The sequence below is a fragment of the Burkholderia sola genome (genome assembly GCF_905400185.1).
Taxonomy (GTDB): Bacteria; Pseudomonadota; Gammaproteobacteria; order Burkholderiales; family Burkholderiaceae; genus Burkholderia; species Burkholderia sola.
Genome location: NZ_FR989676.1, coordinates 112,884 through 170,554, shown reverse-complemented (window position 1 = coordinate 170,554; position 57,671 = coordinate 112,884). Strand labels below are relative to the sequence as shown.

The 57,671-nt window shown below is 66.2% G+C and carries 50 protein-coding genes, 1 pseudogene and 1 riboswitch (2 of these 52 cut by a window edge); of the genes and pseudogenes, 37 read left to right on the top strand and 14 right to left on the bottom strand.

All coding sequences use genetic code 11. From position 1 onward, the window contains the following. The 12 genes from KR541_RS17275 to tssJ form a co-directional block, all read left to right on the top strand. Nucleotides 1–224: the final stretch of a DUF3304 domain-containing protein gene (locus KR541_RS17275; protein WP_425542618.1), read on the top strand. The gene continues 541 nt to the left of window position 1, outside the view; the window shows 224 of its 765 coding nt (coding positions 542–765); the start codon falls outside the window, past its left edge; its stop codon occupies nt 222–224. A 124-nt stretch (nt 225–348) separates the two neighbouring features. Then, entirely contained in the window at nt 349–1,113 is a 765-nt protein-coding gene (locus KR541_RS17270; RefSeq protein ID WP_089489100.1) for a DUF3304 domain-containing protein, read from the top strand. 122 nt (nt 1,114–1,235) lie between these two features. Beyond that, entirely contained in the window at nt 1,236–2,027 is a 792-nt protein-coding gene (locus tag KR541_RS17265) for a DUF3304 domain-containing protein (RefSeq protein ID WP_089489101.1), read from the top strand. Beyond that, complete coding sequence (locus KR541_RS17260) at nt 2,020–4,260, top strand: DUF2235 domain-containing protein (protein WP_216089667.1); 2,241 nt, start codon at nt 2,020–2,022, stop codon at nt 4,258–4,260. The genes KR541_RS17265 and KR541_RS17260 overlap by 8 nt, the downstream gene beginning before the upstream one ends. Nucleotides 4,261–4,321: 61 nt before the next feature. Next, nucleotides 4,322–4,579, top strand: a complete 258-nt coding sequence (locus KR541_RS17255) for a PAAR domain-containing protein (protein WP_080334375.1) — start codon at nt 4,322–4,324, stop codon at nt 4,577–4,579. A gap of 3 nt (nt 4,580–4,582) precedes the next feature. Continuing rightward, nucleotides 4,583–5,884, top strand: coding sequence for a hypothetical protein (locus tag KR541_RS17250; protein ID WP_235356299.1), 1,302 nt, complete (start codon nt 4,583–4,585; stop codon nt 5,882–5,884). Then, complete coding sequence (locus tag KR541_RS17245; RefSeq protein WP_216089666.1) at nt 5,862–6,161, top strand: hypothetical protein; 300 nt, start codon at nt 5,862–5,864, stop codon at nt 6,159–6,161. The genes KR541_RS17250 and KR541_RS17245 overlap by 23 nt, the downstream gene beginning before the upstream one ends. Then, nucleotides 6,158–9,649 carry an ImcF-related family protein gene (locus KR541_RS17240; protein ID WP_252996662.1) on the top strand — a complete coding sequence of 1,164 codons (3,492 nt, stop codon included), beginning with the start codon at nt 6,158–6,160 and terminating at the stop codon, nt 9,647–9,649. The genes KR541_RS17245 and KR541_RS17240 overlap by 4 nt, the downstream gene beginning before the upstream one ends. Before the next feature lie 8 nt (nt 9,650–9,657). Then, nucleotides 9,658–11,241 carry a type VI secretion system protein TssA gene (tssA, locus tag KR541_RS17235; protein ID WP_050017401.1) on the top strand — a complete coding sequence of 528 codons (1,584 nt, stop codon included), beginning with the start codon at nt 9,658–9,660 and terminating at the stop codon, nt 11,239–11,241. Between the two features lie 9 nt (nt 11,242–11,250). Further along, the gene (gene tssF, locus KR541_RS17230; protein WP_089489104.1) at nt 11,251–13,065 is read left to right on the top strand and encodes a type VI secretion system baseplate subunit TssF; all 1,815 of its coding nucleotides are present in this window, start codon (nt 11,251–11,253) and stop codon (nt 13,063–13,065) included. A gap of 17 nt (nt 13,066–13,082) precedes the next feature. Next, nucleotides 13,083–14,186 carry a type VI secretion system baseplate subunit TssG gene (gene tssG / locus KR541_RS17225; protein WP_252996697.1) on the top strand — a complete coding sequence of 368 codons (1,104 nt, stop codon included), beginning with the start codon at nt 13,083–13,085 and terminating at the stop codon, nt 14,184–14,186. A gap of 13 nt (nt 14,187–14,199) precedes the next feature. Then, nucleotides 14,200–14,718, top strand: a complete 519-nt coding sequence (gene tssJ, locus KR541_RS17220; protein ID WP_050017399.1) for a type VI secretion system lipoprotein TssJ — start codon at nt 14,200–14,202, stop codon at nt 14,716–14,718. Between the two features lie 99 nt (nt 14,719–14,817). Here the strand turns inward: tssJ and catC are convergent, their stop codons facing one another. The 3 genes from catC to KR541_RS17205 are packed head-to-tail and all read right to left on the bottom strand — an operon-like array spanning nt 14,818 to nt 17,220. Further along, nucleotides 14,818–15,108 carry a muconolactone Delta-isomerase gene (gene catC / locus KR541_RS17215; RefSeq protein ID WP_050017398.1) on the bottom strand — a complete coding sequence of 97 codons (291 nt, stop codon included), beginning with the start codon at nt 15,106–15,108 and terminating at the stop codon, nt 14,818–14,820. A 43-nt stretch (nt 15,109–15,151) separates the two neighbouring features. Then, complete coding sequence (gene catA, locus KR541_RS17210; protein ID WP_089489105.1) at nt 15,152–16,054, bottom strand: catechol 1,2-dioxygenase; 903 nt, start codon at nt 16,052–16,054, stop codon at nt 15,152–15,154. A 32-nt stretch (nt 16,055–16,086) separates the two neighbouring features. Further along, entirely contained in the window at nt 16,087–17,220 is a 1,134-nt protein-coding gene (locus KR541_RS17205) for a muconate/chloromuconate family cycloisomerase (protein ID WP_050017396.1), read from the bottom strand. Between the two features lie 91 nt (nt 17,221–17,311). On the opposite strand from KR541_RS17205, the gene KR541_RS17200 reads away from it, so the two are divergent. Further along, nucleotides 17,312–18,202 carry a LysR family transcriptional regulator gene (locus tag KR541_RS17200; RefSeq protein ID WP_050017395.1) on the top strand — a complete coding sequence of 297 codons (891 nt, stop codon included), beginning with the start codon at nt 17,312–17,314 and terminating at the stop codon, nt 18,200–18,202. 146 nt (nt 18,203–18,348) lie between these two features. Here the strand turns inward: KR541_RS17200 and andR are convergent, their stop codons facing one another. Then, nucleotides 18,349–19,314, bottom strand: a complete 966-nt coding sequence (gene andR, locus KR541_RS17195) for an anthranilate 1,2-dioxygenase regulatory protein AndR (RefSeq protein ID WP_050017394.1) — start codon at nt 19,312–19,314, stop codon at nt 18,349–18,351. 213 nt (nt 19,315–19,527) lie between these two features. On the opposite strand from andR, the gene andAc reads away from it, so the two are divergent. From andAc to KR541_RS17170, 5 genes are all read left to right on the top strand, one after another. Further along, nucleotides 19,528–20,799, top strand: a complete 1,272-nt coding sequence (gene andAc / locus KR541_RS17190; RefSeq protein ID WP_050017393.1) for an anthranilate 1,2-dioxygenase large subunit AndAc — start codon at nt 19,528–19,530, stop codon at nt 20,797–20,799. A gap of 14 nt (nt 20,800–20,813) precedes the next feature. Beyond that, nucleotides 20,814–21,290: an anthranilate 1,2-dioxygenase small subunit AndAd gene (gene andAd / locus KR541_RS17185; protein ID WP_006479528.1), complete on the top strand. Its 477-nt coding sequence runs from the start codon at nt 20,814–20,816 to the stop codon at nt 21,288–21,290. Between the two features lie 26 nt (nt 21,291–21,316). Continuing rightward, nucleotides 21,317–21,643, top strand: coding sequence for an anthranilate 1,2-dioxygenase ferredoxin subunit AndAb (gene andAb, locus KR541_RS17180; protein WP_039344765.1), 327 nt, complete (start codon nt 21,317–21,319; stop codon nt 21,641–21,643). Then, nucleotides 21,633–22,853 (top strand): anthranilate 1,2-dioxygenase system ferredoxin--NAD(+) reductase, encoded by a 1,221-nt coding sequence (gene andAa, locus KR541_RS17175; RefSeq protein WP_216089664.1) that lies wholly within the window; start codon nt 21,633–21,635, stop codon nt 22,851–22,853. Before andAb ends, andAa begins: the two co-directional genes overlap by 11 nt. A gap of 111 nt (nt 22,854–22,964) precedes the next feature. After that, entirely contained in the window at nt 22,965–24,251 is a 1,287-nt protein-coding gene (locus KR541_RS17170; RefSeq protein WP_069618588.1) for a DUF445 domain-containing protein, read from the top strand. A 53-nt stretch (nt 24,252–24,304) separates the two neighbouring features. Here KR541_RS17170 and KR541_RS17165 read toward each other — a convergent pair whose 3' ends face one another. Next, nucleotides 24,305–24,604, bottom strand: a complete 300-nt coding sequence (locus KR541_RS17165; protein WP_050017389.1) for an addiction module antidote protein — start codon at nt 24,602–24,604, stop codon at nt 24,305–24,307. A gap of 3 nt (nt 24,605–24,607) precedes the next feature. Next, complete coding sequence (locus tag KR541_RS17160) at nt 24,608–24,946, bottom strand: type II toxin-antitoxin system RelE/ParE family toxin (protein ID WP_050017388.1); 339 nt, start codon at nt 24,944–24,946, stop codon at nt 24,608–24,610. 383 nt (nt 24,947–25,329) lie between these two features. Between KR541_RS17160 and KR541_RS17155 the strand changes: the two genes are divergently transcribed. The 7 genes from KR541_RS17155 (at nt 25,330) to KR541_RS17125 (ending at nt 35,578) form a co-directional block, all read left to right on the top strand. After that, nucleotides 25,330–26,970, top strand: a complete 1,641-nt coding sequence (locus KR541_RS17155; protein WP_124631273.1) for an acetolactate synthase large subunit — start codon at nt 25,330–25,332, stop codon at nt 26,968–26,970. A 28-nt stretch (nt 26,971–26,998) separates the two neighbouring features. Next, nucleotides 26,999–28,432 (top strand): aldehyde dehydrogenase family protein, encoded by a 1,434-nt coding sequence (locus tag KR541_RS17150; protein ID WP_204384123.1) that lies wholly within the window; start codon nt 26,999–27,001, stop codon nt 28,430–28,432. 232 nt (nt 28,433–28,664) lie between these two features. Further along, nucleotides 28,665–30,248: a Na+/H+ antiporter gene (locus KR541_RS17145; RefSeq protein ID WP_216089663.1), complete on the top strand. Its 1,584-nt coding sequence runs from the start codon at nt 28,665–28,667 to the stop codon at nt 30,246–30,248. A gap of 474 nt (nt 30,249–30,722) precedes the next feature. Next, a complete protein-coding gene (locus KR541_RS17140) occupies nt 30,723–31,856 on the top strand; it encodes a hybrid sensor histidine kinase/response regulator (protein WP_089489111.1) in 1,134 nt (377 codons plus the stop codon). A gap of 124 nt (nt 31,857–31,980) precedes the next feature. Continuing rightward, nucleotides 31,981–33,657 carry a methyl-accepting chemotaxis protein gene (locus tag KR541_RS17135; RefSeq protein ID WP_050017383.1) on the top strand — a complete coding sequence of 559 codons (1,677 nt, stop codon included), beginning with the start codon at nt 31,981–31,983 and terminating at the stop codon, nt 33,655–33,657. Next, nucleotides 33,654–34,166, top strand: coding sequence for a chemotaxis protein CheW (locus KR541_RS17130; RefSeq protein ID WP_089489112.1), 513 nt, complete (start codon nt 33,654–33,656; stop codon nt 34,164–34,166). Before KR541_RS17135 ends, KR541_RS17130 begins: the two co-directional genes overlap by 4 nt. After that, nucleotides 34,163–35,578: a CheR family methyltransferase gene (locus tag KR541_RS17125; RefSeq protein WP_089489113.1), complete on the top strand. Its 1,416-nt coding sequence runs from the start codon at nt 34,163–34,165 to the stop codon at nt 35,576–35,578. The genes KR541_RS17130 and KR541_RS17125 overlap by 4 nt, the downstream gene beginning before the upstream one ends. Nucleotides 35,579–35,642: 64 nt before the next feature. Here the strand turns inward: KR541_RS17125 and KR541_RS17120 are convergent, their stop codons facing one another. Beyond that, nucleotides 35,643–36,695 carry an RNA-guided endonuclease InsQ/TnpB family protein gene (locus tag KR541_RS17120; RefSeq protein ID WP_089489114.1) on the bottom strand — a complete coding sequence of 351 codons (1,053 nt, stop codon included), beginning with the start codon at nt 36,693–36,695 and terminating at the stop codon, nt 35,643–35,645. A gap of 92 nt (nt 36,696–36,787) precedes the next feature. On the opposite strand from KR541_RS17120, the gene KR541_RS17115 reads away from it, so the two are divergent. From KR541_RS17115 to KR541_RS17095, 5 genes are all read left to right on the top strand, one after another. Beyond that, nucleotides 36,788–37,498, top strand: coding sequence for a chemotaxis protein CheW (locus KR541_RS17115; RefSeq protein ID WP_050017380.1), 711 nt, complete (start codon nt 36,788–36,790; stop codon nt 37,496–37,498). Continuing rightward, nucleotides 37,495–39,810 (top strand): hybrid sensor histidine kinase/response regulator, encoded by a 2,316-nt coding sequence (locus KR541_RS17110; RefSeq protein ID WP_089489115.1) that lies wholly within the window; start codon nt 37,495–37,497, stop codon nt 39,808–39,810. Before KR541_RS17115 ends, KR541_RS17110 begins: the two co-directional genes overlap by 4 nt. Continuing rightward, complete coding sequence (gene cheB / locus KR541_RS17105) at nt 39,807–40,826, top strand: chemotaxis response regulator protein-glutamate methylesterase (RefSeq protein WP_050017378.1); 1,020 nt, start codon at nt 39,807–39,809, stop codon at nt 40,824–40,826. Before KR541_RS17110 ends, cheB begins: the two co-directional genes overlap by 4 nt. 78 nt (nt 40,827–40,904) lie before the next feature. Further along, nucleotides 40,905–41,008, top strand: a riboswitch (Fluoride riboswitch). A gap of 79 nt (nt 41,009–41,087) precedes the next feature. Then, nucleotides 41,088–42,329, top strand: coding sequence for a voltage-gated chloride channel family protein (locus KR541_RS17100; RefSeq protein ID WP_050017377.1), 1,242 nt, complete (start codon nt 41,088–41,090; stop codon nt 42,327–42,329). Nucleotides 42,330–42,406: 77 nt separating this feature from the next. Beyond that, nucleotides 42,407–42,991 (top strand): hypothetical protein, encoded by a 585-nt coding sequence (locus KR541_RS17095; protein ID WP_204384124.1) that lies wholly within the window; start codon nt 42,407–42,409, stop codon nt 42,989–42,991. A gap of 18 nt (nt 42,992–43,009) precedes the next feature. Here KR541_RS17095 and KR541_RS17090 read toward each other — a convergent pair whose 3' ends face one another. Together KR541_RS17090 and KR541_RS17085 are read right to left on the bottom strand one after the other, a co-directional pair. Next, nucleotides 43,010–43,723, bottom strand: coding sequence for a riboflavin synthase subunit alpha (locus KR541_RS17090; RefSeq protein WP_216089662.1), 714 nt, complete (start codon nt 43,721–43,723; stop codon nt 43,010–43,012). A 211-nt stretch (nt 43,724–43,934) separates the two neighbouring features. Further along, nucleotides 43,935–45,797, bottom strand: coding sequence for an ABC transporter ATP-binding protein (locus KR541_RS17085; RefSeq protein ID WP_050017375.1), 1,863 nt, complete (start codon nt 45,795–45,797; stop codon nt 43,935–43,937). Between the two features lie 489 nt (nt 45,798–46,286). Between KR541_RS17085 and KR541_RS17080 the strand changes: the two genes are divergently transcribed. Then, nucleotides 46,287–47,168 carry a Dyp-type peroxidase gene (locus tag KR541_RS17080; protein ID WP_050017374.1) on the top strand — a complete coding sequence of 294 codons (882 nt, stop codon included), beginning with the start codon at nt 46,287–46,289 and terminating at the stop codon, nt 47,166–47,168. A 105-nt stretch (nt 47,169–47,273) separates the two neighbouring features. Here the strand turns inward: KR541_RS17080 and KR541_RS17075 are convergent, their stop codons facing one another. After that, nucleotides 47,274–47,675 (bottom strand): OsmC family protein, encoded by a 402-nt coding sequence (locus tag KR541_RS17075; protein ID WP_069618571.1) that lies wholly within the window; start codon nt 47,673–47,675, stop codon nt 47,274–47,276. 547 nt (nt 47,676–48,222) lie between these two features. On the opposite strand from KR541_RS17075, the gene KR541_RS17070 reads away from it, so the two are divergent. From KR541_RS17070 to KR541_RS36705, 6 genes and pseudogenes are all read left to right on the top strand, one after another. Then, a complete protein-coding gene (locus tag KR541_RS17070) occupies nt 48,223–49,287 on the top strand; it encodes a helix-turn-helix domain-containing protein (RefSeq protein WP_089489117.1) in 1,065 nt (354 codons plus the stop codon). Next, entirely contained in the window at nt 49,236–50,552 is a 1,317-nt protein-coding gene (locus tag KR541_RS17065; RefSeq protein ID WP_050017371.1) for an Nramp family divalent metal transporter, read from the top strand. Before KR541_RS17070 ends, KR541_RS17065 begins: the two co-directional genes overlap by 52 nt. Before the next feature lie 80 nt (nt 50,553–50,632). Next, nucleotides 50,633–51,223, top strand: coding sequence for a phosphatase PAP2 family protein (locus KR541_RS17060; RefSeq protein ID WP_050017370.1), 591 nt, complete (start codon nt 50,633–50,635; stop codon nt 51,221–51,223). A gap of 530 nt (nt 51,224–51,753) precedes the next feature. Next, nucleotides 51,754–52,542, top strand: coding sequence for an SDR family oxidoreductase (locus KR541_RS17055; protein WP_050017369.1), 789 nt, complete (start codon nt 51,754–51,756; stop codon nt 52,540–52,542). A gap of 37 nt (nt 52,543–52,579) precedes the next feature. Next, entirely contained in the window at nt 52,580–53,596 is a 1,017-nt protein-coding gene (locus KR541_RS17050) for an NADP-dependent oxidoreductase (protein ID WP_050017368.1), read from the top strand. A gap of 84 nt (nt 53,597–53,680) precedes the next feature. Further along, a pseudogene (locus KR541_RS36705) lies at nt 53,681–53,794 on the top strand (thioesterase); the annotation flags it as partial. Nucleotides 53,795–53,837: 43 nt separating this feature from the next. On the opposite strand, the gene KR541_RS17045 reads toward KR541_RS36705, so the two are convergent. The 4 genes from KR541_RS17045 to KR541_RS17030 form a co-directional block, all read right to left on the bottom strand. Further along, a complete protein-coding gene (locus tag KR541_RS17045) occupies nt 53,838–54,890 on the bottom strand; it encodes an AI-2E family transporter (protein WP_050017367.1) in 1,053 nt (350 codons plus the stop codon). Between the two features lie 232 nt (nt 54,891–55,122). Next, a complete protein-coding gene (locus KR541_RS17040; protein WP_050017366.1) occupies nt 55,123–55,707 on the bottom strand; it encodes a BPSL1445 family SYLF domain-containing lipoprotein in 585 nt (194 codons plus the stop codon). Between the two features lie 64 nt (nt 55,708–55,771). Further along, nucleotides 55,772–56,158: an ElaB/YgaM/YqjD family protein gene (locus KR541_RS17035; RefSeq protein WP_050017365.1), complete on the bottom strand. Its 387-nt coding sequence runs from the start codon at nt 56,156–56,158 to the stop codon at nt 55,772–55,774. Between the two features lie 285 nt (nt 56,159–56,443). After that, nucleotides 56,444–57,671, bottom strand: partial view of an ExeM/NucH family extracellular endonuclease gene (locus KR541_RS17030; RefSeq protein WP_204384125.1) — the 3' portion only. The gene runs 656 nt beyond the window's last position; 1,228 of the gene's 1,884 nt are visible here — the last part of the coding sequence; its start codon lies off the right edge, out of view — the gene reads right to left on this strand; it ends in the stop codon at nt 56,444–56,446.

Genomic DNA, 57,671 nt, shown 5'->3' with positions numbered 1-57,671 from the left:
CTCGAATCGCGGCACAGGGCTGGCTGAAGTATCGCCTGACCGACACGGTGGATCTGGAGCAGTACGTGTACTACAGGCAGCTTGTTAATTCCAAATTCGATGAGCATCCAGTGGTGCAACGGATCCTGAAAGAGACGAAAGGCAAGCCGGGCGCCTTTGGTGCAGCTATGCGGGGATTGCCAGACACCGTCGTGCAAGAGATCAAGCGAGGTCGCTTTGATTAGACATCGACACGAGCACGAGATTCTCTATTCGAAAAGGCGCCCTTCTTGATTGTCAGGTCGTGTTCGCGAGTCGGAGTCCGCGTGTTACGTCGGATTGTGTCTTTAAATTTGAGGTGTTTAAGCAATGATTAAACGGGTTGTCGTCTTCCTTGCTGCCGCATTGACGTTGGCCGGCTGCGACGCATTTTCCTCCGAGCCGACATACCGTGGTGTCAGCATCATGGGGCTCAACTACACGCCGTTCAATCTGAGCGAGTTCACAATTCGCGACAAATATGGCAACAGGGCGGGTGGAGGGGGAGATTTGCCGCCGGGCGCTGGAGCCGGACGGTTGAGTTGCTGCTACAAGCTGAAGGGGACGGAATTCACTGTCGAGTGGGAGATATATGACCAGGATGAGTTCATGAAGGATCCGTACGCGCCGATCAAGAAGATCCACAAGACGACCGAGGTGAAGTTTCCACCGACAGAAGTCAAAGGTGGGGCGGGGGAAGACGTGCTGGCCGTGCACTTTTATCCGGACGATCACATCGAGTTCGAGATTCGGAACGACATGAGCGGGGCGAGGATATCTTATGCAGAAGTCTATCACTGGTTTAGAAAAAAACATGGGAAAGCGGCTGACGGCGATGACGTAGATATGGCTATCGCGTTCAGGCAGATAGCGCGTATTGCAGCACAAGGAGTGGTTAAGTATCACCTGACTGATACCGCAGATCTGGAACAGTATGTCTACTACGTGAAACTCGTTAATCCGAAATTCGATGAGCATCCAGCGGTGCAGCGGATTCTGAAGGAGACGAAAGACCGGCCGGGTGCCTTCGGTGCCGCGATGCAGCGATTGCCGGATCCGGTCGTGCAAGAGATCGAGCGAGGTCGCTTTGATTAGACATCGACACGACTCGAAAATCGCTATTCGACCACACCCCTGTTCTTGATAGTGACCGTGTTTGCGCGTCGAAGTCCGCGTGTTACGTCGTATTGTGTCTTTGAATTTGAGGTGTTTAAGCAATGATTAAACGGGTTGTCGTCTTCCTCGCTGCCGCATTGACGTTGGCTGGCTGTGATGCATTTTCCGCCGAGCCGATCTACCGTGGTGTCAGCATCATGGGGCTCAACTACACGCCGTTCAATCTGAGCGAGTTCACAATTCGCGACAAATATGGCAACAGAGCCAGCGGAGGAGGTGACCTGCCGCCGGGTACGGGCGCGGGAAGCCTCAGTTGTTGCTACAAGCTGAAGGGGACGGAATTCACTGTCGAGTGGGAGATATATGACCAGGATGAGTTCATGAAGGATCCGTACGCGCCGATCAAGACGATCCACAAGACGACCGAGGTGAAGTTTCCGCCGACAAAAGTCAAAGGTGGGGCGGGGGAGGACGTGCTGGCCGTACACTTTTATCCGGACGATCACATCGAGTTCGAGATTCGGAACGACATGAGCGGGACGAGGATCGCCTATACAAAAGTGGACCACTTGTTTCAGACCAAATACGGGAAGGCGGCGAACCCTGACGATGCCGACATGGCTGTCGCCTATCGGCGCACGGCACGAATTGCGGCCCAGGGCTGGCTGAAGTATCGCCTGACCGACACGACAGATCTCGTGCAGTACGTGTACTACAGGCAGATCGTTAATCCGAAATTCGATGAGCATCCAGCGGTGCAGCGGATCCTGAAGGAGACGAAAGACCGGCCGGGCGCCTTTGGTGCTGCGATGCAGCGATTGCCGGATCCGGTTGTGCAAGAAATCAAGAAGGGTCGCTTTGAACGAGATACCTCGAGAGGGGAACATGGCTGACAAACACATGCTCGATCCGGCGGACCGGACTCCGCCTGAGGTACGTGCAGCAATTGGGGAGAAGCGGAAGGCGTATCCGCAAGATGACTGCATTCCGTGCGGTGCCGTCATGCACGTCGGTTTTTTCTTCGACGGATTCGGTCGTCATCGGGACTACGACGATAAGAAAACATCTCGATACTCAAATATCTGCCGACTTTGGGAGGCTCATCGCCATAACGAAGATCGACGTAGAGAGCTGGAGCCTAACCATTTTTGGTATCGACTCTACTATTCTGGACTCGGAACGGAGCTGAACAAGGAGGCTCGAGAGGGGCAAATCGTGTCCGCAGCATTCAAGCTCGGAAGGCAGGGCGCCGATGCAGCCGCTTCAATCGCAGTTGGTGTCGGCGAGAGCGTGACCGGCGTGAAACGGCTTCCTATCAACCCGCAAGACACTATCACCGAAGGATTCAAGAAGGGTCTCAAGGAGTTTTCGTTTCGGCCGGTCGTGCAGTCTTTCAAAGACCTGGTCAACTCCGTCGAATCCGTGCCCCGCAATATCGGCCGAGTGTTGCAACTGCAGCGTGACAACCGCTGGGTTCGACGCGGTCGTGCTGCCACGCGCGCGGTTCTTTACGATGCGAAGAAGAATTTTCCGTCCATCGCGCAAAGCGCCGCCAAGTCGGTGTTCTTCGGCGTGGTGATCGATTCGATTCCGTGGTTTCGTGACAACCGCGCTGTCGCGCGAGTTTTCGGAACGGGCGTCGATGATCGGCTGGCGGCCGCGATGAAGCAGTTCGAGATCGCAATCGACGACGTCAGGCAGAAAATGCCTAAGGTCCAGCGGATCCAGGTTTCCATCTTCGGCGCCGATCGCGGTTGTGTTCTCGCCCGCGCGCTGGCGAATGAACTGACCCAGCGCTACAAGCGTCCGAGCGAGACGACGCTTGCCTTTGTCGATCCGAAGGATTCGAACCAGACGGCGATTCCGATCGAAATCAAGTTCATGGGGCTGCTCGACGCTGTATCGTCGTTGATGGAGGAGAACAAGCTTCTCGGGATCGTGCCGGTTCTCGGCCTGCTCAAACAGAACTACGGAGATCGCGCTCTCGCGGTACCGGCGTCCGTTCAGCGATGCGTGCATTTTGCGGCGGCCCATGAGCTGCGCTTCTATCAGCGGCTCGATAGCCTCGAGAACACGCGCGGCCTTCAATATCTCTATCCGGGAACGAGCGAAGACATCACCGGCGGAGCGCCGCCAGGATTGCTTGGAGCACGCGCGGAACTTCAGCGCGTCGCGTTGCGCGACATGCTCAATGAAGCAATCGCGCACGGCGTAGTGCTCGACACGATGGAAGATCTATTCAAGTTCAAGGGTAAGACGTTTGCGAAATTCACCCTCGCAAACCCCATCCCCGACGGAAAATCCACCTACAAAATCGGAGAATTGATCGACGCCTACCGTCAGATGGTCCCCTACGTCGCACGTTTGAATTTCGTCGAACATATGCAGATATTCCTGCGCTGGATGGCGGTTCGCTACCAGTCCCCCGAGTTTCGCGCAACCGTAACGAGCCGCTTCGACGATCTCGCGTCCCGGCACCGGGAGCGGCTGAAGGAGCGCAACGAAGCCGAGGCGGCCTACGTTGCATTACGCAACCAGCGACCGCCGGCCGACAGCGTGACGCTCAACATAGCTTTGGCTCGCTGGCAGGATTCGGTCCTGCCGGAGATGCTTTCCAATCGCGATGCAGGTATCGAGAAGAATCGCCCTTCGGTAGGCGTCTGGGATCGCATCCAAAGCGAATCCGAAGAGTTGATGCGACGCGAATCCCGACAAGCCGGCCTGCAAAAATCGGCGGATCTTATCCGTGAAAAGGCTCAAGACGGTTCATTACCGTGGGACGCGGATCCGGAGTTCAGCGCATCGATGATCGAGGCCTGGATGATGACGCCGGAAGAGGAGACGCTGATCCAGGCATGGAAGATGGGCCTGAGCGGCAAGAACCCGCTGCCGCCCAAGGTCATGGCGCTGTTCGACCTGCTGGTTCACGACACGATGCTGACGAGCTGGCACGACCACGTGCTGTCGTCGAACCTGTACTTCCAGACACGAGCGATCGACACGTTCGGAACCAGCGATTACGTCGAAGAGGACAAGAAACGCAAGCGCGACGAAAAGCACGGCGAGCGCGTCAGGCAGGCCAGCGAGGCGATGAAGCCTGCCGGCCGGGTGCCAGGGCGCCTATAACCAACATCAATCGCTTGCTGTCGAACTGCAGTGGCGATACCAGTTCAATTCGGGGATACACATGGCGGGCATCATTCGCGTCGGAGACACTCATACCGGCGAAGGCCACGTAACGGCTGGCTCGGCGACGTGCTTTTTCATGGGGCGTCCGCTTGCTCGACTCCACGATCCGGTGACCTGTCCGCGCCACGGCGACAACCGTATCGCAACCGCGACCTCGGGCGCATTCGATGACGGTCGCGAAGTCGCTCAGCACGATGACTTGTGTGCGTGCGGTTGCCGGTTGATTTCTTCTCTTCCGAATAGCGGGCGCCGTTAAGCAATGGCACTGGATTTCTCGTCCCTCCCGCCGGAGAAGCCGGTTCCTGATGAATCGCCGTCGCGGGTTCTCTGGGCTGCGGTGTTCATCGTGCTCACGGCGGTCGGGGTATTGGCTGTGCTGATGCTCTGGCCGAAGGATGAGCCGACTCACACGCCATGGTTCTGGATATGCGTGTCCGTATATCCGACGGGTTTTTCCGCCTTCGTCGTCTCCCGGCGATATCGGGCATACGAACTCGAACGCGCGAAAGTCCAGGCCTGGAACGATGCAAGCAGGAAGTACAACGCGCAGGCTTTTGCGCGAGAGAGCGTGCCGATGCTTGTCCTGGCAGCGGCTGCACGTGTAACCGCAGACGATACGGACAATGGTATCGACCCGATCGTCGATGGCGCGATGAAGTTGCGTGCCAAGGCTTCGGAGCGGCAAGCAAACGAATCGGTTTCGGCAAGATGGTTCGAGCCGATTGAAGCCCGCCTGGCCGCTGACGATGCGGAACGTCAGGATCAGGTTCTTGAATGGTTGTACGAGCGACTCATCGACGACTTGCATGAAACCTTGAACGCGCTTCCTGCGGATCTGCCACTGCGCGTTTTGCTCGACATTTCCGGCTATGTCGGAGAGTCCGACGTGGTCGAGCAATGGCGGGAAGAATGGAGGCGTCACACGTTGCGCTTCGCCAGAACGGACCGAGCGCCCGAATCGCTCGATTTGATGACGGTCGATTCCTGGCTTGACGATCGGAACGGGCCGTTGCATCAGCATGCGGTGTTACTCGTATCCATAGCGCTCGGCACAGTGATTGCCGAGTCGCCGGCGCCCGGTTCAGCCGAGGCCGGGGTGGGATTGCTGCTGGTTTCCGAGACCCTGGCATCGCGCTTCGAGTTGCGACCGATCGCTGCATTCCACCGTCCCCGGCGAGCCGGTAATGACGATCCTGGCCATGCACTGACCTATGGGATTCGTTGGGGCGGTACCGCGCCGGATGACATCGGAGCGCTGTGGACGAGCGGATTCGACAGCCGAACGGCCGGTTCCTTGCGCACGGCGTTACGCACGGGCAATCCGGAAGGGGAAAACGACGAAGCGGTGCCAGAGTTCGAACTCGATCGAATCGTCGGCAAGGCGGGGGCCTCAGCCGGATGGCTTGCCGCAGCTTGTGCAACGTACGTCGCCGGTCAAGCGCCAAAGCCGCAACTGGTCGCACAGCGCGACGAAAACCATGTGTTCATCGCTGTCGTGACGACCTTGGATAACGCATCAACAACACACGCATTTCCGCATGAACCGGATATTCAAAATTGACCTGTTCGGGGCCATTGTTTTTGTCGTCCTTCCTGGGCTGATCGTATGGATGCGACCGCACTGGGTTGGGATAACCGAGGCGGATCGAGGGTTGGCGCTCGTCATTTTGTGCGCCATATTCGTGGCACTCTTGTTGATTTTCAGCTTCAGCGATTCGTCTCGGCCGGCGAATGGCTGGCGCGCCGTGAAGAAATGGGTCAAGGATCACACGCGTCGCACGGCGGCTCCGTCGGGAAGCGATTCGGCGGTTAATGCGCGACGCGAGCCGAATCGTTGAAGCAGGTCCAGAGCGAGAGGCATGGCTGGCGATGGCGCTATCGCGATCGGTGGGTGCTTGTCGCCGGCGACTATCCGCTTGTCCGGCGGCTCGCGCCGGGGTTGGCCGATACCGGCTACGCGATTCTCGGCAATACGGTCGTGTTGTATGCGCGGCAAATCGACGACAAACTCGACACGGAATGGCTTGATCAGATTCGTCGCTTGCGCCGTCGTCGTCCGATCGACGCGATTGTGGCCATTACCCGTCACCGGAGTTCCGGCGATGCGTCGTTTGACGTGGACGAACTCGCTGCACGGCTTGCTCGCCACGCGCGCATGTTATGTTGGGCCGCACCGGCGTATCTGCTGGATGTGACGGATTTCGGCGGCGACCGGGCCGGCCCGGATGAAGCGATGGGCTTCACATGGGCGAACTCACGCGTGAGCGGTGAGATGATTGACGAATCGCTGGGCAATCTCGTCGACAATCTGTCGGACATTGGTGTCGTGCGCCTCGCAGTGAACGCCGATGATCGTTACCCTGCCGAGCTGGCGCAACATGTCTCGAGGTTGCGCGGAGCGCTATCTGACCTGCTGCACCGAACCGCTGAATCCTCTGTTTCGAGGCATACGCTTCACGGGGTGATGTTTGCGCCGTTATTCAAAGAGCGGGCGCCGCAGTCTCCGGATTTCGATCTGCCGAGTGGCGATTCGAATGATGGCGACCCGGCGATCGACCCTCAACACCGAACCCTCTGGCAAACCATCGCCGACCACAGCCGCAAGGTCCACGGCCGCCGCGTTGGCTTTTCACTGTCGACCACCGCAGCCTGGATGACGACGGCCCTGATCAGTTGCTGGTTTGCCGGCACGATGCTGTCCGGTTTCTCCAACCGCGCAACGATCGGAAGCGCAACGGATACGGCTACCAAGCTCACCGGGCCCCTGAACCCGACGCAGTCGCTGCAAACGCTTACCGACCTCGGCCGGCAAATGGATACGCTCGAAATCCACCAGCGTAGCGGTGCGCCTTTGATCGCCCGTTTCGGCTTGAACCGCGACCACGCGCTGCTCGACGCCCTTTGGCCTTACTACGCCGGTGCCGCGAACCGCATCCTCGTCGGCCCGATTCGCCAGAAGCTCGACGCGAGGCTGCATCAGCTTGCGTCGCTGTCCGACGCGGAAATCGCCAGCGGCGGCGATGCTCAGGTACAGGCCGCTTACGATACGCTCAAGACCTACATGATGCTCGCCAAACCCGAGCGGGCAGTGGCTGCATTCCTGCTGCCGCAACTTGTCGCGACGTCTGCACCCGAACGCCCGACTCATTCGCAGCTGTCGAAGGGTAGCTGGGAAGACCTGCGTCAGCAAGCGATCGCGTTCTTCGCCAACCACGTTGGACGTGGCGCTGCATCCAGCCAAGCCGCGTTGGCGATTGTTCCGGATGGCAACCTGGTCGCGTCTACCCGACAGACGATCATAAGTGTCCGGGGTATTCAGAACTCCGGGGACGCGATCTACCAACAGATCATCGACGAAGCGACACCGAAATACCCGCCGCTATCACTCGCGACGCTGCTCGGCGACGCGGCGTCGCAATCCTCCGCGGGCGGTGCAACGAGTCGTGGCCTGTTCGGCACGACCGCGACCGTGCCCGGCGTATTCACACGTGCTGCGTGGGAGGAGCGAATCTCGAAGGCAATCGACGAAGCCGGCGAGCAACGCGATGTGGCAAGCGACTGGGTGCTCTCCGACACCAAGGTCGCCAATGCATCCCCGTCGACATTGAAGGGCGAACTGCGCCAGCGCTATTTCGACGACTACGCGCGGGCATGGGCGCTCTTCCTCAACAGCCTGCGCTGGCAACCTGCGCCGACGCTGTCGGCCACTGCCGACCAGTTGACGCTGCTCGGCGATCCGCAACGCTCGCCGCTCGTCGCGTTGATGAGTGCGATCGCGTATCAGGCGGGAACGGGAGCCAACGCCCAATCGCTGTCCGACACGCTGGTCAGCAAGGCACAGCAACTGATCGGCGCGGACGAAAAGGATCCGTCGAAGCAGGCCAAGCCTCAACTGGCGCCACTTGCCGCCGCATTCGGTCCGATCCTGCGTCTGACCGGTAGTGATCTCGCTTCAGGGGCGCCATCCGGCGGCAAGGGGAACGCCCCGCCGGCAGTAACCGGCGACCTGAGCCTGGCCCGCTATCTGGAGCGGATCACGGCCATGCGCCTGAAGACATCGCAGATCGTCTCCAGTCCGGATCCGGATGCGATTGCACGCCTGGCCGCGCAATCCGTGCTGCAGGGCAAGACGTCCGATATCGCCGACAGTCGCGATTACGCGAGTCGTGTCGCTGCGAGCCTCGGCGAACAATGGTCGGGCTTCGGCGCATTGTTCCGCGCGCCGTTCGATCAGTCGTGGCAGGTCATCGTGCAGCCTGCCGCGTCGAGCCTGAACGAAATCTGGCGCACCGTGATCCTCGCTGACTGGAACAAGGCGTTCGGTGGCCGCTACCCATTCGCGGATTCCGACAACGACGCATCGCTGCCCGAGATGGCGCGTTTCATGCGTCCGGATAGTGGCGTGATCGCGCAGTTCGTGACGTCGCAACTGGCCGGTGTCGTCGAACGGCAGGGCGACCGATGGGTCGCCTCGCAAGGGGCCGATTCCGGCGCATTGACGATCGATCCGGCGTTTCTCAACGGCCTGAACAAGCTCGCGCGCACGTCGATGGTTCTATTCCCGTCCGGCGACGCACGCGTGCGCTATGAGCTGCGGGCCGAGCCGACGCCGGGCGTCACCGACATGAGATTCGTGCTGTCCGGCCGCGAACTGCATTACTTCAACCAGAAGCAGGAATGGACGCCGTTCGAATGGCCGGGGCAGTCGCTCGAGAACCTGTCGCATATCGAATGGCAGACGGAGCAGGGTGGTTTGCGTACCGCGCTCGATTCGCAGGGACGTTTTGGCCTCATTCGGCTGCTGGAACGTGCGAAGGTTACCCAACAGGACAACGCCCGCTATCTGCTGACCTGGACGCCTGACACGAGCCAGGCCATTCCGCTCAAGGTGCAATTGCGCAGCGAAGCCGGCGGCGGTCCGCTCGACGTTCTCCAGCTGCGGAATTTCACGTTGCCAACCCGGGTTTTCGTGACGGGCTCGCAGAACGCGGGGGCGCGGGTTTCGACGATCGGCCCGCCGCCGTTGCCGGCATCGGCGATCGCGGCCGCGAAGCATTCGGCTGTTCCGTTGCCGCCGGGGTTCCCGGGCGGCAACCCCTTGCCGGACGATGCCATGCGGGCAACGACGAAGCAGGCATCCGGTCAACGCGCCGTGCTCGACCTGGCTCAGGCGAAAACGCGAACCGCCGAGCCTGAATCGGCGCGACAGACGACCCCACCGAAGGCTGCGATTTCGCCATTGGCCACCACGTCGGGACTTTCCGATTCTCCCACCCGTCCGTTCGGGCACGCCCTCAGGCTGCTGGGCGACGCATTCGTTTTTTGAGGCTTGCCATGACGCTTGCCAATTTTGTGAAGACGCTCGTCGGCGGTCCGCGCATCGATTCGCTCCATCAGGCACGGACGGATACCTGGGCCGCGTGGGTTGCGCCGATACCGGGCGAGCACGCATGCGGACGCGATCCCGGCTATGAAGACGCGTTCTTCCAACTGAAGGACGAGGCCGGCAAGCTGTCGGGAATCGATGACGGGCTGATCGTCCGCGCGTGCGAACACCTGCTCAAGGAGATCGGCAAGGATTTACGACTGGCCGGCTACTACGCATTTGCGCGCTTGCGGCAGGACGGCCCCGCCGGGTTCGCCGACGGGCTTGAGCTGGCCGCCGCGCTCGTCGACCGGTTTGGCGAGGCCGCTTTGCCTGCCCGTTACGAAGCGAAGAAGGCTGCGCTTGAAATGTTGGCGACTGCGCGTGCGATCGAGACGCTGGAGAGTCGCGGGGACTTTGCGCCAGCCGATCTGGAACGCACGTTGGCCGCGCTCGACGTGCTCGTGACGCATACGGCGCCGTGGCCCGATGCAGCCCGTCCAAACCTGCAACCACTCGTTTCCCGCTTCGAGAGAAAGGACGCGCCGGCACGCAGCGCCGATTCCGGGATGGCCATGCCGGAATCAACTGCTCCGCGCAAAACTTCGGCCGGCCCGATTGCATCGGCGCGCGATTTGCTCGATCAGGCCCGCGCGATGTCGGTGTGGCTCCGCGATCAGGAAAACGGCTACTTGCCTTCGGTACGTCTCGTGAGAAGCATTCGGTGGGACACGTTGCACGACGTGCCGCCCGCGGATGCCGCTTCGCATACGCGCCTGGCGCCGCCACGCGCCGAGTTGCGTCAGCAGATGAAGCGCCTCGTGCTGCAGAAGCACTGGCACGAGTTGCTGGAGCGCGTCGAAGGCGCGTTCATGGAAGGCGTGAATCACCTGTGGTTCGATCTCCAGTACTTCCAGCACGTGGCGCTCGATCACGTCGGTACGCCCTACAACGCGTGGCGAGCATTGCTGCGCGCCGACTTTGCACTCTTTCTCGAGCGATTGCCGAGCATCGAACGGCTGGCATTCAGCGACGGCACGCCGTTCGCGGACGACACGACACTCGAATGGATTGCCCGCCATGCGGTGGTACGCGATCTGGAGGCGGGCGAGACGGTTGCGCCGCTGCCTGTCTCCGCGGATAGCGAGAGCGATGCGGCGGGCGACTGGCCGGAGATCGAAACACAGGCTCGCGAACTGGCTGCCGGTGAAGGTATCGAGGCGGCTTTTGCGTGGCTCGAAGCGCTGCCCGGCATGAAAACCGATCGACATCGCTATTTGCAGCGGCTCGTGATGGCCCGCTTGGCCGACCATGTCGGCCGTCACGATGCGGCGCTCGCGCTGCTTGCCGAACTCGACGGAACGTCCCGCTCGCTGCCGATGATGCGCTGGGAGCCGGCGCTGACGTTCGAGGTCAAGCAGCAACTGGTCAAAGCACTGAAAGCGATGAGCAGCCGCAAGGACGCCGACAAGCCCGCGCTCGCCCGTCGCATCAGCGAACTGCATGCGGAACTCACGGTACTCGATCCCGCACGCGCGTTGACCCTTTCGTAACGGATTTCCATGGACAACAACGATTCCATCCTGCGCTACTACGAAGCCGAAATGCGATACCTGCGCGAGTCCGGCAAGGCGTTCGCGAAGGCGCATCCCGACCGTGCGCGCCTGCTCAATCTCGATCGCGTCGGCGATCGCGATCCGTATGTCGAACGTCTGTTCGAAGGCTTTGCGTTTCTGACAGGTCGGCTGCGGCAAAAGCTCGACGACGAACTGCCCGAACTGACCGAAGGGCTCGTCAGTTTGCTGTGGCCGCACTATCTGCGGATGATTCCTTCGCTGTCGATCGTCGAGTTGACGCCGTTCGCGGAGAAACTGCAGAAAACCGAAGTCGTGCCGGCCGGGGTGCCGGTGCGGTCCGCGCCGATCAACGTGCCGTCGCCGGGCGGAGTAGACGGCGTGACGCCGCGGACGGTGCAGTGTGTGTACCGGACGACGCAGGCCGTTGCACTGCAGCCGGTGTCGATCACGCATGCCGGGCCGACCGTGCGCCATGACGGTCGCTCGGTGATTCGTCTTGGCTTCTCACTGCAGGGATCGGCGCTGCGCAGCGAAACGGACTTGTCGCGGTTGCGGTTGCATCTGAACGCGGATCTGCCGACCGCATTCGCGATGCATCTTGCGCTGACGCGTCAGATCGATGCGATTTGCTTGCGTGTTCCGGAAGTCCGCGACGGCGAACCGGTAGCGCTCGCAGGCGTAACGATCGAGCCGGCAGGGTTCTCGACGGAAGAACGGCTGTGGCCCAAGGCCGACGCGGCGTTCTCGGGATATCAACTGCTGCTCGAATACTTCACGTTCCGCGAGAAATTCCTGTTCATCGATCTATGCGGGCTGGACCTCTCGACACTTCCCGAAAAATCGACTCGCTTCGAGCTGGAGATTCTCCTGAAGGAAGCCTATCCGTCGGATCAGCGTTTCAATGCGGAGAACGTGCGGTTGTTCTGTACGCCGGTCATCAACCTGTTCGAACTGGATGCCGAGCCGATCGAGATCGACCATCACGAAACCGAATATCGCGTCGTGCCGGCCGGTCATCAGGGCGAGCATGTCGAAACGTATTCGGTCGATGCGATCGCGACGTTCGATCACGATACGGCCGAGCGATACGAATATGTGCCGTTCGCGACGTTCCGGCACCGCGGCGGCATGTTGCGGCACGAGGCGCCGGAACGTTATTTCCACACGCGCGTGCGTTCGGGGGTATCGGGCTTGCATGAGATGTGGGTGATTCTCGGCGGTCACGCGTGGGAAACGATGGACACGCTGCCCGAGGAAAGCCTGTCGCTGCGCGTGACCGGCACGAACGGGCTGCTGCCGCGCAAGGGGCTGCGCGAAGCGAGCCTCGACGAGCTGGCGGCCAGCACGCCGAACGTCGCGGGCGTGCGCAATCTCGTATCGCCGACATTGCCGCTGTATCCGCCGACGGAGGATCGCTTCCAGTGGCGCGTGCTGTCACATCTCGCACCGAACTTCCTGTCGATGATGAACGCGGAGGTGTTGCGCGGCGCTTTGGCGCTGTACGACTGGACGAACGAAGAGCTGAACCGGCGGCGGCTCGCCGGCATCCTGCACGTGTCGCAGGAAATGATCGAGGAGGTGTCGGGCGGGGCGGTCGAACGCGGCGTGCTGATCGAGGTCACGCTCGATGCGCACGCTTTCTCCGGTGAAGGCGACGTGATGCTGTTCGGCGAGTTGCTGCACCGGTTCTTCGGCGCGTATGCGGAGCTCAATCTGTTCACGAAGCTGGCGATCGTCAGTCTGCCGTCCCGGTCGCGGACGGAGTGGCCGCGCAGCAAGGCACAGCGGGCGCCGTTATGAGTTCATCGATCGATCGGATGCGTGCTGAAGCCGCTGAGGCGAACGGTCTGCCGGCAGTGGCCGAGAGGTTGTTCGAGCGGGCGCCGAAGATGACTTTCATGCAGTTCTGTCGTCTGCTGGAAGCCTGTGCGCCCGAACGTCCCGGGTTTGGTACGCGCGATACGCCGGAGCATGAGCCGGTGCGATTCCGGCCGCGTCCGCGGTTGGGGTTTCCGGCGGGTGAGGTGGCCGCTGTCGAATTCGACGACGAGCACCTCGATGCGCCGCCGACCGTGCGCACGACCTTCATGGGCCTTTATGGCGTCGATGCGGCCATGCCGTCGCACATGATCGACGAGATCGTGCTGCGGGAGGAGGGGCACGAAGCCGTCGAGGCGTTTCTCGATCCGTTCAACCACCGGGCGGCGACGTTGCTGTATCGCGCATGGAAGAAATACCGCTATCCGGAGCGTTTTCGGGCAGGCGGAGTCGACGATTATTCACGGAGCCTGTTATGTCTCGCCGGATTCGGATGGGGTGACAAGCCTTTGCGGGCAGGCTTGCCCCATTCGCGGATGCTCTCGTTGCTGGGGCTGCTGATCCAGCGGACACGCACGTCGGAAGGGCTCGCCGGCGTGGTGGCGCTCGCCGCGCCGGGCGCCGATGTTCGGGTGGACGAATTCTGGGCGGTGACGACGAGTAGCGGTCGGCCAAAGCCGTTGACGTCGGCGAAGCCGGATGCGGATGTGCTTTCGGATGGGAAGCGTAGCGGGCTCGGCGGCGGTTACGTGCTCGGCAGGCGTCTCGCGTATCGCAGTCGAGCCGTGCGTTTGACGTTGTGGCCCGTTGATGCGCAGCAGGCTCAGGACCTGCTGCCGGGTGCGTGGCTGCATCGGGAGGTGATGGCATTCATCCAGCTGTATGTCGGCATCAAGGCCGACGTGCATTTGCGGATGAAAGTATCGACACGGTTCGTTCCACCCCCGACCGTCGGCGTCGAACGTGCCGCCCCCGCGCCGCGTCTCGGCTGGACGACCGTGCTGCCGTCAGTCGATGAACGCTTGATCGATATTGCGCTCGGGGTGTACGAGGCGTTTTCCGTGCCGCCGCCCAATCCGTATCTCACGCCACACGTCACCTGATTCCGGAGTTTTCATGTTCTATCGAATGAGTGCGGCCGTCGCTGCCGCTGTATTGCTGCTGTCGGGGTGCGGTGCATGGCAGTCGGTGTCGGATGCGTCGACGAATGCCTATCGCGCGGTGTTCTTCAAGCAGGTGAAAGTGCTGGACATCGACTTGATCGCACGTGCTGCGCTGAACCCCGACGATGCGGGGCGACCGACATCGGTTGCCGTCCGCGTCTATCAGCTGAAGGACCGCAAGATGGTCGATGCGGCATCGTATGACGATCTGTTGAAGAACGACCGCACGATACTCGCGCAAGACCTGCAGGGCGGCATGTCGGCTGTCGTGAATCCGGGGGCTTCGTCGAGCCTGTCTCAACCGATGCAACGCGAGACCGAGTACGTGGCGATCGTTGCGCTGTACCGCGCCCCGGGCGCGGCTGAAAACTGGAAGCGCGTCATCGAGAAAAAGAAGCTCGATCCGGACAAACCGCTACGCGTTCGTTTGACGGCGACCGGATTGCAGATGGCGGGGGATGCACCGAAGTGATTGCGAGGCTCTCGCGTTCGCTGGAGCGCTCAGCACGTGTGTTGAACGCAAAATTCGGCCCATGCGCCGGTTTCCCGGCAATCATGGGCCGCACGGGCCTCACCGATCGTCTTCCCGCACCGAAGACGGATGCCGGCACAGCGCCCGCACTTCCATCTCCATATACGGAAACAGCGGCAGCTGACTCAGCACGTCATGCAGCTGCTGCACGCTCTCGACGTCGAAAATACTGACGTTCGCATACTGCCCGGCGATTCGCCACAGATGACGCCACGTCCCTTCGTTCATCAGCCGCTGGCACATCGCCTTCTCTTCCGCCTTCAGCGTGGCCGCCTTGACCGGATCCATGTCCGCCGGCAGGCGAACGGTCATTTCCACATGAAACAGCATCCTGCACTCCTTGCGTTGTCGATTCGTCGAACGGGAAGGGCGCTCACGCCTGCGCGCGGGCCCGCTCGACTTCGCTGCCCGGCACGTCCTGCTTGTCCTTGAGCAGCGAGAAGTCGAAGTCGATCAGCGCGAACTGCCCGTCGACGCCGTACGGCTTGCCTTCCGCGCCCTCCGCCTGCTTGACCGGCGGGATCAGCCCGTCGCGCGTCGCGAACGCGAAGTCGTCCCACAGATGCGGATCGCCATCGATGTTGATCTGCGTCGTCAGCTTACGATAACCGTCCGCGGAAACGAAGAAGTGGATGTGCGCCGGACGATGGCCGTGGCGGCCGAGCTGGTCGAGCAACTGCTCGGTCTTGCTGCCCGGCGGCACACTGTAGCCGACCGGCAGCACGCTGCGGAAGCTGTAGCGGCCTTCGGCATCGGTGCGGATCGAGCGGCGCAGGTTGAACGCGGGCTGCGACGCGTCGAAGTACGAGTAATTGCCCAGATGGTTTGCATGCCACACCTCGACCAGCGCGTTCGCGAGCGGCGCGCCGTCCTGGCCGAGCACCCGGCCGCGCATGATCAGCGTCTGGCCCGGATCGGTGCCGTCGTCGAGACGCGCGTGGCCGACCGATTCCGGCGCACCGGCGACATACAGCGGCCCTTCGATCGTACGCGGCGTGCCGCCCTGGATGCCGGCCTTCGCCTCGGCTTCGTCCATCCGCACGTCGAGGAAGCGCTCGAGGCCGAGGCCCGCGGCGATCAGCCCGAATTCGCGGCCGGCTTCGTTCAGGAAGTTGAGCGCGGTCCAGAACTCGCTCGGCTGCACGTCGAAGTCCTCGATCGTGTAGCAGAGGTCCTTCACGATCCGGTTGACGATCGCGCGCACGCGCGGGTTGCCGGGCTTCTCGGCGGCGTCGTCGAAGGTCTTCAGCAGGGCGTCGATGGCTTGCTTGTTCATCTGTGTCTCCGGTTTCGGTTGTCGTGTGGGGATCAGCGGGCGTCGCGTCGCATCCGTTCGATGCGGGCCCAGTCGAAGGTGATGCCGAGGCCGGGCGTCGCCGGCAGATGCAGCTTGAAATCCTGGTAGCGCAGCGGCTCGACGAGGATCTCCTCGGTGAGCAGCAGCGGGCCGAACAGTTCGGTGCCCCATTTCAGCGAGTCGAACGTGCTGAACAGTTGCGCGGACGCCATCGTGCCGGCCGCGCCTTCGAGCATCGTGCCGCCGTACAGGTCGATGCCGGCCGCCGCCGCGATCGACGCGACGCTCGCCGCGCCCTGCAGGCCGCCCGATTGCGCGATCTTCACCGCGAACACGTCGGCCGCGCGATCCTGCGCGAGCGCGAATGCATCGACGGGGCCGTGCAGCGCCTCGTCGGCCATGATCGGCACCTGTGCGAGTCGCGTGAGGCGTTTGAGCCCCGCGCGGTTGGTCGCGGCGATCGGCTGCTCGACCAGGCTCACGCCGGCTTCCGCCAACCGCGCGCAGGCCCAGATCGCATCGGTCTCGCTCCAGGCCTGGTTCACGTCGACGCGCACGTCGCCGCGTTCGCCGAGCGCGCGCTTGATCGCGACCACGTGCGCCACGTCGTCGGCGACGGCGTTCGAGCCGATCTTCAGCTTGAACGCGCGATGGCGGCGGGCATCGAGCATCGCTTCGGCTTCCGCGATGTCGCGCTGCGTGTCGCCGCTCGCAAGCGTCCATGCGACATCGACCGCGTCGGTCCGGCGTCCGCCGAACAGTTCGGACAGCGGCACGCCGAGACGCTGCGCCTGCGCGTCGAACAGCGCGGTCTCGATCGCGCACTTCGCGAAGCGGTTGCCCTGGAACAGCTTGCGTGCCCGCGCCATCGCGGCGCCCGGACGCGTCGCGTCCATGCCTTGCAGCAGCGGCGCGAAGTAGGTATCGATATTGACCTTGATGCTTTCGGGGCTCTCCTCGCCGTACGCGAGGCCGCCGATGGTCGTCGCCTCGCCGACGCCTTCGATACCGTCCGTGCATCGAATTCGGATCAGTACGAGCGTCTGGCAATTCATCGTCGCGACCGACAATTTGTGGGGCCGGATCGTCGGCACGTCGACGAGCAACGTCTCGATGCGTTCGATGGTGGCGGCAGTTGCTATCATGCGATTCCTCCTGTTGGTGCACATGGTAGGAATTCCCGCCCCGCGTCGTCCAACACTCTTTCCGACTACTTCCATACCTTCGAGGCATGAAATGGAATTGCGCCAGCTCCGTTACTTCATCGCCGTCGCCGAGGAAATGAACATCACGCGGGCCGCGGAGCGCCTGCACATGACGCAGCCGCCGCTGAGCCGCCAGCTCCAGGCGATCGAGGAAGAGATCGGATTGCCGCTGTTCGAGCGCGGCGCGCGGCCGCTGAAACTGACCGATGCCGGGCGCGTGTTCTATGCGCAGGCGAAACGTCTGGTCGACCAGGCCGACGAACTGGGGCCGCTGACGCGGCGGCTCGCGCAGTCGTCGGAGCGGATCGTGATCGGCTTCGTGCCGTCGGCGCTGTACGGCGCGCTGCCGGACGTGATCCGTGCGTTTCGCGAGGCGCAGCCGGACGTCGAGCTGTCGCTGATCGAAATGTTCACGCTCGAACAGCTCGGCGCGCTGAAGGGCGGGCGGATCGACGTGGGGTTCGGCCGCCTGCGCTTCGACGACGACCAACTGGTGCGCGAGGCGCTGATCGAGGAAAAGCTGATCGCGGCGCTGCCGGTCGGGCATCGGCTCGCCGATCCGGCCCGGCCGCTGACGCTCGCGGATCTCGCGAACGAGACGATGATCGTCTACCCGAGCACGCCGCGGCCGAGCTTCGCCGATCAGCAGTTGTCGGCGTTGCGCGACGGCGCGGTCGTGCCGGCGGCCGTGCACGAGGTGCGCGAGCTGCAGACGGCGCTCGGGCTCGTCGCCGCGCAGGTGGGCGTGTCGTTGGTACCGGAGAGCGTGGAGGGCGTGCGCGTGAAGGGCGTCGTCTATCGGCGCTTGCCGGAGCCGGGCGCGACGTCGCCGATCATCATGAGCCGCCGGCTGCATGGCGAAAGCGCGGCGACGGCCGCGTTCTGTGCGATCGCGCGGGAGATGATCGTGCCGGCGGCGTGACGTCATGAACTGCAACTAACGGTCGATCCCGGACGCGCAGCCGAATTCCGACAGGGCGGTGCGACGAGAGCCGTTCCGGCACGGTCAAAGCCGGCGAGTAAGCCGCCGCGTGGTGAGGGTGGTGCGCAAGCGCAGCGGGACGACCGTCACGCCTGACGCTGCGCGTCGAGCGTCTCCGACGGCGATTCGCCGAACCTTTCCCGATATGCGATCGCGAACCGCCCGAGATGGGTAAACCCGCAATCGAGCGCGATATCGGCGATCCGCCGGTCGGCTGCCGCGCCGCGCAGCAGTTCGCGCGCGTGCGCGAGCCGCGTCGCACGCAGGTATTGCATCGGGCTCATCCCGCGGAATTGCAGGAACGCGTCGCGCAGCGTCCGTTCGGGCACGTTGGCGGCCTGGACGATATCGGCAAGCTGCAGCGGCTGCGCATAGTGCGCATCGACGAATTCCTGCGCGCGCCGCACGAAGCCCGGCGCCGGGTCGCGGTGCGACGCCTGCAGCATGGACGGCGGATGGCCTTCGATCAGCAGGTCGATCAGCAGATGCTCGAGCTGCGACGCGACACGCGGGTTCGCGTTCGCGCGTTCGAGCAGCTCGGGCGACCGCGCGACGAGCATCAGCTGCTGGCGCCACGCGGCGAGCGCGGCGTCGCTGACGTGCAGCACCGGGTCGAGCGTCGTGCGCGGGTCGCCGGTCAGCGCGCCGACGGTCGCCGCGTCGATGCGCAGCACGAACTGCTCGCAATCGGCCGACAGCACCGCGTCGAAGCGTTCGCCGGGCGCGCACAGCACGCCGGTCTGCCCGTCGACGCCGAGCTGCCGCCCCATCGCGCGCACTTCGGCCTGGCCGGACAGGCAGAACATCAGCAGGTAATAGCCGTCGACGGCGTCGACCTGCACGCGCATCGCGTCGCCGAACGCGATCGTGCCGATCCCGAGCCCGCCCAGCCGGACGAAATCCATGTGCGACGCGCCCCGTACGCGGCCGCTCGGCAGCAGCGCGTGCGGCTGCATCACGCGCGAGATCCGCTCGCGCGTCTCGTCGAGATCGCGGGATTCGAACAGCCGGTGCGCGCGTAGCGCGAGCGGCTCGAACGACGTTGGGGACATGGGCCTCAGCCTTGGTATGGACGACGCGCGCTTCGATCAGACGAATGGGTCGCGATCGTGCGCCGGGTCGCGTGTGCCGTCATGCTAGCGCAGAAATCCGCCGAAAGTGGATATTGCGCCGCCGCAATCGCACTTTCCGGATAGACGCCGAATATTAGCTTTTCAAAAATCGGCTCCATGCATTCAACGCAACGGATCGACAAGGAGTCCGACATGGAGCAGACAGAATCGCCCGTCGTTTTCGCCTCACGCGGCGACGCATCCGACGTGAGCTTCCCGCACGACGACGGCTCGCGCGTGCCGTACAAGGTGTTCAGCTCGCGGGCCGTCTACGATCGCGAGCAGGAACGCATCTTCCGCGGGCCGACGTGGAATTTCGTCGCGCTCGAAGCCGAAATCCCGAACGCCGGCGACTTCAAGAGCACGTTCGTCGGCGACACGCCGGTGGTCGTCACGCGCACCGAGGACGGCGCGCTGTCCGCGTGGGTGAACCGCTGCGCGCACCGCGGCGCGCAGGTGTGCCGCAAGTCGCGCGGCAACGCGAGCTCGCACACGTGCGTGTATCACCAGTGGAGCTTCGACAACCAGGGCAACCTGCTCGGCGTGCCGTTCCGGCGCGGCCAGAAGGGAATGACCGGGATGCCGGCCGATTTCGATCCGAAGCAGCACGGGCTGCGCAAGCTGCGCGTCGACAGCTATCGCGGGCTCGTGTTCGCGACTTTCAGCGATGAAGTCGCGCCGCTGCCCGAGTATCTCGGCGAGCAGATGCGTCCGTGGATCGACCGGATCTTCCACAAGCCGATCGAGTATCTCGGCTGCACGCGCCAGTATTCGAAGTCGAACTGGAAGCTGTACATGGAGAACGTGAAGGACCCGTATCACGCGAGCATGCTGCATCTGTTCCATACGACCTTCAACATCTTCCGCGTCGGGATGAAGGCGCGCTCGATTCCGGATGCGAATCACGGGCTGCACAGCATCATCACGGTGACGAAGACGGGCGACGATACGTCGGCCGCGTACAAGCAGCAGAACATTCGGTCGTTCGACGAGGGCTTCCATCTGGAGGACGAATCGATCCTCGATCTCGTGTCGGAATACGACGAGGACTGCACGAACCATATCCAGCCGATCTTCCCGCAGCTCGTGATCCAGCAGATCCACAACACGCTGGTCGCGCGGCAGATTTTGCCGAAGGGCCCCGACAACTTCGAGCTGATCTTCCACTTCTTCGGTTATGCGGACGACACGCCCGAGCTGCGCGCGCTGCGCATCAAGCAGGCGAATCTCGTCGGGCCGGCCGGCTACATCTCGATGGAGGACACCGAAGCGACCGAGCTCGTGCAGCGCGGCACGGTGCGCGACGCCGATGCGACGTCGGTGATCGAGATGTCGCGCGGCAATCCGGATCAACAGGACACGGTGATCACCGAGAGCCTGATCCGCAAGTTCTGGGTCGGCTACCAGAAGCTGATGGGCTATTGACGCGGGAGCAAAAAATGACGGAAGACATGAAGACGTGGTTCGAGATTTACATGCTCCAGAACCGCTATATCGGGCACCTCGACAACGATCGGCTCGAACACTGGCCGGAGATGTTCACCGAGGACTGTACGTACGAAATCGTGCCGAAGGAGAACGCCGATCTCGGGCTGCCGGTCGGGATCGTCCATTGCACGAACCAACGGATGCTGCGCGACCGCGTGGTGTCGCTGCGGCACGCGAACATCTATGAAGAGCACACGTACCGGCACATGACGTCGGGCCTGACGATCGTCGCCGAACGCGACGGCGAGTTCGATACCGAGAGCAACTACGTGGTCGTGCAGACGCGCAGCAACGGCGAATCGAACGTGTACCAGGCCGGCAAGTACTACGACACGGTCGTGCGTACGCCGGACGGGCTGCGCTACAAGACCAAGCGCGTGATCTACGACACGTCGCGCGTGCAGACGCTGCTCGCGACGCCGATCTGACCGCTCTGACGAAGCAAGGAATCGACATGACTGAAGCAACGCTGGCCGAGTGGCATCCGCTCGGCGCTTTCGACGAATTCTCCGAAGACGAACCGGCGGCGCGCGTCGCCGGCCAGAAGCCGATCGCCGTGTTCCGGATCGGCGACGAACTGTTCGCGATGCACGACCTGTGTTCGCATGGTCACGCGCGCTTGTCGGAAGGCTACGTAGAGGACGGCTGCGTCGAATGCCCGCTGCACCAGGGGCTCATCGACATTCGCACGGGCGCGCCGAAATGCGCGCCGATCACCGAACCGGTGCGGACCTATCCGATCCGGATCGTCGACGGGCAGGTGGAAGTCAATGTCGGCTGACCCGTTCGTGATCGTCGGCGCCGGCCACGCGGCGCGGCGTACGGCCGAAGCGCTGCGCGAACGCGATGCGGCGGCGCGTATCGTGATGATCGGCGCGGAGCGCGAGCTGCCGTACGACCGGCCGGCGTTGTCGAAGGATGCGCTGCTGACGGACGGCGGCGAACAGCGCGCGTTCATCCGCGATGCCGCGTGGTACGACGCGCAGCGCATCGAGTTGCGGCTCGGCACGCGCGTCGATGCGATCGAGCGCGATGCACGGCGCGTGCGGCTCGACGACGGTGCGTCGTTACCGTACGGCAAGCTCGTGCTCGCGACGGGTTCGCGCGTGCGCACGTTCGGCGGGGCGATCGACGAAGGTGTCGCCGTGCACTACGTCCGCACGGTCGACGATGCGCGTGCGTTGCGTGCGCAACTGGCGCCCGGGCGTCGCATGGCGGTGCTCGGCGGCGGCTTCATCGGCCTCGAAGTCGCGGCGGCGGCGCGTCAGCTCGGCTGCGACGTGACGGTGATCGACCCGGCCGCGCGCTTGCTGCAGCGCGCGTTGCCGGAAGTGGTCGGTGCTTATGCGCGTCGGTTGCATGACGCGCGTGGCGTGAACTTTCAGATGGCGACGCTGCCGCGTGCAATTCGTCGCGCGCCGGGCGGTGGCGCGATCGTCGAGACCGATCGCGGCGACGTGCCGGCCGACATCGTCGTGGTCGGCATCGGCGTGGTGCCCAACGTCGAGCTCGCGCAGGCGGCCGGGCTCGACGTCGATAACGGGATTCGCGTCGACGCGGGCTGCCGCACGGCCGATCCCGCGATCTTCGCGGCGGGCGAGGTGACGATGCACTTCAATCTGCTGCTCGGGCGGCATGTGCGGATCGAATCGTGGCAGGTGGCCGAAAACCAGCCGGTCGTCGCGGCCGCGAACCTGCTCGGCGCCGACGAGCGCTATGCCGAGCTGCCGTGGCTGTGGTCCGATCAGTACGACTGCAACCTGCAGATGCTCGGGCTGTTCGGCAGCGAACGCACGATCGTCGTGCGCGGCGATCCGGCGAGCGGGCCGTTCACGGTGTTCGGGCTCGGCGACGACGGGAAGATCGTCGCGGTGGCCGCGGCGAACCTCGGGCGCGACATCGGCGCGTCGCGGCGGCTGATCGCCGCAGGCGCGGTGCCCGATCCGGTGAAGCTGGCCGACCCGGCGGTCAATCTGAAGACGTTCATGTAGCGGCGCGGCGCGGGCGGCACGCATGCATCGTGCACGCCCGCGCCGGCTACGGGTTTGTCGGTGGCGTCGAAATCGGGGATATTAACGGCATCGCCGATCCGCCCGTCCTCCATGACGCCAGACAAAGCCCTCGAACTGAAACGCAGCAAGCGCCGCGCGCTATGGCTGCTGCTGGCCGCCGTCGCGGTGTTCGTCACGACCATCCTGCTGCCGCGCGGCCCGTGGGTCGACGGCTTCAAGGCGGTCGCCGAAGCCGCGATGGTCGGCGCGCTCGCCGACTGGTTCGCGGTCGTCGCGCTGTTCCGCCGCGTGCCGATCCCGTTCGTGTCGCGCCATACCGAGATCATCCCGAAGAACAAGGACAAGATCGCCGACAACCTCGCGGTGTTCGTGCGCGAGAAATTCCTCGGCCCCGACGCGCTCGCCGCGCAGATCCGCCAGCACGATCCCGCGCAGAAGCTCGGTGCATGGCTCGGCGAGCCGGCGAACACCGACGCGCTCGGCGGCTACGTGACGAAGCTGATGAGCTTCGCGCTCGACATGACCGACGACGCGCGGATCCAGTCGTTCGTCCACGATGCGTTCCGCGCGGTGATCGACCGGGTCGACCTGTCGCAATCGGCCGGCGCGATCCTCGACACGCTGACGAAGGACGGCCGCCACCAGGCGCTGCTCGACGACGCGATCGAACAGGTGGTCGACGTGCTCGACAAGGAAGAAAACCGCGAGGTGATCGCGGGTTTCATCGTCGAATGGCTGAAGACGCAATATCCGAAGGTCGAGAAGATCATGCCGACGCAGTGGTTCGGCGAAAACGGCGCGCGGATGCTCGCGAGCGCGGTGAGCCGCGTGCTCGAGGGCGTCGCGGCCGACCCCGAGCACGAGCTGCGGCAACGCTTCGACCGGACGGTCGTGCGGCTGACCGAGCGGCTGAAGCACGACCCCGCGTTCATCGAGAAGGGCGAGGAGATCAAGCGCTATATTCGCGACGGCGATGCGTTCAACGACTACGTGCGCGATTTGTGGGACCAGTTGCGCGCGTGGCTGAAGGCCGATCTCGCGCGCCCCGATTCGGCGCTGCACCGGCAGGCCGCGACGCTCGGCGGCTGGCTCGGCGCACGGCTCGCCGAGAGCCCGGCGCTGCGCGCGTCGCTGAACGAGCACGTCGAGAAGGCCGTGCACGAGATGGCGCCCGATTTCGCCGATTTCCTGATGCGTCACATTCGCGACACGGTGCGCAACTGGGATGCGCGCGAGATGTCGCGACAGATCGAGCTGAACATCGGCAAGGACTTGCAATACATCCGCATCAACGGCACGCTGGTCGGCGGGCTGATCGGGCTCGGGTTGTATCTGGTGTCGCTCGCGCCGCGCTGGGCGGCCGGGTGGCTGCACTGACGCGGGCACGCGCGTTGCGCCCGCGCCGCGATGCGCTGCGGTGCGTCGCCGGGTTACGCGGCCGCCTTTGCGCCGTGCAATTGCAGGCCGAGCGCCTTGATGACTTTCAGGATCGTGCCGAAGCTCGGATTGCCGTCGTGCGACAGCGCCTTGTACAGCCCTTCGCGCGACAGGCCCGCATCGCGCGCGACTTGCGACATGCCGCGTGCGCGGGCGATCACGCCGAGCGCATGCGCGATGAAGGCCGGATCGTCGCCGCCCTCCTGCAGGCACGCGTCGAAGTACTCGGCCATGTCGTCTTCGGTTTTCAGGTGTTCGGCCGAATCCCACGGCCGCGTGTTGATCTTGTCCATCGTTCACTCCATGTCGAGGTGCGCGAGCATTGCGTGCGCGGCGCGTATGTCGGCCCGTTGCGTCGATTTATCGCCGCCGCAGAGCAGGATCACCCATATCGTTCCGCGCCTCGCGTAATAGATGCGATAGCCGGGGCCGTGGTCGATACGCATTTCGACGACGGGGGAGCCCGCGGATTTCCAGTCGCCCGGATTGCCCATCGACAGGCGGTCGATGCGCGCCTGGATGCGGCGCCGGGCAAGGCGATCGGGCAGGCCGGCAAACCAGGCGTCGAAGACGTCGGTGGTCCGGATGCTGTACGTAGGCGCACTGTAGGGCACGGATTGCAGGATGTCAACCATGGTTCACATGTTCGATGAATGGAATCGGTTGCGCCTACCGTAGCGCCGCGCGCGTCGTTTGAGGTCGAATTGGCCGTCAGGCCGATCCCGTCGCGAGGCCGCAGCCGGCCATCCGGCCGAAGCCGGAATTCCGCGAATCCGTCTACAATCAAAAGCGTCTTTGCCGCCCGTGCGCGCCCGCCGCGTGCGGGCGAGTCCGTTCGTCCTCCGGCATCCGGAGGCGCCGCCGCGCGTCACGCATCGAGCATCGAGCATCGTGTGTTGCGCGGCGAGCAGTGCCGTGGTTTGTGTCCAGTAGGTAAGGCGTCCGCGTGCCGTAGGCCGGCGCGCGTCCTGAACGCCGCGTGTCCGTAGGCCGGGCAGGCGGCATAACCGAGAGTCCCATGAAAGCATCGGATCTGTTCGTGAAGGCGCTGGAAGCCGAAGGCGTCGAGTACGTGTTCGGCATTCCCGGCGAGGAAAACCTCGATCTGCTCGAATCGCTGCGGCGATCGAAGATCAAGCTCGTGCTGACCCGGCACGAGCAGGCGGCCGGGTTCATGGCCGCCACCTACGGCCGCCTCACGGGCCGCACCGGCGTGTGTCTTGCCACACTCGGCCCGGGCGCGACGAACTTCGTGACGGCCGCCGCGTATGCGCAGCTCGGCGGGATGCCGATGCTGATGATCACCGGGCAGAAGCCGATCAAGTCCAGCAAGCAGGGCCACTTCCAGATCGTCGACGTGGTCGACATGATGCAGCCGCTCACGAAGTTCACGCGGCAGATCGTGTCGATCGGCAACATCCCGTCGGCCGTGCGCGAGGCGTTCCGCCGCGCAGAGGAAGAGCGCCCGGGCGCCGCGCACCTCGAACTGCCGGAAGACATCGCGCACGAGGAGGGCGACGGCAAGCCGATCCCGCGCAGCTACAGCCGGCGGCCGGTGGCTGAGGAGAAGGCGGTCGCGCATGCGGTCGACGCGATCCAGGCCGCGCGTCATCCGCTGTTGATGATCGGCGCGGGCGGCAACCGCAAGACCACCTGCAAGATGCTGCTCGAATTCGTCGACAGGACGGGCATCCCGTTCTTCACGACGCAGATGGGCAAGGGCGTGATCGACGAGACGCACCCGCTGTGGCTCGGCAACGCGACGCTGTCCGACGGCGACTTCGTGCACCGCGCGATCGAGCACGCGGATTGCATCATCAACGTCGGCCACGACGTGATCGAGAAGCCGCCGTTCTTCATGCGCACCGACGACAAGACCGTGATCCACGTGAACTTCCTCGGCGCGCAGGTCGATCCCGTCTATTTTCCGCAGATCGAGGTGGTCGGCGACATCGCGAACGCGGTGTGGCAGATGAAGGAAGCGGTGACGCCGCAATCGCACTGGGATTTCGAGCGCTTCAGGATGATCAAGGCGCATTTCGACGCGCATCTGCAGAAAGGGCAGCACGACCCGCGCTTTCCGATGTATCCGGTGCGGATCGTCAACGACCTGTACAACGCGTTGCCGGTGGACGGCATCGTCTGCCTCGACAACGGGATGTACAAGATCTGGTTCGCGCGCTACTGGCGTGCGCACGAGCCTAACTCGCTGCTGCTCGACAACGCGCTCGCGTCGATGGGCGCGGGCCTGCCGTCGGCGATCGCGACGAAGATCGTGCATCCGCAGCGCAAGGTGATCGCCGTGTGCGGCGACGGCGGCTTCATGATGAATTCGCAGGAGCTCGAAACGGCCGTGCGGCTGAAGCTCGACATCGTCGTGATGATCGTGCGCGACGACGCGTTCGGGATGATCCGCTGGAAGCAGGAGAACATGAATTTCCCCGATTTCGCGATGACGCTGCAAAACCCCGATTTCGTGTCGTACGCGCAAAGCTACGGCGCGCACGGGCACCGCGTCGAGTCGGCCGACGATCTCGAGCCGCTGCTGCGCGAGTGCTTCTCGTCGCCGGGCGTGCACGTGATCGACGTGCCGATCGACTATTCGGACAACGAGCGCGTGTTGAACCGCGAGATCAAGCGCCTGTCGGCGCAACTTTGAATTCCCGTTCACAGGAAGGAGTCGTTCCATGTTGAAGGAAACCTATCCGTACTACCTCGCCAACGAAGCCGTCTACGCGAACACCGATCTGGAGGTGACCGACAAGTTCAGCGGCAAGGTCGCCACGCGCGTCGCGCTGGCCGACGCGAAGGCGATCGATGCTGCGATCGCAGCGGCCGTCGACGCGACGAAGCCGATGCGCGAGATGCCGGCCTACAAGCGGCAGGCCGTGCTCGATCATTGCATCGCGCGCTTTCGCGAACGTTTCGACGAGCTGGCCGAGGCGCTGTGCATCGAGGCCGGCAAGCCGATCAACGATTCGAAGGGCGAAGTCACGCGGCTGATCGATACGTTTCGCGTCGCGTCCGAGGAATCGGTGCGCATCGACGGCGAGATCGTCAACCTCGAGATCTCCGCGCGTGCGCAGGGCTATACGGGCTACATGAAGCGCGTGCCGGTCGGCCCGTGCTCGTTCATCTCGCCGTTCAACTTCCCGCTGAACCTCGCCGCGCACAAGGTCGCGCCCGCGCTCGCGGCCGGCTGCCCGTTCGTGCTGAAGCCCGCGAGCCGCACGCCGATCGGCGCGCTGATCATCGGCGAGGTGCTCGCGGAAACCGACCTGCCGAAGGGCGCGTTCTCGGTGCTGCCCGCGCATCGCGACGGCGCCGACCTGTTTACGACCGACGAGCGCTTCAAGCTGCTGTCGTTCACCGGTTCGCCGGCCGTCGGCTGGGCGCTGAAGGAGAAGGCCGGCAAGAAGAAAGTCGTGCTGGAACTGGGCGGCAACGCGGCGGCGATCGTCGATGCGGACCAGCGCGACCGGCTCGACTACGTGGTCGAGCGGCTCGCGTTCGGCGCATACTACCAGTCGGGCCAGAGCTGCATCGGCGTGCAGCGGATTCTCGTGCATGCCGACCTGTACGACGCGCTGCGCGAGAAGCTGATCGCGAAGACGCGTTCGCTGAAGATGGGCGATCCGAAGGATCCGTCGACGTTCGTCGGCCCGATGATCTCCGAATCCGAATCGCACCGGCTGTCGGGCTGGATGGACGCGGCCGTCGCGGCGGGCGCGAAGATTGTCGCGGGCGGCAAGGTCGACGGCGCGATGTTCGAGGCGACGCTGCTGGAAAACGTCGGGCGCGAGCAGGACCTGTACCGGAAGGAGGCGTTCGGCCCGGTCGCGATCCTCGAGAAGTTCGACCGCTTCGACGACGCGCTCGCGCGCGTGAACGACAGCGACTTCGGGCTGCAGGCCGGCGTGTTCACCGATTCGCTCACGCATGCGCACCGCGCATGGGACGAGCTGGAGGTCGGCGGTGTCGTGATCAACGACGTGCCGTCGTTCCGCGTCGACAACATGCCGTACGGCGGCGTGAAGGATTCCGGTCTCGGCCGCGAAGGCATTCGCTATGCGATCGAGGACATGACCGAGCCGCGGCTGATGGTCGTGCGGCGCCGGTAACGCGCGGCAGGCAGCGCGGCGCCGCGGCGGCACGCGGGCGGGCGGGCGATCGGGCCGCCCGCGTGCCGTTTTCATGGCGGCGCGCGCAGCGGCACGGCGCCGCGCGTGTCCCGCGCGGCGGCCGCTCGCAACAGGCTCGACTACGGGCCTTCCCTCGTGATGTAATCGCGCGAAACTGCCGACCGGGGTACGACGCCGGAACGCGCAAATTCATTCTTCACGAGGTCGATTCATGTCCCCCGTCTCGGCATTCAAGCTGGTTCTATTGTCATTCCTCGCGATCGTCGCGCTCGAATGCATCGCCAAGCGGTTGAGGCTGCCGCCCGCCGCCGCGCTGCTGATCGGCGGCATCGGCATCGCGTTCATCCCCGGCCTGCCGCCGATCAACCTCGATCCCGAGCTGGTGTTGCTGGTGTTCCTGCCGCCGCTGCTGATGGACGGCGCGTACTTCTCCGTGTGGGAAGAGTTCAAGCGCAACGTCGGCGGCATCCTGATGCTGGCGATCGGCGCGGTCGTGTTCACGACGTTCGCGGTCGGCTTCGCCGTGCACTGGGTGGTGCCGGCGCTGCCGTGGGCCGCGTGCTTCGCGCTCGGCGCGATCGTGTCGCCGCCCGATGCGGTCGCCGCGAAGGCCGTGCTCGAACGGGTCGCGCTGCCGCGCCGGCTGATGGTCCTGCTCGAAGGCGAGAGCCTGCTGAACGACGCGGCCGGCCTCGTGCTGTTCCGCTTCGCGGTCGCGGCCGCGCTCACCGGCGCGTTCAGCCTCGAGCATGCGGTCGTGCGTTTCGCGGAACTCGGGCTCGGCGGCGTGGTGGTCGGCTTCGTGGTCGGCAAGCTTGTGGTTTGGTTCCTGAAGCTGCTCGACGACGACTATCTCGTGATCACTGTCGCGGTGATCGCCGGCTGGATCGCGTACATCGCGGGCGAAATGGTCGAGGTGTCGGGCGTGATCGCGACCGTCACGGCTGGCATGATCGTCGGCTGGCATCAGCACGAGGTGTTCTCGGCGGCCGTGCGTACGCGCGGCACCGCGTTCTGGCAGGTCATCGTGTTCCTGCTCGAGGCGATGGTGTTCGTGCTGATCGGGCTGTCGCTGCGCGGCGCGATCCACCGGCTCGGCGGCTTCGAGCAGGTGCTCGCGACGATGGTGCCGCCGGTGCTCGCGGTGCTGGCGGCGGTGATCGTGTCGCGCTTCGTGTGGATCTACGCGGTCGAGGCGCTGAAGTGGCCGGTGCGTGGCCTCGTGCGGCGCGGCGACGCGCCCGACTGGAAGGCCGCGACGATCATGAGCTGGGCCGGGATGCGCGGCGTGGTGACGCTGGCGATCGCGCTGTCGCTGCCCGAGGCGCTGCCCGGCCGCGACGTGATCCTGGTCGCATCGTTCGCGGTGATCCTCGTGACCGTGCTGCTGCAGGGCACGACGATCGGGCCGCTGATCCGGCTGCTGCGCCTGCCGCCGCGCGAGGAGCGCGCCGCGCACCACCTGACCGAGCCGCAGACGTGGGCGTACGTCGAGGCCGCGCAGCTCGCGGCGATCCAGCCGCTCGTGCGCGACGCGCACGGCGTCGTGATCCATCCGCGTCTGCTCGAGCAGTACACGTATCGCGCCGAGCTGACCGAACGGTCGAAGAACGAGCCCGCGTATCCGGCGGAAGTGCGCACCGCGCACTACGACGTGGTGCTGGCCGCGATCCGGGCCGGGCGCGCCGAACTGTTGCGCCTGCATCGGTCGGGGCGCATCCACGACGAGATGCTGCACACGCTCGAACGCGACCTCGACCTGCAGGAAGTGTCCGCGCAGCACGCGCGCGGGTAGGCGGGCGCACGGGCCGGCGTCCTGTCGGCCCTCAAACGGCGGGGTCGAGCGCGCTCGTCGCGCGATTTTTTCTTCTTCCGCCTGCCGTTTGCGACTCTTTTAATCCGGCCCCAATACACACCCTGATACGGCCCGCCACCAGCCTTGCAGCGCATGCAAACCTCATGGCGCCGGTCTCGCAAACGTTATCGTCTTTCGAATCCGGAAATGATCTGATTTATCTGATTCCGTCTCTTTCTGCATATTTGGCAAAACTAAACCGGAAGGAGATAGATGCTGTGTTCTAATTTCATTTAGAATCAGCCGGTTATGTTTATTGAGAGAAAGAATGCGGAGGTAATGCGGGCCGTCGACGGGGAAACAGGCGGCGTCCAAAGCCCCGCAAGGAAGTGCCGACAGGCCAAATCGGCGGAATCAGGCGGGTTTTTCCAACTGCCAATATAAGATAGCGTCCAAGTCGGATAAACAACTCCTATGAAAGAATCGATTGGAGATTCGGCGTTTGAAACTGTATTTATGAAAGAATCGAGCAGTGATAATGCCTCGGATTGCCTCGAATCGGGCTTATCGGTCCTCCTGGTCGACGACCAGCCGTTCGTCGGCGAGGTGATCCGCCGCGCGCTGCGCAGCGAGCACGACATCGACCTGCACGTGTGCACCGACGCGCACCGGGCGATGGCGGTCGCGCGCGACGTGAAGCCGACGGTCATCCTGCAGGATCTCGTGATGCCGGAGATCGACGGCCTCGATCTCGTGCGCGCGTGGCGCGCGGACCCCCGCACCGCGCGCGTGCCGATCATCGTGCTGTCCGCGAAGGAGGAGCCGATCGTCAAGCGCGAGGCGTTCATCGCCGGCGCGAACGACTATCTGGTGAAGCTCCCCGACGCGATGGAGCTGACCGCGCGCATCCGCTATCACTCGAATTCGTACCTGATGTCGCGGCAGCGCGACGAGGCGCTCGATTTCCTGTCGCACGACATGCGTTCGCCGCAGACGTCGATCCTTGCGCTGCTCGACGTCTACCGGGCCGAGCACGGCGACATGCCGGCGATCATGGAGCGCATCGCCGGCCATGCACGGCGCGCGCTCGCGCTCGCCGACGGCTTCATCCACCTGACCCGCGCGCAGTCCGAGCGCCGCGCGCACGAGGTCGTGAGTCTCAACGAGATCGTGCTCGACGCCGTCGACCAGCTGTGGGAGAAGGCGGCCGGGCTCGGCTGCCGGGTGAGCGCGTGCGTGCCCGATACCGAATGCGTGACGATGGGCGACCGCATGATGCTGACGCGCGCGGTCGCGAACCTGATCGACAACGGGCTGAAGTATGGGCCGGCCGGGATGGACGTACATTGCACGCTGAGCGGCGAGGACGGCGTCTGGCTGATCGGCGTCGAGGATGCCGGCGCCGGCATCGCGCCGGAGCAGCGCACGGCCGCGACCGAGTCGTTCGTGCAGCTCGAATCCGCGCACGGCGCGGCGCGCAGCGGTTTCGGCCTCGGTCTCGCATTCGTCCGCGCGACGGCGGCGCGGCATCGTGGCCAGATCCTGATGCGCAATACGGCGCGCGGCTTCATGGTCGCGCTTCGGCTGCCGGCGCAAGCGGAGCGATGATGTCGCGGCGCGGCCTGCCGGCGCCGCGCCGCCCGCGGGACCCCGATGCGCTCGTGGCGCGCCGACCGGCGCGCCAGGCGGGCGCGGATTTTTCAACGCTGAATTTAGAAAGCCCATAACGAACATGGCCACCTTGACGCCCCGCGCGACCAATGAAAGCCTGCATCCGACGATCGGCGCCGCCCGGCTGACGCTCGGCAATCGCATCCTGCTCAGCTTCGGCGTGCTGTTCGTGCTGATGCTGGTGACCGCCGGCGTGTCGTACGAGCGACTGCGCGCGATCAACGCCGAAGCCGTCAGCATCGAGCGCGACTCGCTGCCCGGCGTCTACCTTGCATCGTCGCTGCGCGGCGCGGTCAACGAGTCGTTCACGCTGCTGCAGCGCGGCATCTTCGTCGACACCGAGCCCGACGCCGCGCAGCGCGATCTCGCGAAGATCGCCGACGCGCTGAAGGAAATCGAGTCGATGTCGGTGGACTACCAGAACACGACGTTCCGCGACGACGACCGGCAGCGCTTCATGGCGTTCCGCGGCGCCTACGATCACTACGTGCCGTTGCTGAACGAAGCAGTGCAGAACAGCCGCGCATCGCACGCCGAGGCGGTCGCCGCGTACGCGAAAGCGTTGCCTGCATGGACCGAGGTCGTGCGCAACGCGAACGTGCTGGTGCAGGAGAACCGCAAGTTCGCGGAGCAGTCCGCGAAGCTGATCCGCGAATCCGTGCAGGACACCGAGATCGTGCTCGCGACCGCGCTGGCGTTCATGCTGCTGTCCGCGCTCGGGCTCGGCTACATGCTGTACCGCTCGGTGACGGTGCCGATGGCGCGGCTCGTCGAGGTGCACGACGTGATGCGCACCGGCAACCTGACCCATCGCCTCGATTTGCGCCGCCGCGACGAATTCGGCACGCTCGAGACCGGCTTCAACCGGATGGCCGACGAGCTGACCGAGCTGGTGTCGCGCGCGCAGCAGTCGTCGCTGCAGGTGACGACGTCGGTGGCCGAGATCGCCGCGACGTCGCGCGAGCAGCAGGCGACCGCGAACGAGACCGCGGCGACGACGACCGAGATCGGCGCGACCTCGCGCGAGATCTTCGCGACGTCGCGCGACCTGCTGCGCACGATGAACGAGGTGGCCGGCGTGGCCGAGCAGTCGGCGACGCTCGCGGGCGTGAGCCAGAGCGGGCTCACGCGGATGGGCGAGACGATGCGCAGCGTGATGGACGCGGCCGGCTCGGTGAACGCGAAGCTCGCGATCCTCAACGAAAAGGCGCTGAACATCAACCAGGTGGTCGCGACCATCACCAAGGTGGCCGACCAGACCAACCTGCTGTCGCTGAACGCGGCGATCGAGGCCGAGAAGGCCGGCGAGTACGGTCGCGGCTTCGCGGTCGTCGCGACCGAGATCCGCCGCCTGGCCGACCAGACGGCGGTGGCGACCTACGACATCGAGCAGACGGTGAAGGAAATCCAGTCGGCCGTGTCGGCGGGTGTGATGGGGATGGACAAGTTCTCCGAGGAAGTGCGCCGCGGGATGCTCGACGTGCAGCAGGTGGGCGGCCAGCTGTCGCAGATCATCGCCGAGGTGCAGACGCTCGCGCCGCGCTTCCAGATGGTCAACGAAGGGATGCAGACGCAGGCGAACGGCGCCGAGCAGATCACGCAGGCGCTGTCGCAACTGTCGGAAGCCGCGCAGCAGACGGCCGAGTCGCTGCGCCAGTCGTCGCAGGCGATCGACGACCTGACGCTCGTCGCGAACCAGTTGCGCACCAGCGTGTCGCGCTTCAAGGTCGACGCGTGACGCGCGCCGATCCGCAGAACGGCGCGCACGCGCTGTTCCTGATGTTCGAGCTCGACGGCGAGCGTTATGCGCTCGACGCGGCCGGCATCGACGAGGTGCTGCCGCTCGCCATCATGAAGGCGGTGCCCGGTGCGCCCGACTGGATCGCCGGGCTGCTGATGCGCGGCGGCCAGCCGGTGCCGGTGATCGACGTGCCGATGCTGGCGCTTGGGCGGCGCGCGCAGGCGCTGCGCTCGACGCGGCTCGTGATGGTCCGTCATCGCTCCGGTCACGCCGATGGCGAGCGCACGATCGGCCTGATCGTCGAGCGTGCGACGCAGACGATGCGGATCGACCGCGCGGCATTCCGCGCCAGCGGCGTCTCGACCGCGCGCACGCGCTGGCTCGGGCGGGTCGCGAACACGCCCGACGGCGTCGTGCAGCAGCTGTCGGTGTCCGACCTGATCGACGACGTGGCGCGCCTGTATCTGTTCGACGGCCCGTCGGGCCACGGAGAGGAATTCGCATGAACGCGTCCGAATCGCGCTTTCGCGGCTGGTTGCTGCGCGAGACCGGCATCGACGCCGATTCGCTCGGCAACGATTTCCTGATGCGGGCGCTGACGGATCGCGTGCATGCGTTGCAGGCGGACGGCGAGCGCGTGCCGTCGGCCGCGCGCCCGCCCGTCACGCCGGAAGCGCTCGACGCGTACTGGCAGCAGCTCAACGCGTCGGCCGACGAACGGCGCGCGCTGATCGAGCTGTTCGTCGTCCCGGAAACGTGGTTCTTCCGCGACCGCGAAGCGTTCGCGACGCTCGCGCGGCAGGCCGCCGAACGGGTCGCCGCGATGCCCGGCCGCGTGATCCGCGTGCTGAGCGCGCCGTGCTCGACGGGCGAGGAGCCGTATTCGGCGGCGATGGCGTTGCTGGATGCGGGGCTCGAGCCGGCGAACTTCGCGATCGACGCGATCGACCTCAGCGCACGCGCGATCGAACAGGCGCGGCTCGGCTGTTACGGGCGCAATGCGTTCCGCGGGACGGCGACGGAGTTCCGTACGCGGTATTTCACGCCGACCCGCGACGGCTGGCTGCTCGACGAGCGCGTGCGCGCGTGCGTGCAGTTCAGTCACGCGAACCTCGTCGAACCGGTGGCCGACAACGGCATTCGCTACGACTTCGTGTTCTGCCGCAACGTGCTGATCTATTTCGACCGCGATGCGCAGGATCGCGCGATCCGCTCGCTCGACGCGCGTCTTGCCGACGACGGCATGCTGTTCGTCGGGCCGGCGGAGACGGGCGTCGCGATGCGGCACGGGATGCGCTCGGCGCGCGTGCCGCTCGCGTTCGCGTTTCATCGCGAGCCGGCCGGTGCGGCGGCCGATGCAGGCGCGGCCCGGTCGGTTGCGCCGCTGTCCGCGGCGGCGCCGGACCGGCGCGCGGAGCGCTTCACGGTCGCACCGCTCGCCGCGCCGCGCCCGGTGGTGGCCGTCGCGCCGCCGGGCTGGCTCGGCGACGTGCGCCAGCCGTTCGCGGCGGCGCCGGCCTTACAGGCTGCCGCAGTCGACGCGCGGGCCTCTCTGGCGGCGGCGACCGCCGTGGCGGCCGCCCCGGCCTACGACGGGATCGCGCCGACGATCGACGATGCGCCGACGCTGGAGGATGCGCAGGCCCTGGCGAACGCGGGCGCGTTCGACGAGGCCGAGCGCGTGCTCGCGCAGTTCTCGGCGCGCGTCGGCCCGCATGCCGATGCGTTCTACCTGAACGGACTGATCGCGGATGCGCGCGGCCGCGCCGCGGAAGCGAGCGACTTCTACCGGAAGGCGCTGTACCTGCGCCCCACGCATCACGAGGCGCTGACGCATCTCGCGACGCTGCTCGACGTCGGCGGCGATCGCGCGGGCGCGCAATGGCTGCTCGAACGCGCCCGGCGTTCGGCCGGCTGACACGACGACGGGAAATGGGACCGACACCGCGATGACCAGAGGAACCCTTGACGTCCTCCTCCGCCTAAAGGCGGAAGATTCCCACACCTGGCGATGCACGTCCGCATCGGAGAATGTTCAGCGCAGCGTTGGTATCTCGATCATGCTCGACACCACAGTCACTGCAGGTCCACTCTCTTATTCTCAGTCCCGCGATACCTTTCGGCCGCGTCGTGCTGGCTTGCGACCCGCACGCCGAACAGGACTGGGTCGAACCGCTTTCGTCGACTTCCTCGAACGTGACTCCGTGCGCGATCGCTTTGTAGCGGAGCTTGTTTCGGAAGGACGACCAGGACGCGTCGTAGACGCTCTTCGCCATCCTGGTTCTGGCAAGTTTGACGGCAGATACGTTGCCGACCGCGATGTAATCGAAGCGCCACACCAGCTCGAGCGCGAGCTTGTGCTGGAAATCGGCTCGGGCGTTCGCGACCTTGGCGTGCAGCTTCGCGATATGTCGCTTGTGCTTTCGTGCTCGCTGCGCTTTCGCCAGCTTTTCCGCCGCTCGTCGACCGAACTGGTCATTGGGCAGCTTCTCGCCCGTCGAAAGTGTGGCGAAGTCTTTCAAGCCGAGATCGATGCCGACGCCGGAACGGATCGGGCGGGCCTGAACATCGGGTATCTCGATCACGATGTTGAGAAACCAGTTGCCACGCGCATCCTGCGCAAAGTTGGTTCCATCCCTGATCTTGCCTTCGGGAAGCGTTCGGCTGTTGAACACGCGAAACGTGTTGCCAGCGAAACGGAACGCGTCACCCTCGCGCTTCAGGTCACGGCCCTTCAGCGGCACCCAGCCCAGCGATTTCCTGCCGCGATAGCGCAGGTAGGGCCGACGGTGCTGGCTGCGCGACTTCGCGTATTGCTCGCACGTCGCGTTGACCGTGCCGGAATGGATGCCAAGCGCCTTGCTGCTCCCCGTCGTCAGCACGTTCAGATCGAATCCCGTCGGCCACTTCTTGCCCCACTTGAGCGCGTGCTTCTGCGTGTCGTTGCAGAAGTTCCAGACGTAGTTCACCGCACGGCTCTGCTTGTTGAGCAGTCCGTTGAGCGACTTCACCCGGTAGCGGTAGACAAGGATCATGCCGGTGATCCTAACTCGTGGAAGAAGCTGCCTGTCAACAGCACGCCTTTCCTTCCCGCCATCAATGGCGGGGTCTCTCGGAGAAAATTCTGATGAACCGCGCCGCTGCCACTGACGACGCGACGCTCGACGTCGACGATTGCTGGAACCGGATCGGCACGCGCGGCGACCGCTCGTGCGAGCGGCTGAACGACTGCCTGCGCTGCCTGAACTGCCCGGTCTACGCGTCGCACGCGGCGAAGCTGCTCGAGCGTCCGCTCGACGTGGCCGAGATGGCGGACGTCACGCGCCGTATGAGTGCGCTCGGCACGGCGCGCGCGGGCGACGACGACGGCGATACGCGCCATGCGGCGCTCGCGTTCCGGGTGGCCGACGAATGGCTCGCGCTGCCGATCGGCGTGCTGCGCGAGATCGCCGGCACGCGCCCGATCCACTCGCTGCCGTATCGCCGCCATTCGGCCGTGCGCGGCGTGGTCAACATCCGCGGCACGCTGCGCATCGCGATCTCGATCGGCGCGCTGCTCGGCCTCGATGCCGGCAAGGCCGGCAACGGCGGGGGCGGAGGCGACGGCCGTTTCACGCGGCTGCTGGTGGCCGCGCATCAGGGCGAACCGGTCGTGTTTCCGGTCGACGAAGTCGAGGGCGTGCTGCGCTTCGGCGCGTCCGACTGGGTGCCGGTGCCTGCGACGGTCGGGCGCGCGAGCGCCGGCCTGTCGCGCGGCGTGCTGTCGTGGCGCGGCAAGTCGGTGGGGCTGCTCGACGACGATCGTCTGTTCGATGCCGTGACACGGAGCATGCGATGAGCGGCGATGACGACCTGAGCCACCTGTCGCTGCTCGAGCTGTATCGCGAGGAGACGCGTACGCAGACCCAGGCGCTGTCGGAGCGGCTGCTCGCGCTCGAATCGGGCGAGCCCGATTCCGTCGCGCTCGAGGCGTGCATGCGCGCCGCGCATTCGCTGAAGGGCGCCGCGCGCATCGTCGGCGTGCCGCTCGGCGTCGAGATCGCCGGGCGGATGGAGGAATGCTTCGTCGCCGCGCAGGCCGGCACGATCGCACTGACGGCCACGCACGTCGACGTACTGCTGGCCGGCGTCGATTTGCTGGTGCGCGTCGGCGATCCGCAGGGGCAACCCGTGTCGCAGGCCGAGATCGACGTGTTCGCGGCGGCGCTGACGGGCGCCGACGGCGCGCAGACGATGCAGGCGCCGGCCGCCGTGCCGCCGCCGGTGCCGATGCCGCCGTCGTTCGTGCCGTATCGCGATCACGACGGCGCCGCGAACGAGCCGGTCGGCGCGAGCGCCGCGGTGCCGCCGCTCGCCGTGTCGAGCCCGGTGCCCGATCCGGTCCAGGCCGGCCGGGTGGCGGGCGCCGGCGCGATGCGCCGCGTGCGCGCCGATACGCTGAACCGGCTGCTGAGCCTGTCCGGCGAATCGCTGGTCGAATCGCGCTGGCTCAAGCCGTTCGCCGAATCGATGCTGCGCGTGAAGCGCGCGCAGCGCGACGCGGCCCGTTCGCTCGACCTGATGGTCGAGCAGTTCGCCGACGAGCTCGACGACGGCATGCTCGCGTCGATGAACGAAGTGCGGCACATGCTCAACGACCTGCAGCGCTCGCTCGCCGAGCGCATGGACGAATTCGACCGCTTCGAGCGGCGCAGCACGCATATCGCCGAGCAGCTGTACGACGAGGCGCTGCAGTGCCGGATGCGGCCGTTCGGCGACGCGACGCGCGCGTATCCGCGCATCGTCCGCGATCTCGCGCGCTCGCTCGGCAAGCAGGTGCGTTTCTCGATCGTCGGCGAAGGCACGCAGGTCGATCGCGACATCCTCGACCTGCTCGACGCGCCGCTCGGCCACCTGCTGCGCAACGCGATCGACCATGGCGTCGATTCGCCCGACGCGCGGCGCGCGCGCGGCAAGCCGGCCGAGGCGAGCGTCACGCTCGAGGCGCGCCACAGCGCCGGCTCGCTGCTCGTCAGCGTGATCGACGACGGGCCGGGCGTCGACATGGACGCGCTGCGCGCGGCCGTCGTGCGCCAGCGCCTGACCGACGACGAGACGGCCGCGCGGCTGTCCGACCCCGAACTGCTCGAATTCCTGCTGCTGCCGGGCTTCTCGATGCGCGATGCGGTGACCGACGTATCGGGGCGCGGCGTCGGCCTCGACGCGGTGCAGGAGATGGTGCGCGGCGTGCGCGGCGCGGTGCGGATCTTCAACGAGCCGGGCGCCGGCATGCGCTTCGTGCTGCAGTTGCCGCTCACGCTGTCGGTGATCCGCAGCCTGCTCGTCGAGGTCGGCGGCGAGCCGTATGCGTTCCCGCTCGCCCACGTGCGCCGCACGCTCGAGCTTTCGCACGACGACATCGACGTGCTCGAAGGGCAGCCGCATTTTCCGTTCGACGGCCGGCGCGCGGGCCTCGTCGCCGCGCACCAGCTGCTCGACGCGGGCGAACCCGACGTGACCCGTGCCAGCACGGCGGTCGTGGTCGTCGGCGCCGAACCCGAGCTGTACGGCGTCGCGGTCGACCGCTTCCTCGGCGAACGGATGCTCGTCGTGCAGCCGCTCGACAGCCGCCTGCACAAGATCCAGAACATCGCGGCCGGCGCGTTGCTCGAGAACGGCGACCCGGTGCTGATCGTCGACGTCGAGGACCTGATCCGCTCGGTCGACAAGCTCGTGCGCGGCGGCCAGCTCGCGCGGGTCACGCGCGATCCGCAGCTCGCGCTGGCCGACCGGCGCCGCCGCGTGCTCGTCGTCGACGATTCGCTGACGGTGCGCGAGCTCGAACGCAAGCTGCTGGAAAAGCGCGGCTACGACGTGACGGTCGCGGTCGACGGGATGGAAGGGTGGAACGCGGTGCGCAGCGATGCGTTCGATCTCGTCGTGACCGACGTCGACATGCCGCGCATGGACGGGATCGAACTCGTCACGCTGATCAAGGGCGACCCGATGCTCAAGCGGGTGCCGGTGATGATCGTGTCGTACAAGGATCGCGACGAGGATCGCCGCCGCGGGCTCGATGCCGGCGCCGACTACTACCTCGCGAAGAGCAGCTTTCACGACGAAGCGCTGCTCGACGCCGTGCACGACCTGATCGGGGACGCACGCGCATGAACATCGGCATCGTCAACGACCTGCCGCTGGCCGTCGAGGCGCTGCGCCGCGTGATCGCGCTGCGCGCGGACCATCGCGTGCTGTGGGTCGCGACCGACGGCGACGAGGCGGTGGATTTCTGCGTCGCGCATCCGCCCGACGTCGTGCTGATGGATCTCGTGATGCCGAAGGTCGACGGCGTCGCCGCGACGCGCCGGATCATGGCGCGCGCGCCGTGCGCGATCCTGATCGTGACGGCGAGCGTCAGCGCGAACACGTCGTCGGTGTACGAGGCGATGGGCGCCGGCGCGCTCGACGCGGTCGATACGCCGACGCTCGCGCTCGGGCTGTCGACCGACGCGTCGCCGCAGGCGCTGCTCGCGAAGATCGACCAGATCGGCCGGCTGCTCGAAAGCCGCAGCGCGGCACTCGTGCCGCCGGGGCCGACGCCCGCGCGCGGACAGCCGACGCTCGTCGCGATCGGCGCGTCGGCGGGCGGGCCGACCGCGCTCACCGCGCTGCTGCGCGCGCTGCCGGCGGATTTTCCGGCCGCGATCGTGATCGTCCAGCACGTCGACCAGGCCTTCGCGTACGGGATGGCCGAATGGCTCGACGGCTATACGCGGCTGCCGGTGCGCGTCGCGCGGCAGGGCAGCATGCCGGAAGCCGGCACGGTGCTGCTCGCGGCGACCAACGACCATCTGATGCTGTCGCCGCGCGGTGTGCTCGGCTATACGCGGCATCCGGTCGAAACGCCGTACCGGCCGTCGATCGACGTGTTCTTCAACAGCGTCGCGGACGGCTGGCAGGGTGACGCGCTAGGCGTGCTGCTGACGGGCATGGGACGCGACGGCGCGCTCGGCCTGAAGGCGATGCGGGCGAAGGGCTGCTACACGATCGCGCAGGACGAGGCGACCAGCGCCGTGTACGGGATGCCGAAGGCGGCCGCGGCGGTCGGCGCGGCGTCGGCGATCCTGCCGCTCGAACAGATCGCGCCGCAGTTGATCGCGCGGATCGCGCTCGCGCCGCGCGACTGACCGCGCATCGGGCAGGCGCCGTCGTTGCGTGGTGCGCCGGCGCTGCATTGCATGCGTGGCGCGGCGTCGCGTACAATTGCGGCCTGCGGAGATGGCATGCCTCCCTGCGGTCGTTCCCGGCGCGTGGCGCGCGGTGCGGCCCTCAACCGCCGGTTTGCCCGGCTGATGATGCCTGCGTGTTCCTGGGTCGTCAGGAGGTCGCAGGCCGTCCATCCGGTATTCTGCCGCCCAGGTTTTGATGTTCTGTCGAATCTGGAAATCATGTTCTTCACCACTTCTGCCGATCTTTTCGCGACCGTGCGCTACGTGTGGCGCTGGCTCGCGCTTTCCGCGCTGCTCGGCGCGCTCGCCGGCACGGCTTCCGCGCTGTTCCTGATCGCGCTCGACTGGGCGACCGGTACGCGCGTTGCGCATCCGTGGCTGCTGTGGGGGCTGCCGGCCGCCGGTTTCGCGACCGGCTGGGTCTACCATCGCTTCGGCCAGTCGGTCGCGCGCGGCAACAACCTGCTGATCGACGAGATTCACGACCCGAAGGCGCTCGTGCCGAAGCGGATGGCGCCGCTCGTGCTCGTCGCGACCGTCGTCACGCACCTGTTCGGCGGGTCGGCCGGCCGCGAGGGCACGGCCGTGCAGATGGGCGGCGCGCTCGCCGATCGCGTCACGCACCTGTTTCGGCTTGATCGCGAGCATCGCCGCGTGCTGCTGATGGGCGGCATCGCGGCCGGCTTCGCGTCGGTGTTCGGCACGCCGCTCGCGGGCGCCGTGTTCGGGCTCGAGGTGCTCGCGATCGGGCGCGTGCGGTACGACGCGCTGCTGACCTGCGTCGCGTCGGCGATCGTCGCGGACGTCGTGTGCCGCGCGTGGGGCGTCCATCACACGGCCTATGCGATTCCGTTCGTGCCGGCCGTATCGGCGACCGGGCTGGCCGTGACGGTCGTTGCGGGCATCGCGTTCGGCGTGGTCGGGCGGCTGTTCGCGTTCGCGACGCATGCGCTGACCGCGTGGTTTCGCCGCGTGATCCGCTATGCGCCGCTGCAGCCGGTGCTCGGCGGCCTGCTGGTTGCGGTGGCCGCGACCGTGCTGAACGTGCCGCAGTATCTCGGCCTCGGCATCCCGACGATCGAGGCCGCGTTTCACGGCCCGCTGCCGCTTTACGATTTCGCGGGGAAGTTCGCGTTCACCGTCGTCACGCTCGCGTCGGGGTTCAAGGGCGGCGAGGTGACGCCGCTGTTCTACATCGGCGCGACGCTCGGCAATGCGCTCGGCCAGGTCCTGGCGCTGCCGGTGCCCGTGCTCGCGGGGCTCGGCTTCGTCGCGGTGTTCGCGGGCGCGGCGAACACGCCGATCGCGTCGACGATCATGGCGATCGAACTGTTCGGCGCGGATATCGGCGTGTATGCGATCGTCGCCTGTGTCGTCGCGTATCTGTTTTCCGGGCACGCGGGGATTTATCGCGCGCAGCGCGTGGCGGTGGGGAAGGGGGCGCGGGTGGAGGCGGAGTGAGGTGGGGGGCGCGGTCGATGTCGTTCGATCGCGGCGGCGCGATGCGATACCCGGGACGCTAAAAAGAGAGGCATCCAATGACGTCGGACGATTTCCTGACCGAAGCCAGGCGGCTTGCGAGGCCGTGCCGTCAGTACCGCTTCGCGGCTGACGGCGAACCCGTCACCGGCTACTGGCATGGGGTCGATGCCGGCGAGTTGTGCATTTCCACCGAACGCGACGGTGTCTGGCTGAACGTCCATCTCGAAGATAGCGGCACGTCAGGCCGCGTGGAGACTTCCACGCAACCTGTCCGTTCCGGCCGCCCGCTGTGCCGATCCGACACGCTGTCGCTTCCGCCGGTCGACGCGGTGTTTCGCTTCGGCTCCGCCGCGATCGGCGCGTACCTCGACACACACGGATGGCAGCGCGACTGGGGATTCAACGGCAACTTCAAGGGCGCGGCCGCGCACGACTACGAGCGCGAGTGGATGGCGCAATGCCCGCTCTACACGGGTGGCGTGGTGGCCGTCGCGGGCGGATGGCACATGCCATGGCCCGACGACGACTGGAATGAACTGATCGACCTCGAACTCGTCCTCTGGACGTTCGAGGAATCGGAACCGTGGGTCGAGGTGTTTTCGGACGGCGGCCGTTACTCGGTGATCCAGCGGATCACCTAGCACGCGCTTAATCAGCCTTTACTGCTTCGGCAGCCGCGCGACGTTCCGCGCCAGCAGTTCCTCGATATCGATGCCTTTTTCCGCCAGCAACGCGGTGACGGCGCCGTTCAATTCGCCGAGCGTTTCCTTGACCGACTCGCGGATCGTATCCACGACGACCTGCGTGCTGCGCTCGATCTCGATGTTGACCTTGTCGTTGACGCCCTTCGCGTCGAACGTGGTCGCGCGGCGCGTTTCGGGAATCAGCCAGACGTCGAACCAGCCTTCGTCGCGATTGACGTCCGACACGGTGAGGCTGCAGCCGTTGATCGCGATGTAGCCCTTCGCGAACACATAGCGCTTGAACGCGGCCGGCACGCCGATGCGGATCATCCGGTTGTGCTCGGACGACGCGATGTGCGCGATGGTCCCCGTGAAATCGACATGACCGGACAGCGGATGACCGCCGATCTCCGCGCCGTCCTTCGCGGCCCGCTCGACGTTGACGCGCGCGCCGGTCGCGAGGTCGGCGAGCGTCGTGATCCGCAGGCTCGGCAGCATCACGTCGAAGTCGGTCAGCGCCGGCGAATGGATGGTCGTCACCGTCAGGCACACGCCGTCGACCGACACGCTCGCACCGATCTCGATCTCGTCGGTGAACCGTTCGGGGAACTCGATGCTGAACGTCCTCAGTTCGCCGTGATCCTTGATGGCGTTGATGACGGCAACACCCTGAACAATGCCTGTAAACATGATCGATCCCTCGTCGCAAATTTCCTGGTCGACATGATAAGTGATCCCGCTGCCGGACATGCCGCGGCGCGCGGGCCGGCGCCGGCGAGCCCGTGCCGCAGATACAGAAAAGGCCGTGCACGTGGCACGGCCTCGATCCGGATCCGCTGGCTCGCCGACACGGCCCGGCGGCGATGACCGCGCCGCCAGGCTGCATCGCGCCATGCTTGCATCAAACCTCAGCCGGCTCCCCCAGCGCCCCGGCATCGCGATCCGCCACGCGCCGAGGCGAATCGGCGAGCCCCTTCGCGAGCTCCAGCGCTTGCCGTTCGAACAGCCGGCGATAGATGCCGCCGTCGATGCGGATCAGCGCGTCGTGGTTGCCTTCCTCGATCACCTTGCCGCGATCGAGCACCAGCAGCCGGTCGAGCGCGCGCACGGTCGACAGCCGGTGCGCGACGACGAGCGTCGTGCGGCCGACCATCAGCCGCTCCATCGCCTGCTGGATCAGCAGCTCGCTTTCGCTGTCGAGGCTCGACGTCGCTTCGTCGAGGATCAGGATCGGCGCATCGGCGAGGAACGCGCGCGCGATCGCGACGCGCTGGCGCTCGCCGCCCGACAGCTTGATCCCGCGTTCGCCGACGAGCGTGTCATAGCCGTCCGGCAGCGCGGCGATGAAGTCGTGCGCACTCGCCAGACGCGCGGCGCGCTCGATGTCGGCGCGGCTCGCATCGGGGCGCGCATACGCGATGTTCTCCGCGAGCGTGCGGTGGAACAGCACGGGCTCCTGCTGGACGATCGCGATCTGGCTGCGCAGCGAATCCTGCCGCACCTGCGCGATGTCCTGGCCGTCGATCGTGATGCGGCCGCCCGACACGTCGTACAGGCGCTGAATCAGCTTGATGAACGTCGTCTTGCCCGACCCCGAATGACCGACGAGGCCCACGCGTTCGCCGGGCGCGATCCGCATCGAGAAATCGTCGTACAGCGGCACCGGATGGTTGCCGTAGCGGAACGTCACGTGCTCGAAGCGGATCTCGCCTTGCCCGATCCGGATCGCCGGCGCGCCGGGGCGATCGTCGATGCCAAGCGGCTGCCGTTCGAGCGCGACGAGCTCTTCCATGTCGTTCACCGAGCGCTGCAGGTTGCGGATGTGCATGCCGACGTCGCGCAGGTAACCCTGCAGCATGAAGAACATCGTCAGCGCGAACGCGATGTCGCCGACGCTCGCCTCGTCGTTCATCCACAGCCGCAGCGCGACGCCGATCATCGCGGCCTGCATCGCGACGAGCATCGCGCCTTGCAGCCCGCCGTTGAACGTGCCGCGCACCCACGTGCGGCGCGTGCGCTGCCGCCATTTGCCGATCACGCGCGCGAGCCGCGCTTCCTCGCGCGTTTCCGCGCCGAACGCCTTGACGACCGCGTTGCAACTCACGGCGTCGGCCAGCGCGCCGCCCATGCGCGTGTCCCACAGGTTGCCGAGCCGGGCGGCCGGCGCGACGATGCCGAGCGACACCGTGACCGTCACCGCGATGTACAGCAGCGAACCCGCGCCGACGACGAGCCCCATCACCGGCCAGTGCGTGCCGAGCAGCACGGTCGCGCCGACCAGCATCGCGACCGACGGCAGCAGCGCGATCAGCACGGTGTCGTTGAGCAGGTCGAGCGCCCAGATCCCGCGCGTGATCTTGCGCACGGTCGAGCCCGCGAAGCTGTTCGCGTGCCAGTCGGTCGAGAAGCGCTGCACGCGGTGGAACGACGCGGCGGCGATCTCGCTCATCATCTTCAGCGTGAGCGTGATGATGTTCAGGTAGACGCCCTGGCGCAGCACCGTCGCGCCGATGCCGAGCGCGGCGAGCGTGCCGAACGCGACGAGGGCCGAATGCCACGCCGCGGCGCGGTCGGTGAGGCCGGTCGATAGCGCGTCGACGAGGCGGCCGGCGAACAGCGGCGTGAGGACGTCGGCGAGCGCGGCGAGCAGCGCGAGGCTCGCGACCGTGGCGATGCGCGCCGGCTGCTTGCGCCAGTAACGGATGGTGAAGCCGAAGACGGCCTGGAATGCGTGGCCGCCCAGATGGGAGCTTTTTCTGGTCATGTATTGTTGCCCGGCGCATCGCGCGACGGGACTTTCCGGTTCGGAGAACGTCGAAAACGCAACAGCCGGGCCGCGCGACACACGCGGGGCGGAAAGAAACGGGCTGTCGGGAAAAGCGCGGCTGACGGGTTAGCGGAAAACTCGGGAGCCGGCGCGGACGGCAGGCTGGATCAGCTGCGCCGCGAGACCACGTTCGGGAAGGTTGCTGGCATTCGGAACATCTGCACCTCCCTGAAGTGAACGGTTGAATGAAAGGACGCCGAAAAGACGTGCAGCGATTTTATCAGGACAGTCGCGCGCGCCGCAACGTCTGACGAATGCGGCGTTGCTGCGTCGATACGGTGAGTATTCCGGGTTTTGGCCCCTTTTCGCGTACGTTGCGCGATGGCGGGTGCGGAGCCGGCGCGCGCATCGATTACACTTCCGCGTCCGCGGCGCGCGACGACGCGCGGCCGCCCGGATTCACTCCGAACCATTCCCGAGGAAACGATGAGCGACGTTCAGCAAGGCATCCTGGCTCCGATCGATACGGTAGCCCGATACCTCACTTTCACGATGTCGAACGACGGCAATATCGCCGCGGCGCTGGCCGCGCTGCGCGAGATCGTCGACGGACGCGACACGGTGGTCGGTTTCGGACACGCGCTGGCCGCCTGGCTCGGGCACCCGGTGCCGGGCCTGACCGACTATCCGGCGTTCTCGGTGAACGACCGTACGCTGCCGATGACGCCGGCCGACGTGTGGGTCTGGCTGCGCTCGGACGACCGCGGCGAGATCGTGCTGCGCGCGCGGGCGATCGAACGCGCGCTCGCGCCGGCGTTCGCGCTGCAGGAGGCCGTCGACGGCTTCCGCTATTCGAACGATCGCGACCTGTCCGGCTACGAGGACGGCACCGAGAACCCGGAAGGCGACGACGCGGTGGCCGCGGCGATCGTCACGGGGCAGGGCGCGGGGCTCGACGGCTCGAGTTTCGTCGCGGTGCAGCAGTGGGTGCACGACTTCGACCAGATGGAGCGCATTCCGTCGGGCGACATGGACCACATCATCGGGCGTCGCCGTTCGGACAACGAGGAACTCGACGACGCGCCCGAATTCGCGCACGTGAAGCGCACCGCGCAGGAAAGCTTCGCGCCCGAGGCGTTCATGCTGCGCCGTTCGTCGCCGTGGTCGGACACGCGCCGGGCGGGCCTGTACTTCGTCGCGTTCGGCTGCTCGTTCCGCGCATTCGACGTGCAGATGCGCCGGATGAGCGGCGAGGAAGACGGGATCGTCGACGGCCTGTTCCGCTTCACGCGGCCGCTGACGGGCGCGTATTTCTGGTGCCCGCCGATGAAGGACGGCAAGCTGGACCTCGCCGCGCTCGGACTGTAAGCGCCGGGCGGGATCGACGAACGGGCGGGTCGCGCCGGAATGCGCGGCCCGCCCGTTTCGTTTTTCAAGCTTTCAAGCGGCAGTGCGTGCGGACTGCCGCGTGCGTCAGTTCAGCGTCGTGTCGATCCGCGTGCCGCGCTTGATGAACTGCGTCACCGGGGTTTTCTCGCAGATTTCCGCGAGACGCTGGCGTTGCGCGTCGTCGAGCGGGCCGTCGAGCGTCACGACGCGGCGCACGTACTGCACGCCTTCGCGATCGGCATGCAACTCGGTGCGCACCGCGATGCGCGCGGCCGGCCACGTCTTGCGCTGCATGTACATACGCAGCGTCGCGGCCGTGCATTGCGCGAGCCCGGCCAGCACGAACTCGTACGGCGCCGGCCCGCGATCCTGGCCGCCTTCGCGCGGCGCTTCGTCGCCGGTCAGCGCATGCGTGCCGGCCTGCAACTGGACGACGTAGTCGGGCGCGTCGGCATCGAGGACGGCGGCGGCGTGGATCAGGGACATGGCAGGGCTCCGGGAAGCAAATAAAGGAAAGCGGGCGCCGCGTGGCGGCGTGCAGCCGTCAGCATACCGTTCCGGCCGCGCGGGCGCGCGCGACGCGCTACGCGTCGGCGATGCCGGCGCTGCTGCGCACGCGCGCGGCGATGCGTTCGCACGCGTTCGATGCACGTCGATGCCGTTCGCGCCGATACGCGAGCGTTCGCTTTGCCGATGTAACGCAATCAAACACGCACGTCATTAAGCATGACGGCTGCAATAATCGGCCGCATCGCATACGCGATTCTGTATCGGCATACCAGCGGTATGCGGCAGCCTGTAGTAATCCGCCATCATGCTGTCCCCGTCGGCCATTTCGCGCCAAAGGCACGACCCGTTCGGCTAAGATGCCGTCGCTTCATATTTCGGGATAGCCGTCCTGTCGCACGCATTCAAACCAAATATAAGCCTGACAGTTCGACGGTATTAGAAGAAGTCGAACAAGTCGGGGGCTTGGCCAGTGAATGCAGCAGATCAGCGGTGGGTCATTATCTATTTGAGTACGGGGTTTTCGTTGGCCCAGGCCGCGCGTCTCGGCGAGGCCTTCAACCTGGCGAATCGCCTGCATGGGTACGGCGTGGATTACCAGCTCAAGTACGTATCCGAAAGCGGAGGACTGTTGCAGTCGTCGTCCGGCGTGAGAATCGCGGCCGATCCGCTCGGCGACGAACACAGCCGCCGCGCGCTCGCGTTCTTTCATCTTCATGGCGACCGCGCGGCCGTCAACTGGGACGACGCATTGCAACGGCGCCTGGCCGACATTCGCCAGCATGCGCGCTGGATCGTCGACGCGATGGACCTGCCCGCGCTCGCCGCCACGCAGCGGCCGTCGTCGTCGATCGACGTGCGGCCGGGCAGCGCCCGGCGCCGCGCCGCCACGACCATCGAATCGCGGGCCGGCGAGACCGACGTGTTTGCCGCCGCGCTCGACATGTTCCGCGCGGACCTCGGCGATGGCGCCGCGCGGGAGATCGCCAGCAACCTGGCGCGGCCGGTCGAGCAGCGCTATGTTCAGTCGATGTGGGCGTTCCGCGAACTGAGCGCGAGCCCGTCGATCCGGATGTCCGCGCAGCGGCTGCGCGCGCAGAGCGTGAACCGCATCTCGATCGCGAACGCCGCGCAGGCGGCCGCGATGAGCGAGCGCAATTTCCTGCGGCGCTTCAAGAAGGAAATCGGCGTGACGCCGACCGAGTTCGTCCAGCACGTGCGGCTCGAACGGGCGTGCCACATGCTGATCCATACGACGCTGCCGGCCGACAAGGTCGCGCGGCGCACCGGGTTCGGCAGCGGCGAGCGGCTCGCGAAGCTGTTTCGCCAGCGCCTGCTGATGTCGCCGACCGAATTTCGCGTCGCCGAGCGGGAAAAAATCCTCGCGCACGACGCGGCGTCGCCCGACCCGGATGACGGGCAGGCCGCCGCGTGCTGCGACGGCGAGGGGGCGGAATGCGACGCGTGCGCGACCGCGCGCGGGAAAACGGGACGGATACCCGTAGAATCGTCGTGTCGCGACCTCGATTCCCGGTTTCCATGCCCTTCCTCCCCTCTACCGCCACCGCCCCTTTCTGCCCGTCGGAAGTAAAGGGCAGCATCACGATCGACGCGGCCGCGCCGCGCTGGCAGAAGCTCAAGCGTTTCTTCGGCCCCGGCCTGCTGGTCGCGATCGGCTACATGGATCCCGGCAACTGGGCGACCGATATCCAGGCGGGCTCGCAGTTCGGCTATTCGCTGCTGTGGGTCGTCGCGTTCTCGAGCCTCGCGGCGATCTTCCTGCAGATGCTCGCGGCGCGGCTCGGCCTCGTCGCGGGCAAGGATCTCGCGCAGGCCAGCTACGAGCGCTACGGCCGGGTCGGCCGCGTCGTGCAGTGGATCACCGCCGAAGTGTCGATCATCGCGTGCGACATCGCGGAAGTGCTCGGTTGCGCGCTCGCGTTCAAGCTGCTGCTCGGCGTGCCGCTCGCGTGGGGCGTCGTGCTCACCGCGCTCGACACGGTGATCGTGCTCGGCCTGCAGGGCAAGGGGTTCCGGCAGATCGAGGCGATCGTGCTCGGGCTGATCGCGACGATGGCGTTCTGCTTCGTCGCGCAGGTGGCGATCACGCCGCCCGACTGGCACGCGGTGATCGGCGGGCTCGTGCCGGGCGACCCGGGCCACGATCGCAAGGACGCGATCGTGCTCGCGCTCGGCATCGTCGGCGCGACGATCATGCCGCACAACCTGTATCTGCATTCGTCGGTCGTGCAGACGCGGCATGTGGTCGGCGGCGCGCGCGGCGTGATCCGCGACACGCTGGGGCTCGTGCGCATCGATACCTGCGTGTCGCTGTTCGTCGCGATGCTCGTCAACGCGGCGATCCTCGTCGTCGCGGGCGCCGCGTTTCATGCGACGGGCCAGCACAACGTGACCGACATCGAACAGGCGTACCGGCTGATCACGCCGATCGCCGGCGGCGCGGCCGCGCTGTTGTTCGGCATCGCGCTGCTCGCATCGGGGCAGAGCTCGACGCTGACCGGCACGATCGCCGGCCAGGTCATCATGGACGGTTTCCTGCATACGAAGATCCCGTGCTACCAGCGCCGGCTGATCACGCGCGGGCTCGCGCTCGTGCCGGCGCTGATCGGCGTGCTGTGGCTCGGCGACGGCTCGGTCGGGCAACTGCTCGTCTGGAGCCAGGTGCTGCTGAGCCTGCAGTTGCCGTTCGCGATGTGGCCGCTGATCCGCTCGGTCAGCGACCGCAACACGATGGGCGACCACGCGATCGGTCGCGGGATGCAGGCGGCCGCATGGGCGCTGTTCGCCGTGATCACCGGCACGAACCTGCTGCTGATTACCGGTGTCGCGGGCTGATACAGCCTGTCACAGGCTGACACAGGCGTGCGGCGCGCATGCGGTAAACTGCGGCCTTTCGATCGACCCCGAAGTCCGTTATGTGGAGTGAAATCAGCAATATCGGCGATGCCGCGCTGACCTTGCCGATCGCGCTGACCTGCGCGGCATGGCTCGTGCTGACCGACTGGCGCCTCGCCGTTCGCTGGGGCGTGCTGCTGGCCGCCGGCATGGGCGTCGTCGGCGCGACGAAGATTCTCTATGCCGGATGCGGGATCGAGCTTCCGCAATTCGATTTCCGCGTGATCAGCGGCCATACGATGCTGTCGACGTCCGTGTGGACGGTCGCGCTGTCGATGCTGTGGCAGGCGTTCCGGCCGGGCAGGGCGCCCGGCATCGCGGCCGGGCTGGCCGTCGGCGCGATCACGGCCGTGGCGCGCGTGTTCGATCATTCGCACACCGTGCCGGAAGTCGTCGCCGGCTGGATGCTCGGCGCGCTGGTCGCGCTGGTGTTCCTGCGCGGCTACGACGGCGCGCGGCAGCGCGCGTTCTCGCCGCGCGTCGCGGCGGCCTGCCTGCTGCTGGTGTCGGGCATCGCGTACGGGCACCGCGCGCCGTTCCAGCAGATGATCGACACGCATTCGCCGCAGCTCTGCGCGTTCGTGCGCGCGCCGTCGGGCGACCGGTTCTGACCGGTGCCGATGGCGGGTGCGCCGGCGCCGCCTTTCTGCCGCTGGGGTTCGTCCGGCGTTTTCCGGTTTTTCCGGCGGGTCGCACGATGCCACGCCGGTTCATTTCCCCGATTGCCTTCCCCGGTTGTGCGGACGCAACGCCCGGCATCCCGAAAATCGACCCGCTCGCCAGTCCGCTCGACCGGCGCGCGTGGACTCGCACATCGGTGCCGGTATGCGCGAGTCATCAACGCTGTCTATGACCGGGCATAACGAATATTCATTTCATCGATCGGGTGCATTCGCGTACGCTGGCCGTCGTTCAACCGCGGACAGCCTGCCCGGCCGGGCACGCGTGCGTCGCGTGCGTCGCGTTCGTCGCGTTCGTCGCGTTCGTCTCGATATACTCGCGGAAACCGTGTGGCGCGTCGTCATGTCGGCGCACCGGCCATCGGCGCACGTCGGCCGGCAGCGGCACTGAAGGCGCGGAAAGCACGCACACCCCGTCGCAGCAGCGTTCCGCGACGACGATTCAAGACAGGAGCAGACACATGACAATCGTTTCTCCGCGCCTCGCCGGCAAGTGCGCATACATCACGGGCGCCGCGGGCGGCCTCGGCCGGGCGATCGCGCGCCGGATGGTCGAGCAGGGCGCGCGCGTGTTCGTGACCGATATCGCGGAAGCGGCGGTGCTCGACGCGTTCGCGCAGGAGCTCAACGCGGGCCACGCGACGCCGGTCGCGTTCGCCGCGACCCAGGACGTGCGCGACGAAGCGCGCTGGCAGGCGCTGCTCGTGCAGGCGACCGATGCGATGGGCGGCCTGTCGGTGCTCGTCAACAATGCGGGCGTCGGCTCGATCGGCTCGCCCGCGCAAATCGAGCTGGACGAATGGCGCCGCGTGATGGCGATCAACGTCGAGAGCATCGTGCTCGGCTGCAAGCATGCGCTGTCGTATCTGGCCGAGAGCCATCCCGCATCGATCATCAACATTTCGTCGGTCGCCGCGTTCAAGGTCGAACCGGATTTCACCGCGTACAACGCATCGAAGGCGGCGGTCGCGTCGCTGACGAAGTCGGTCGCGATCGATTGCGCGCGCCGCGAGATCGACGTGCGCTGCAATTCGATTCATCCGGCGTTCATCCGCACGGGGATCGTCGAGCCGCTGTTCCAGTCGCTCGGCGAACGCGACGCGACGCGCAAGCTCGCGCGCGGCATTCCGCTGCGCCGGCTCGGCGAGCCGGACGACGTCGCGCATGCGGCCGTGTATCTCGCGTCCGACGAGAGCCGCTTCGTGACGGCCGCCGAACTCGTGATCGACGGCGGCATGTGCGCGGTCTGACGCGCATCCCGAACCACAACGATTGGAGGAGAACAGCATGTCGACACCCGTGAACCGCCAGCTGCTATTGAAGACGCGCCCGGAAGGGCGGGTCGGCCGCGAACATTTTTCGCTCGTCGAGACGCCGGTGCCGGCGCTCGCCGACGGCGAGGTGCTCGTGCGCGTGCTGTATCTGTCGATGGACCCGACCAACCGCGTATGGATGAGCGACGTGCCGCAGTACCTGCCGCCCGTCGCGATCGGCGAGGTGATGCGCGCGCTCGGGATCGGCCGCGTGATCGCGTCGCGTAACGCGGGGTTCGCGGAGGGTGACCTCGTGCAGGGGCTCGTCGGCTGGCAGGACTACGCGGTGGTGCCGGCCGAGCAGGCCGCGCAGCTCGTGAAGCTGCCCGCGCACTCGGGCCTGCCGCTGCCGACGCTGCTCGGCGCGTGCGGGATGAGCGGGTTGACCGCGTACTACGGGCTGACCGACATCGCGCCGGTGCAGCCGGGCGAAACGCTGGTCGTGTCGGCGGCGGCCGGCTCGGTCGGCTCGATCGCCGGGCAGATCGGCAAGATCCACGGCGCACGGGTGGTCGGCATCGCGGGCGGCGCGGACAAGTGCCGCTACCTGACCGAGACGCTCGGCTTCGACGCGGCCGTCGACTACAAGGCCGACGACTTCCGCCAGCAACTGAAGGCGGCGACGCCGGACGGCGTGCACGTGAACTTCGAGAACGTCGGCGGCGAGGTGATGCGCGCGGTGTTGTCGCGGATGGTGATCGGCGGGCGCGTCGCGCTGTGCGGCGTGATCTCGAACTACAACAGCGGCCGCGCGGCCGACGACGTCGGCGTGCTGATCTCGAAGCGGCTGACGATGCGCGGCTTCCTGATCCTCGACTACCGCAAGAGCCGCGAAGCCGTGCAGACGCTCGCGGGCTGGCTGCGCGACGGCCGGCTCAAGGCCGAGGAAACCGTGGCCGACGGTCTCGAAAACGCGCCCGACGTGCTGAATCGCCTGTTCGACGGCGACCATCGCGGCAAGCTGGTGCTGCGCGTCGATCCGGACGCGTGACGGGCGCGTCTCGCCTGTCGGATCGGGCCGCGGGCGCGTATCGAGCGAGCCGAGTTCGATCAATCCGGCCGCAGTTGCACATGGCTGACGCCGGGCCGCGCGCATCGCGTCGGCCCGTATGGCGGCGTGATGACGGATGCGGCGGATGAAGCAACGGGCGCCGTGGCGCCCGTCGTGATCCCTATCCGTCATCCTTGACCGGCGAGGTCCGCACGCATGCGGATCGCCGGCCGGCCGCGCGTCATTCGCCCTGTTCGGCGCGCGCGTAGATGTCCCAGCTCGCCATGAACAGCGCGGCGACGAGCGGCCCGATCACGAAGCCGTTGATGCCGAACAGCGCCATCCCGCCGAGCGTCGAGATCAGCACGACCCAGTCGGGCATCTTCGTGTCCTTGCCGACGAGGATCGGGCGCAGCAGGTTGTCGACGAGGCCGATCACGCCGACGCAGAACGCGACGAGGATCACGCACTTCCATACCGCGCCGATCATCAGGAAGTAGAGCGCGGCCGGCACCCACACGAGGCTCGCGCCGATCGCGGGCAACAGCGACAGGAACGCCATCAGCGCGCCCCACAGCACGACGCCCTCGATCCCGAGGATCCAGAAGATCAGCCCGCCGAGCGCGCCCTGGACGAGCGCGACCGCGATGTTGCCCTTCACGGTCGCGCGCACGACCGTCGTGAATTTCGCGAGCAGCAGGTTCTTGTGCTCTTCGTCGAGCGGCAGCGCGCGGCGCACGCGGCGGCCGATCTCGCCGCCGTCGCGCAGCAGGAAGAACACCATGTACAGCATCACGCCGAAGCTCACGACGAACTGGAACGTGTTCTGGCCGATGCTGAGCGCCTGGGTGGCCGCGAACTGGCTGATCTGCGCGGCGCCGTCGGTCAGCTTCTTCTGGATGCCCGGGATGTTGGTCAGCCCGTATTTCTGCAGCAGGTTCTGGATCGACGTCGGCAGCGCGTGGATGATGTCATGGAAGTACTGCGAATAATTCGGCTGCGCATCCTTGAGTTCCTGGTACACGTACGCGATTTCCTGTACGAGCGTCGCCGTGACGAACACGAGCGGCAGGATCACGATCAGGATGATCAGCGACATCGTGACGAGCGCGGCCAGATTGCGCCGCTTGCCGAAGCGTGCGGCCAGCCAGCGCTGCACGGGCTGGAACAGGATCGCGAGAATGGTGCCCCAGAAGACGGCGCCGGAGAATGGCGCGAGGATCCAGCAGAGTCCGACGGTGACCGCGAACAGCAGGAAGTAGAAGAATTTTTGGTGATCGTGTCCGCTATCCATGGGTACATTCGCGCAGATTGATGCGTGGTTTGATTGAATCTCGTTGCCCCGCGCGCGATCGGTTCGCGAACGTCAGGTTCGCGGCGCAATGCGCGGCCGGGCGGCCCATGCGGAGTATGCCCGCAAAGGTGCCGCCATCATAGCCGCTGCGTGAGACACATGCGAAAACGCCGCGGCCGGGGCCGCGGCGCTGCCGGGAAGCGAACGCGGCGCGAGGCCGCGTGCCGGATCGTCAGATGTTGAGCTTGGTGACCTTCGTGCCGTTCACCGACAGGTCGCCCATCAGGCCCGCGTTGGTCAGGACCAGCACTTCCACCGGTGCGGTAGCCGTGTTGGAGTCGACCGCGCCGTTCGCGCCGACCTTCACGACCGCGACCGACGCGTCGGCGCCGGCCGACCAGCCGTCCGACTTGCGGAACGAGTCGAGCGCATCCTGCGTCATGAACAGGAACACGACCGCCTTCGATTGCGCGCCGGCCTGCAGGCCGACCGACAGCGACGACGTGTTGTAGTAGCCGACGGTGCTGCCGCCGACGCGCAGCGCGCCGTTGCCGGACTGGGCGCCGACGATGAAGCCGGCTTGCAGCACATTCGGGAACACGAGGACGCCGCGTGCTTTCGAGACCAGGTCGCGCGAGCCGGGCACCGTCGAATACAGGCGCGACAGCGTCGCATTCACGCTGGCGTCGATCGACTCGCGCTTCGACGCGCTGGCCGCGGCGCTATCGGGTTTGCCGGACGTGGTCGTGCAACCGGCGAGGGCGAGGCTGCCGAGCATCACGGCGGCGGCGGCTTTCATGGCGAGGGATTTCTGCATGGCGTTTCTCCTTCGTTGTCTGATGGGTGACGGGCGAGGCGGGCGGCGGTACACGCCGCCCCGTTCAACGGCGGGAAAGGAGCAGGCCCGCAACGAACGCAAGGCCCGCGACGACGCCGGCGGTTTGCCACGGGTTCTCGTGCACGACTTGCGACACGCGTTCGGCCGAATCGCGCAGCCGGGCGGCCGCGCTGCCCGACGCATAGTCGAGCGCGCCGCGTGCTTCATCGAGGCGGGATTGCACGCGCTTGCGCAGCGTGGCGATATCGCCATCGCCATCGTTTTTCAGCAGATCTTCCAGTTCGTCGACTAGCCCGCGCAGATCGTCGGTCACGTCGGCATGCAGATCGCGGGCAGCCGCGCGCGTCGTGCGGCCCACGCGTCGGCCGGTGCGACGGATATCGGACAGCCCGCGGTCCAGCTTGTGTTCGATCGAGTCGGTAAGCGCCATGGTGTTTATCCTCCTTTGATTCCAGGCAATTTGAAGATAAGACGAATCGCTGCAACTGATGTGATTCACTTGATCCGATTGAGTTTCGAGACAAATTTTCAATTCGTCGGCAGGATCGCCGGGAAACCCCGTCGCGCGGGGCGGCGCTGCGGTTGAAAAAATTTCGCGCGTCGGGGCGATACAGCGTGTCGAGCAGCGGATCGCAGTGAAGGTGCGGTAAATATGGCGCCGCCACCGGCATCAGGTAAATAGTGCCGTTGCAGGTTGAGCGCTGATGCAAATGCACTACTCGACGCCCGGTCGAGGCGCACGATTCGTGCCTGATGCCGGCTGCGGGCCGGTATCGTTCAGTGCGACGTCGATGACGACGGGATCGTGGTCCGACGAGCGGTAGGCGTCCGGTGCGTAATAAGCCGACCGTCGCGTGCGCGTTTTGTAATCGGGCACGGATTGCAGCGCGACCGGTTCGTCCGCATTGATGTGCCAGAACCGCACGGCCTTCACGCGCGCGGCGAGCGGCGGCGTGGCGAGCGCGTGGTCGAGATTGCCGGCTTCGCCGCGAAATACGTAGCTGTACGCAGCATCGCCGACGAAGTGCGCAACCAGGTTCGCGTAGCCGCGCGCTTCGAGCGTGCGGACCGGGTCTTCCTTTGCATAACTGTTCAGATCGCCGATCAGCAGCACGCCGTCGGCCGCGACGCCCGTCGGCGACGTGGCGAGCCAGTCGGCGACGCGTGCGGCCGCCCGCGTGCGCGCCGCGTTCCAGCAGCCCTGGCCGTCCGACTGGTCGAGATCGGCGCCGCTCGCGTGCGGGCAGTTCTTCGACTTCAGGTGATTGACCGCGACCGTGAACGCACGCGTGCCGCCGATGCGCCGGAACGTCTGCGCGAGCGGCGGGCGGTGTCGGCCGCCGAGCGAGACGGTGGCGGCGCGCCCGACCGGCTCGATCGTGCGGCTGTCGTACAGCAGCGCGACCGCGATCGCGTCGCGGCCCAGGCGCGCGGTGCCGGGATCGACCGCGCGCCAGCCGTCGCCGAGTTGCGCGGCGAGCCGACGGATGGCGCTCGCGTCGCCGTGGCCGTTGTTCGCGATTTCCATCAGCCCGATCACGTCGGCGCGCAGCGCGCGCAACGCCGCGACGATCTTCGCTTCCTGCCGCGCGAACGCGGCGGGCGTTTTCGCGCCGCGGTTGGCCGGCGCGTCGAATCCGCCGCCACGGCCGTCGCCGTTGAAATAGTTGAAGACGTTGAACGACACGATGCGCACGTCGGCATCGGGATGCCGGGCCGGCGCCGCGGTGCGCGCGTTCGCGGCGGCATTGAATACGGGCGCCGCGCCGGCCACCGGTTGCAGCCGCCATGTACCGTAGCGCAACTCGAGCACGCCTTCGACGCCGCGTACCGTGTAGCCCGCGCGCAGCGTGTTGGCGGCGTTCAGCGCGGGCGGCGGATAGCGGACGGTCGCCGGGTCGCGGCGGTTCGAACCGTCGTCGAGCACGAGGCGATTCAATGCG

Coding starts and splice junctions, on each gene's coding strand:
- KR541_RS17270 (WP_089489100.1), top strand. CDS start 349: ATGATTAAACGGGTTGTCGTCTTCCTTGCTGCCGCATTGACGTTGGCC.
- KR541_RS17265 (WP_089489101.1), top strand. CDS start 1,236: ATGATTAAACGGGTTGTCGTCTTCCTCGCTGCCGCATTGACGTTGGCT.
- KR541_RS17260 (WP_216089667.1), top strand. CDS start 2,020: ATGGCTGACAAACACATGCTCGATCCGGCGGACCGGACTCCGCCTGAG.
- KR541_RS17255 (WP_080334375.1), top strand. CDS start 4,322: ATGGCGGGCATCATTCGCGTCGGAGACACTCATACCGGCGAAGGCCAC.
- KR541_RS17250 (WP_235356299.1), top strand. CDS start 4,583: ATGGCACTGGATTTCTCGTCCCTCCCGCCGGAGAAGCCGGTTCCTGAT.
- KR541_RS17245 (WP_216089666.1), top strand. CDS start 5,862: ATGAACCGGATATTCAAAATTGACCTGTTCGGGGCCATTGTTTTTGTC.
- tssA (WP_050017401.1), top strand. CDS start 9,658: ATGACGCTTGCCAATTTTGTGAAGACGCTCGTCGGCGGTCCGCGCATC.
- tssF (WP_089489104.1), top strand. CDS start 11,251: ATGGACAACAACGATTCCATCCTGCGCTACTACGAAGCCGAAATGCGA.
- tssG (WP_252996697.1), top strand. CDS start 13,083: ATGCGTGCTGAAGCCGCTGAGGCGAACGGTCTGCCGGCAGTGGCCGAG.
- tssJ (WP_050017399.1), top strand. CDS start 14,200: ATGTTCTATCGAATGAGTGCGGCCGTCGCTGCCGCTGTATTGCTGCTG.
- catC (WP_050017398.1), bottom strand. CDS start 15,108: ATGCTGTTTCATGTGGAAATGACCGTTCGCCTGCCGGCGGACATGGAT.
- catA (WP_089489105.1), bottom strand. CDS start 16,054: ATGAACAAGCAAGCCATCGACGCCCTGCTGAAGACCTTCGACGACGCC.
- KR541_RS17205 (WP_050017396.1), bottom strand. CDS start 17,220: ATGATAGCAACTGCCGCCACCATCGAACGCATCGAGACGTTGCTCGTC.
- KR541_RS17200 (WP_050017395.1), top strand. CDS start 17,312: ATGGAATTGCGCCAGCTCCGTTACTTCATCGCCGTCGCCGAGGAAATG.
- andR (WP_050017394.1), bottom strand. CDS start 19,314: ATGTCCCCAACGTCGTTCGAGCCGCTCGCGCTACGCGCGCACCGGCTG.
- andAc (WP_050017393.1), top strand. CDS start 19,528: ATGGAGCAGACAGAATCGCCCGTCGTTTTCGCCTCACGCGGCGACGCA.
- andAd (WP_006479528.1), top strand. CDS start 20,814: ATGACGGAAGACATGAAGACGTGGTTCGAGATTTACATGCTCCAGAAC.
- andAb (WP_039344765.1), top strand. CDS start 21,317: ATGACTGAAGCAACGCTGGCCGAGTGGCATCCGCTCGGCGCTTTCGAC.
- andAa (WP_216089664.1), top strand. CDS start 21,633: ATGTCGGCTGACCCGTTCGTGATCGTCGGCGCCGGCCACGCGGCGCGG.
- KR541_RS17170 (WP_069618588.1), top strand. CDS start 22,965: ATGACGCCAGACAAAGCCCTCGAACTGAAACGCAGCAAGCGCCGCGCG.
- KR541_RS17165 (WP_050017389.1), bottom strand. CDS start 24,604: ATGGACAAGATCAACACGCGGCCGTGGGATTCGGCCGAACACCTGAAA.
- KR541_RS17160 (WP_050017388.1), bottom strand. CDS start 24,946: ATGGTTGACATCCTGCAATCCGTGCCCTACAGTGCGCCTACGTACAGC.
- KR541_RS17155 (WP_124631273.1), top strand. CDS start 25,330: ATGAAAGCATCGGATCTGTTCGTGAAGGCGCTGGAAGCCGAAGGCGTC.
- KR541_RS17150 (WP_204384123.1), top strand. CDS start 26,999: ATGTTGAAGGAAACCTATCCGTACTACCTCGCCAACGAAGCCGTCTAC.
- KR541_RS17145 (WP_216089663.1), top strand. CDS start 28,665: ATGTCCCCCGTCTCGGCATTCAAGCTGGTTCTATTGTCATTCCTCGCG.
- KR541_RS17140 (WP_089489111.1), top strand. CDS start 30,723: ATGAAAGAATCGATTGGAGATTCGGCGTTTGAAACTGTATTTATGAAA.
- KR541_RS17135 (WP_050017383.1), top strand. CDS start 31,981: ATGGCCACCTTGACGCCCCGCGCGACCAATGAAAGCCTGCATCCGACG.
- KR541_RS17125 (WP_089489113.1), top strand. CDS start 34,163: ATGAACGCGTCCGAATCGCGCTTTCGCGGCTGGTTGCTGCGCGAGACC.
- KR541_RS17120 (WP_089489114.1), bottom strand. CDS start 36,695: ATGATCCTTGTCTACCGCTACCGGGTGAAGTCGCTCAACGGACTGCTC.
- KR541_RS17115 (WP_050017380.1), top strand. CDS start 36,788: ATGAACCGCGCCGCTGCCACTGACGACGCGACGCTCGACGTCGACGAT.
- KR541_RS17110 (WP_089489115.1), top strand. CDS start 37,495: ATGAGCGGCGATGACGACCTGAGCCACCTGTCGCTGCTCGAGCTGTAT.
- cheB (WP_050017378.1), top strand. CDS start 39,807: ATGAACATCGGCATCGTCAACGACCTGCCGCTGGCCGTCGAGGCGCTG.
- KR541_RS17100 (WP_050017377.1), top strand. CDS start 41,088: ATGTTCTTCACCACTTCTGCCGATCTTTTCGCGACCGTGCGCTACGTG.
- KR541_RS17095 (WP_204384124.1), top strand. CDS start 42,407: ATGACGTCGGACGATTTCCTGACCGAAGCCAGGCGGCTTGCGAGGCCG.
- KR541_RS17090 (WP_216089662.1), bottom strand. CDS start 43,723: ATGTTTACAGGCATTGTTCAGGGTGTTGCCGTCATCAACGCCATCAAG.
- KR541_RS17085 (WP_050017375.1), bottom strand. CDS start 45,797: ATGACCAGAAAAAGCTCCCATCTGGGCGGCCACGCATTCCAGGCCGTC.
- KR541_RS17080 (WP_050017374.1), top strand. CDS start 46,287: ATGAGCGACGTTCAGCAAGGCATCCTGGCTCCGATCGATACGGTAGCC.
- KR541_RS17075 (WP_069618571.1), bottom strand. CDS start 47,675: ATGTCCCTGATCCACGCCGCCGCCGTCCTCGATGCCGACGCGCCCGAC.
- KR541_RS17065 (WP_050017371.1), top strand. CDS start 49,236: ATGCCCTTCCTCCCCTCTACCGCCACCGCCCCTTTCTGCCCGTCGGAA.
- KR541_RS17060 (WP_050017370.1), top strand. CDS start 50,633: ATGTGGAGTGAAATCAGCAATATCGGCGATGCCGCGCTGACCTTGCCG.
- KR541_RS17055 (WP_050017369.1), top strand. CDS start 51,754: ATGACAATCGTTTCTCCGCGCCTCGCCGGCAAGTGCGCATACATCACG.
- KR541_RS17050 (WP_050017368.1), top strand. CDS start 52,580: ATGTCGACACCCGTGAACCGCCAGCTGCTATTGAAGACGCGCCCGGAA.
- KR541_RS17045 (WP_050017367.1), bottom strand. CDS start 54,890: ATGGATAGCGGACACGATCACCAAAAATTCTTCTACTTCCTGCTGTTC.
- KR541_RS17040 (WP_050017366.1), bottom strand. CDS start 55,707: ATGCAGAAATCCCTCGCCATGAAAGCCGCCGCCGCCGTGATGCTCGGC.
- KR541_RS17035 (WP_050017365.1), bottom strand. CDS start 56,158: ATGGCGCTTACCGACTCGATCGAACACAAGCTGGACCGCGGGCTGTCC.